64 protein-coding genes (2 of these 64 only partly in view) are annotated in these 54,084 nt (G+C 63.9%); 33 read left to right on the plus strand and 31 right to left on the minus strand.

Translation table 11 applies throughout. From position 1 onward, the window contains the following. Positions 1-360 carry the end of a shikimate dehydrogenase family protein gene (locus V1479_RS02265; RefSeq protein WP_368801473.1) on the plus strand. The gene continues 492 nt to the left of window position 1, outside the view, so 360 of the gene's 852 nt are visible here — the last part of the coding sequence; the start codon falls outside the window, past its left edge; the stop codon is at positions 358-360. A gap of 21 nt (positions 361-381) precedes the next feature. Here V1479_RS02265 and V1479_RS02270 read toward each other — a convergent pair whose 3' ends face one another. Then, a complete protein-coding gene (locus V1479_RS02270) occupies positions 382-1,527 on the minus strand; it encodes an FAD-dependent monooxygenase (RefSeq protein WP_368801474.1) in 1,146 nt (381 codons plus the stop codon). A 91-nt stretch (positions 1,528-1,618) separates the two neighbouring features. Here V1479_RS02270 and V1479_RS02275 point away from each other — a divergent pair, with 91 nt between their 5' ends. Then, a complete protein-coding gene (locus V1479_RS02275; RefSeq protein ID WP_368801475.1) occupies positions 1,619-2,176 on the plus strand; it encodes a TetR/AcrR family transcriptional regulator in 558 nt (185 codons plus the stop codon). Between the two features lie 429 nt (positions 2,177-2,605). Here V1479_RS02275 and V1479_RS02280 read toward each other — a convergent pair whose 3' ends face one another. Beyond that, a complete protein-coding gene (locus V1479_RS02280) occupies positions 2,606-2,857 on the minus strand; it encodes a GlsB/YeaQ/YmgE family stress response membrane protein (protein WP_173188452.1) in 252 nt (83 codons plus the stop codon). 169 nt (positions 2,858-3,026) lie between these two features. On the opposite strand from V1479_RS02280, the gene ggt reads away from it, so the two are divergent. Then, positions 3,027-4,757 (plus strand): gamma-glutamyltransferase, encoded by a 1,731-nt coding sequence (gene ggt, locus V1479_RS02285; protein ID WP_368801476.1) that lies wholly within the window; start codon positions 3,027-3,029, stop codon positions 4,755-4,757. A gap of 111 nt (positions 4,758-4,868) precedes the next feature. Next, positions 4,869-5,354: a hypothetical protein gene (locus tag V1479_RS02290; protein WP_368801477.1), complete on the plus strand. Its 486-nt coding sequence runs from the start codon at positions 4,869-4,871 to the stop codon at positions 5,352-5,354. A 16-nt stretch (positions 5,355-5,370) separates the two neighbouring features. On the opposite strand, the gene V1479_RS02295 is transcribed toward V1479_RS02290, so the two are convergent. Continuing rightward, complete coding sequence (locus tag V1479_RS02295) at positions 5,371-6,285, minus strand: LysR family transcriptional regulator (protein ID WP_368801478.1); 915 nt, start codon at positions 6,283-6,285, stop codon at positions 5,371-5,373. Between the two features lie 177 nt (positions 6,286-6,462). Here V1479_RS02295 and V1479_RS02300 point away from each other — a divergent pair, with 177 nt between their 5' ends. Beyond that, entirely contained in the window at positions 6,463-7,641 is a 1,179-nt protein-coding gene (locus tag V1479_RS02300) for an acyl-CoA dehydrogenase (protein WP_368801974.1), read from the plus strand. 84 nt (positions 7,642-7,725) lie between these two features. Next, the gene (amaB, locus tag V1479_RS02305) at positions 7,726-9,234 is read left to right on the plus strand and encodes an L-piperidine-6-carboxylate dehydrogenase (protein ID WP_368801479.1); all 1,509 of its coding nucleotides are present in this window, start codon (positions 7,726-7,728) and stop codon (positions 9,232-9,234) included. Positions 9,235-9,301: 67 nt separating this feature from the next. Here the strand turns inward: amaB and V1479_RS02310 are convergent, their stop codons facing one another. From V1479_RS02310 to V1479_RS02330, 5 genes are all read right to left on the minus strand, one after another. Then, positions 9,302-10,417, minus strand: coding sequence for an ABC transporter ATP-binding protein (locus V1479_RS02310; protein ID WP_368801480.1), 1,116 nt, complete (start codon positions 10,415-10,417; stop codon positions 9,302-9,304). Between the two features lie 25 nt (positions 10,418-10,442). After that, positions 10,443-12,122, minus strand: coding sequence for a beta-galactosidase BglA (gene bglA / locus V1479_RS02315; RefSeq protein ID WP_368801481.1), 1,680 nt, complete (start codon positions 12,120-12,122; stop codon positions 10,443-10,445). 3 nt (positions 12,123-12,125) lie between these two features. Continuing rightward, the gene (locus tag V1479_RS02320; protein ID WP_368801482.1) at positions 12,126-13,277 is read right to left on the minus strand and encodes a carbohydrate ABC transporter permease; all 1,152 of its coding nucleotides are present in this window, start codon (positions 13,275-13,277) and stop codon (positions 12,126-12,128) included. Between the two features lies 1 nt (position 13,278). Continuing rightward, the gene (locus V1479_RS02325) at positions 13,279-14,292 is read right to left on the minus strand and encodes a carbohydrate ABC transporter permease (protein ID WP_368801483.1); all 1,014 of its coding nucleotides are present in this window, start codon (positions 14,290-14,292) and stop codon (positions 13,279-13,281) included. A 147-nt stretch (positions 14,293-14,439) separates the two neighbouring features. After that, positions 14,440-15,795, minus strand: a complete 1,356-nt coding sequence (locus V1479_RS02330; protein ID WP_368801484.1) for an ABC transporter substrate-binding protein — start codon at positions 15,793-15,795, stop codon at positions 14,440-14,442. A 364-nt stretch (positions 15,796-16,159) separates the two neighbouring features. Here V1479_RS02330 and V1479_RS02335 point away from each other — a divergent pair, with 364 nt between their 5' ends. Next, the gene (locus V1479_RS02335; RefSeq protein WP_368801485.1) at positions 16,160-17,182 is read left to right on the plus strand and encodes a substrate-binding domain-containing protein; all 1,023 of its coding nucleotides are present in this window, start codon (positions 16,160-16,162) and stop codon (positions 17,180-17,182) included. Here the strand turns inward: V1479_RS02335 and V1479_RS02340 are convergent. Beyond that, positions 17,179-17,610, minus strand: a complete 432-nt coding sequence (locus V1479_RS02340; protein ID WP_368801486.1) for a Fur family transcriptional regulator — start codon at positions 17,608-17,610, stop codon at positions 17,179-17,181. The genes V1479_RS02335 and V1479_RS02340 overlap by 4 nt on opposite strands. 219 nt (positions 17,611-17,829) lie before the next feature. Between V1479_RS02340 and V1479_RS02345 the strand changes: the two genes are divergently transcribed. From V1479_RS02345 to V1479_RS02360, 4 genes are read left to right on the plus strand one after another with little or no spacing between them, the layout of a single operon-like run. Further along, positions 17,830-18,717 carry a metal ABC transporter substrate-binding protein gene (locus V1479_RS02345; protein ID WP_368801487.1) on the plus strand — a complete coding sequence of 296 codons (888 nt, stop codon included), beginning with the start codon at positions 17,830-17,832 and terminating at the stop codon, positions 18,715-18,717. Positions 18,718-18,743: 26 nt separating this feature from the next. Then, positions 18,744-19,652, plus strand: coding sequence for a manganese/iron ABC transporter ATP-binding protein (locus V1479_RS02350; protein ID WP_438620493.1), 909 nt, complete (start codon positions 18,744-18,746; stop codon positions 19,650-19,652). After that, a complete protein-coding gene (locus V1479_RS02355) occupies positions 19,649-20,509 on the plus strand; it encodes a metal ABC transporter permease (RefSeq protein WP_368801489.1) in 861 nt (286 codons plus the stop codon). Before V1479_RS02350 ends, V1479_RS02355 begins: the two co-directional genes overlap by 4 nt. After that, positions 20,506-21,360, plus strand: a complete 855-nt coding sequence (locus V1479_RS02360; RefSeq protein ID WP_368801490.1) for a metal ABC transporter permease — start codon at positions 20,506-20,508, stop codon at positions 21,358-21,360. Before V1479_RS02355 ends, V1479_RS02360 begins: the two co-directional genes overlap by 4 nt. On the opposite strand, the gene V1479_RS02365 is transcribed toward V1479_RS02360, so the two are convergent. The 6 genes from V1479_RS02365 to V1479_RS02390 all read right to left on the minus strand — a co-directional run bounded on the left by V1479_RS02365 (position 21,334) and on the right by V1479_RS02390 (position 25,700). After that, positions 21,334-22,338, minus strand: coding sequence for a proline racemase family protein (locus V1479_RS02365; protein WP_368801491.1), 1,005 nt, complete (start codon positions 22,336-22,338; stop codon positions 21,334-21,336). The genes V1479_RS02360 and V1479_RS02365 overlap by 27 nt on opposite strands. Then, positions 22,338-23,144: an isocitrate lyase/PEP mutase family protein gene (locus tag V1479_RS02370; RefSeq protein ID WP_368801492.1), complete on the minus strand. Its 807-nt coding sequence runs from the start codon at positions 23,142-23,144 to the stop codon at positions 22,338-22,340. The genes V1479_RS02365 and V1479_RS02370 overlap by 1 nt, the downstream gene beginning before the upstream one ends. A gap of 207 nt (positions 23,145-23,351) precedes the next feature. Then, positions 23,352-23,915: a type 1 glutamine amidotransferase domain-containing protein gene (locus V1479_RS02375; RefSeq protein ID WP_368801493.1), complete on the minus strand. Its 564-nt coding sequence runs from the start codon at positions 23,913-23,915 to the stop codon at positions 23,352-23,354. A gap of 94 nt (positions 23,916-24,009) precedes the next feature. Beyond that, on the minus strand, positions 24,010-24,681 hold the full coding sequence (locus tag V1479_RS02380; RefSeq protein WP_368801494.1) for an HAD family hydrolase: 672 nt from the start codon (positions 24,679-24,681) through the stop codon (positions 24,010-24,012). Beyond that, positions 24,678-25,157, minus strand: a complete 480-nt coding sequence (dut, locus tag V1479_RS02385; protein ID WP_368801975.1) for a dUTP diphosphatase — start codon at positions 25,155-25,157, stop codon at positions 24,678-24,680. Before dut ends, V1479_RS02380 begins: the two co-directional genes overlap by 4 nt. A 72-nt stretch (positions 25,158-25,229) precedes the next feature. Next, positions 25,230-25,700 (minus strand): Lrp/AsnC family transcriptional regulator, encoded by a 471-nt coding sequence (locus V1479_RS02390; RefSeq protein ID WP_368801495.1) that lies wholly within the window; start codon positions 25,698-25,700, stop codon positions 25,230-25,232. Positions 25,701-25,805: 105 nt separating this feature from the next. Here V1479_RS02390 and V1479_RS02395 point away from each other — a divergent pair, with 105 nt between their 5' ends. Together V1479_RS02395 and V1479_RS02400 are read left to right on the plus strand one after the other, a co-directional pair. Next, positions 25,806-26,054, plus strand: a complete 249-nt coding sequence (locus tag V1479_RS02395; protein ID WP_368801496.1) for a DUF6356 family protein — start codon at positions 25,806-25,808, stop codon at positions 26,052-26,054. Further along, positions 26,026-26,826: a class II glutamine amidotransferase gene (locus V1479_RS02400; protein ID WP_368801497.1), complete on the plus strand. Its 801-nt coding sequence runs from the start codon at positions 26,026-26,028 to the stop codon at positions 26,824-26,826. The genes V1479_RS02395 and V1479_RS02400 overlap by 29 nt, the downstream gene beginning before the upstream one ends. A gap of 9 nt (positions 26,827-26,835) precedes the next feature. On the opposite strand, the gene V1479_RS02405 is transcribed toward V1479_RS02400, so the two are convergent. After that, positions 26,836-27,282 carry a MarR family winged helix-turn-helix transcriptional regulator gene (locus V1479_RS02405; RefSeq protein WP_368801498.1) on the minus strand — a complete coding sequence of 149 codons (447 nt, stop codon included), beginning with the start codon at positions 27,280-27,282 and terminating at the stop codon, positions 26,836-26,838. Positions 27,283-27,308: 26 nt separating this feature from the next. Here V1479_RS02405 and V1479_RS02410 point away from each other — a divergent pair, with 26 nt between their 5' ends. From V1479_RS02410 to V1479_RS02435, 6 genes are all read left to right on the plus strand, one after another. Beyond that, positions 27,309-28,214 (plus strand): haloalkane dehalogenase, encoded by a 906-nt coding sequence (locus tag V1479_RS02410; RefSeq protein WP_368801976.1) that lies wholly within the window; start codon positions 27,309-27,311, stop codon positions 28,212-28,214. A gap of 133 nt (positions 28,215-28,347) precedes the next feature. Continuing rightward, the gene (locus tag V1479_RS02415) at positions 28,348-28,680 is read left to right on the plus strand and encodes an ArsR/SmtB family transcription factor (RefSeq protein ID WP_368801499.1); all 333 of its coding nucleotides are present in this window, start codon (positions 28,348-28,350) and stop codon (positions 28,678-28,680) included. Continuing rightward, the gene (locus V1479_RS02420) at positions 28,680-29,153 is read left to right on the plus strand and encodes an SRPBCC family protein (RefSeq protein ID WP_368801500.1); all 474 of its coding nucleotides are present in this window, start codon (positions 28,680-28,682) and stop codon (positions 29,151-29,153) included. Before V1479_RS02415 ends, V1479_RS02420 begins: the two co-directional genes overlap by 1 nt. Further along, positions 29,153-29,740, plus strand: a complete 588-nt coding sequence (locus tag V1479_RS02425) for a glutathione S-transferase N-terminal domain-containing protein (protein ID WP_368801501.1) — start codon at positions 29,153-29,155, stop codon at positions 29,738-29,740. The genes V1479_RS02420 and V1479_RS02425 overlap by 1 nt, the downstream gene beginning before the upstream one ends. 52 nt (positions 29,741-29,792) lie before the next feature. Next, positions 29,793-30,731: a glutaminase gene (locus tag V1479_RS02430; protein WP_368801502.1), complete on the plus strand. Its 939-nt coding sequence runs from the start codon at positions 29,793-29,795 to the stop codon at positions 30,729-30,731. A 161-nt stretch (positions 30,732-30,892) separates the two neighbouring features. Then, complete coding sequence (locus V1479_RS02435) at positions 30,893-31,939, plus strand: DNA alkylation repair protein (RefSeq protein ID WP_438620494.1); 1,047 nt, start codon at positions 30,893-30,895, stop codon at positions 31,937-31,939. Positions 31,940-31,992: 53 nt separating this feature from the next. Here the strand turns inward: V1479_RS02435 and V1479_RS02440 are convergent, their stop codons facing one another. Then, positions 31,993-33,888: a PhoX family protein gene (locus V1479_RS02440; protein WP_368801504.1), complete on the minus strand. Its 1,896-nt coding sequence runs from the start codon at positions 33,886-33,888 to the stop codon at positions 31,993-31,995. Between the two features lie 183 nt (positions 33,889-34,071). On the opposite strand from V1479_RS02440, the gene V1479_RS02445 reads away from it, so the two are divergent. Beyond that, positions 34,072-35,661, plus strand: a complete 1,590-nt coding sequence (locus V1479_RS02445) for a peptide chain release factor 3 (protein ID WP_368801505.1) — start codon at positions 34,072-34,074, stop codon at positions 35,659-35,661. 37 nt (positions 35,662-35,698) lie between these two features. Here V1479_RS02445 and V1479_RS02450 read toward each other — a convergent pair whose 3' ends face one another. After that, the gene (locus V1479_RS02450) at positions 35,699-36,106 is read right to left on the minus strand and encodes a hypothetical protein (RefSeq protein ID WP_173188411.1); all 408 of its coding nucleotides are present in this window, start codon (positions 36,104-36,106) and stop codon (positions 35,699-35,701) included. 356 nt (positions 36,107-36,462) lie between these two features. Between V1479_RS02450 and V1479_RS02455 the strand changes: the two genes are divergently transcribed. From V1479_RS02455 to V1479_RS02470, 4 genes are all read left to right on the plus strand, one after another. After that, on the plus strand, positions 36,463-37,122 hold the full coding sequence (locus V1479_RS02455; RefSeq protein WP_173188410.1) for a peroxiredoxin: 660 nt from the start codon (positions 36,463-36,465) through the stop codon (positions 37,120-37,122). A gap of 143 nt (positions 37,123-37,265) precedes the next feature. Continuing rightward, positions 37,266-38,141: a D-alanyl-D-alanine carboxypeptidase family protein gene (locus V1479_RS02460; RefSeq protein ID WP_368801506.1), complete on the plus strand. Its 876-nt coding sequence runs from the start codon at positions 37,266-37,268 to the stop codon at positions 38,139-38,141. A gap of 9 nt (positions 38,142-38,150) precedes the next feature. Next, a complete protein-coding gene (locus V1479_RS02465) occupies positions 38,151-38,837 on the plus strand; it encodes a D-lyxose/D-mannose family sugar isomerase (protein ID WP_368801507.1) in 687 nt (228 codons plus the stop codon). Positions 38,838-38,861: 24 nt separating this feature from the next. Beyond that, entirely contained in the window at positions 38,862-39,479 is a 618-nt protein-coding gene (locus V1479_RS02470; protein ID WP_368801508.1) for a nucleoside triphosphate hydrolase, read from the plus strand. 3 nt (positions 39,480-39,482) lie between these two features. Here V1479_RS02470 and V1479_RS02475 read toward each other — a convergent pair whose 3' ends face one another. From V1479_RS02475 to ureC, 8 genes are read right to left on the minus strand one after another with little or no spacing between them, the layout of a single operon-like run. Continuing rightward, on the minus strand, positions 39,483-40,253 hold the full coding sequence (locus tag V1479_RS02475) for a class II aldolase and adducin N-terminal domain-containing protein (RefSeq protein ID WP_368801509.1): 771 nt from the start codon (positions 40,251-40,253) through the stop codon (positions 39,483-39,485). Positions 40,254-40,292: 39 nt separating this feature from the next. Beyond that, entirely contained in the window at positions 40,293-40,934 is a 642-nt protein-coding gene (ureG, locus tag V1479_RS02480; RefSeq protein WP_368801510.1) for an urease accessory protein UreG, read from the minus strand. Continuing rightward, the gene (locus tag V1479_RS02485) at positions 40,931-41,371 is read right to left on the minus strand and encodes a DUF3995 domain-containing protein (RefSeq protein WP_368801511.1); all 441 of its coding nucleotides are present in this window, start codon (positions 41,369-41,371) and stop codon (positions 40,931-40,933) included. Before V1479_RS02485 ends, ureG begins: the two co-directional genes overlap by 4 nt. After that, positions 41,368-42,093 carry an urease accessory protein UreF gene (locus tag V1479_RS02490; RefSeq protein WP_438620476.1) on the minus strand — a complete coding sequence of 242 codons (726 nt, stop codon included), beginning with the start codon at positions 42,091-42,093 and terminating at the stop codon, positions 41,368-41,370. Before V1479_RS02490 ends, V1479_RS02485 begins: the two co-directional genes overlap by 4 nt. Beyond that, positions 42,029-42,589 (minus strand): urease accessory protein UreE, encoded by a 561-nt coding sequence (ureE, locus tag V1479_RS02495; RefSeq protein WP_368801513.1) that lies wholly within the window; start codon positions 42,587-42,589, stop codon positions 42,029-42,031. Before ureE ends, V1479_RS02490 begins: the two co-directional genes overlap by 65 nt. After that, positions 42,586-43,185: a glutathione S-transferase family protein gene (locus tag V1479_RS02500; RefSeq protein ID WP_368801514.1), complete on the minus strand. Its 600-nt coding sequence runs from the start codon at positions 43,183-43,185 to the stop codon at positions 42,586-42,588. The genes ureE and V1479_RS02500 overlap by 4 nt, the downstream gene beginning before the upstream one ends. Before the next feature lie 29 nt (positions 43,186-43,214). Beyond that, a complete protein-coding gene (locus tag V1479_RS02505; protein WP_368801515.1) occupies positions 43,215-43,511 on the minus strand; it encodes a putative quinol monooxygenase in 297 nt (98 codons plus the stop codon). A gap of 35 nt (positions 43,512-43,546) precedes the next feature. Further along, positions 43,547-45,259, minus strand: a complete 1,713-nt coding sequence (ureC, locus tag V1479_RS02510; protein WP_368801516.1) for an urease subunit alpha — start codon at positions 45,257-45,259, stop codon at positions 43,547-43,549. 215 nt (positions 45,260-45,474) lie between these two features. Between ureC and V1479_RS02515 the strand changes: the two genes are divergently transcribed. From V1479_RS02515 to V1479_RS02525, 3 genes are read left to right on the plus strand one after another with little or no spacing between them, the layout of a single operon-like run. After that, positions 45,475-45,930: a hypothetical protein gene (locus V1479_RS02515; protein ID WP_368801517.1), complete on the plus strand. Its 456-nt coding sequence runs from the start codon at positions 45,475-45,477 to the stop codon at positions 45,928-45,930. Between the two features lie 3 nt (positions 45,931-45,933). After that, on the plus strand, positions 45,934-46,101 hold the full coding sequence (locus V1479_RS02520; protein WP_368801518.1) for a hypothetical protein: 168 nt from the start codon (positions 45,934-45,936) through the stop codon (positions 46,099-46,101). Between the two features lie 15 nt (positions 46,102-46,116). Continuing rightward, complete coding sequence (locus tag V1479_RS02525) at positions 46,117-46,599, plus strand: hypothetical protein (RefSeq protein WP_173188403.1); 483 nt, start codon at positions 46,117-46,119, stop codon at positions 46,597-46,599. Positions 46,600-46,631: 32 nt separating this feature from the next. Here the strand turns inward: V1479_RS02525 and V1479_RS02530 are convergent, their stop codons facing one another. The 5 genes from V1479_RS02530 to V1479_RS02550 are packed head-to-tail and all read right to left on the minus strand — an operon-like array spanning position 46,632 to position 49,003. Further along, a complete protein-coding gene (locus tag V1479_RS02530; protein ID WP_368801519.1) occupies positions 46,632-46,937 on the minus strand; it encodes an urease subunit beta in 306 nt (101 codons plus the stop codon). Positions 46,938-46,948: 11 nt separating this feature from the next. Beyond that, on the minus strand, positions 46,949-47,545 hold the full coding sequence (locus V1479_RS02535; protein WP_368801520.1) for a HupE/UreJ family protein: 597 nt from the start codon (positions 47,543-47,545) through the stop codon (positions 46,949-46,951). 38 nt (positions 47,546-47,583) lie between these two features. Further along, a complete protein-coding gene (locus V1479_RS02540; RefSeq protein ID WP_173188394.1) occupies positions 47,584-47,838 on the minus strand; it encodes a DUF1272 domain-containing protein in 255 nt (84 codons plus the stop codon). A gap of 9 nt (positions 47,839-47,847) precedes the next feature. Then, a complete protein-coding gene (locus V1479_RS02545; protein WP_173188392.1) occupies positions 47,848-48,150 on the minus strand; it encodes an urease subunit gamma in 303 nt (100 codons plus the stop codon). Between the two features lie 13 nt (positions 48,151-48,163). Next, positions 48,164-49,003 carry an urease accessory protein UreD gene (locus V1479_RS02550; protein ID WP_368801521.1) on the minus strand — a complete coding sequence of 280 codons (840 nt, stop codon included), beginning with the start codon at positions 49,001-49,003 and terminating at the stop codon, positions 48,164-48,166. Between the two features lie 189 nt (positions 49,004-49,192). Here V1479_RS02550 and V1479_RS02555 point away from each other — a divergent pair, with 189 nt between their 5' ends. The 6 genes from V1479_RS02555 to V1479_RS02580 all read left to right on the plus strand — a co-directional run. After that, on the plus strand, positions 49,193-49,447 hold the full coding sequence (locus tag V1479_RS02555; protein ID WP_173188388.1) for an acyl carrier protein: 255 nt from the start codon (positions 49,193-49,195) through the stop codon (positions 49,445-49,447). Between the two features lies 1 nt (position 49,448). Continuing rightward, positions 49,449-50,666, plus strand: coding sequence for a beta-ketoacyl-[acyl-carrier-protein] synthase family protein (locus V1479_RS02560; protein WP_173188386.1), 1,218 nt, complete (start codon positions 49,449-49,451; stop codon positions 50,664-50,666). A gap of 115 nt (positions 50,667-50,781) precedes the next feature. Continuing rightward, positions 50,782-51,486, plus strand: a complete 705-nt coding sequence (locus tag V1479_RS02565) for a glutathione S-transferase N-terminal domain-containing protein (RefSeq protein WP_368801522.1) — start codon at positions 50,782-50,784, stop codon at positions 51,484-51,486. Between the two features lie 68 nt (positions 51,487-51,554). Further along, positions 51,555-52,172 (plus strand): LysE family translocator, encoded by a 618-nt coding sequence (locus V1479_RS02570; RefSeq protein WP_368801523.1) that lies wholly within the window; start codon positions 51,555-51,557, stop codon positions 52,170-52,172. 64 nt (positions 52,173-52,236) lie between these two features. Beyond that, positions 52,237-54,042, plus strand: coding sequence for an ATP-binding protein (locus tag V1479_RS02575; RefSeq protein WP_368801524.1), 1,806 nt, complete (start codon positions 52,237-52,239; stop codon positions 54,040-54,042). After that, positions 54,039-54,084, plus strand: the 5' portion of a protein-coding gene (locus V1479_RS02580; protein WP_368801525.1) for a sigma-54-dependent transcriptional regulator. The gene runs 1,289 nt beyond the window's last position; only the first 46 of its 1,335 coding nucleotides appear in the window; it begins with the start codon at positions 54,039-54,041; its stop codon lies off the right edge, out of view. The genes V1479_RS02575 and V1479_RS02580 overlap by 4 nt, the downstream gene beginning before the upstream one ends.

A 54,084-nucleotide genomic window follows, 5' to 3' on the forward strand; every position in this document is an offset into this window, starting at 1 on the left:
ACGCTGTCCGGAAGCGGCGTTCCTATGCAGACGATCGTGGCGGAGTCGATCGCGGCGGCGGCGGATGGTTCGGATGGCCTCGTCAACTGCACGCCGATCGGCATGGCAGGCCACCCGGGTTCACCGTTTCCAGCGGATGCAATGCAAAGCGCGGGATGGGCGTTCGACGCGGTCTATACGCCTGTCGATACCCAGTTCCTTCAAGGTGCCGGCGCGGCTGGTCTGGCGGTGATGAGCGGCTGGGAGCTCTTTTTCCACCAGGGCGTTCAGGCCTTTCGTCATTTCACCGGGCGCGAGGTGGATGCGCCGGCGCTTCGCAGCGCACTTCTCGACCTACACCGCGAAGCCATGGACGGCTGAGTGTTCCGTGCGAAGCCGGCCTCAATTGAAGCCGGCGAGTGTCCTTGCTGCAAAAAGCCTGACACGGGGAAGTGCTGCCGCCGTGGCGATCAGGCGATTGCGGAACCAGCGCGAGACCGGATTGGCGAGCGTTGCCACTTTCGTCAGGCGGTCGGTCATTTCAAGAACCTCCGCTGCCGCCTTTCGCCGCTCCAGGGCGTAGCTGTCCAACGAAGCGTCCGATCCCGTACGCAGCGCTTCGGTCACGGCAAGACTCAGCGCCTCGGCATCGCGAAGGCCAAGATTCATGCCCTGCCCACCTGCCGGGCTGTGGACGTGGGCTGCGTCGCCGACGAGCAGAACGGAACCGTCGCGAAAACTTTGCGCGAGCTTGTGGTGCACCTGGAAGCGGGACCCCCACAGCACCTCGCGAATCCGGGCGCCGCTTCGCGGGCCTCTGGCGTCGATGACCTTTTGCACGTCCTCCAGCGTCGGCACCGAAGGCGCGTCCGGCAGTTGCGCCACCACCCGGTAGCGATCCCGCGACATCGGGGCCACCACGAGCGTACCGGCCTCGGAGAAGAACAAGGTCACCTCGTCTTTGGTGATCGGCCAGTCCATGCGCACGTCGGCGAGAAGGAAGGAGCCGTAGGTATCGCCGGGAAAATCGATCCCCGCGCCGGCACGCACCGTGCTCCTCTCGCCGTCAGCGCCTATCAGGTAGCGCGCCTCGACGAGGAACTGCCCGTCGGCGCCGTCGCACGTCGCGCGAATTCCATCGGCGGTCTTCTCGAACCCCGCGAGCCTGACGGGCCGGCGCACCGCATGGCCGAGTTCGGCGAGCCGCTCGGTCAGGATCTGCTCGCTCTCGTCCTGGGGGATCATGAGCGCATACGGTGTCGGACCCGGCAGGACTGAAAAATCCACATGAAGCAGGATCGAGTCGCGGTCCCTGATCCTGAAGTGCGGCACCTTGATGCCCTGCGCGACAAGCCTATCGGCGACCTTAAACCGCTTCAGGCTCTCAAGCGTTGCTGCGTGGATGACGGCAGCGCGCGAGGTGTTCTGCGCCTCCGGCAAGGCGTCGACGATGATGAAGTCGACATTGCGTTCGGCGAGCCCGATGGCGGTCGCCAGTCCGGCAGGGCCGGCGCCGACGATAAGGACTTGAGTGTTCAGGCTGGACATTGCGATCCTCCGATCGAGGTTGTAAACATATGTTTACTTACGGTGCGATCCGGAGAAAGTCAACAAGCGTTTACAAGGGAGCTCTTCGGCGATGGCAAGAGATGCGCAAGCAACACGTGAACGGTTGATCGCGGCGGGAAGAAAAGCGTTTTCGGACCGTGGGTTCGAGCGCACCACGGTGCGGGAGATCGCGGCCGAAGCCGGCGTGAACCCCGCGCTCATCAACCGCTATTTCGGCGGCAAGGAGCAGCTTTTCGCCGAGGCTGTTTCAATCGACCTGGCCTTTCCGAATCTTTCGGGCGTCGCCAGGGACCGCATAGGCCACGCGCTGGTCGAACATTTCTTCAGGCGCTGGGAAGGTGATGCCCAGGACGATCTGCTGCGGGTGCTCATCAGGACCGCGGCCACGAACGAGGAGGCCGCCTCGCGCATCCGCGCAGTCCTGGCAGAGCAGGTCGGGCTGATGGTTGCCCGCGTCGCCGGCCCGGCCCGCGTGCGCGAGCGCGCCAGCCTGATCGCGACGCAGATCCTTGGCCTTGCCTATGCGCGTTACGTCATCGGCCTGTCCGATGGCGATGTCACGCCGCAGACCGCAATCGCAATGATCGGCGGCACGGTTCAGCGCTACCTCTTCGACGAATTGCCGTAAGAACCCGACGGTCAGCCGCAGCGCATTACGTCAAAAGTCCAAGACTCCCGCGAAAATGTCTATTCCCCGGGATCTTCCACAAGCCTGCGTGAAGGACAGGCCGGGAGTAAATCGAGCCGCCGCGACCACCAACTTCTCAAGGACACGTCGGCACAGGAACGGACCTCGGTCCGGATCGGCTATGCGATCTCCGGGACCGGCCCGGCTTCGGAGGCGCGGGTATCACCACGCTGCCGAACCACCAGCTCTGGGTGAAGGATCCACCGGGCTCGACTACCGGTCGTCCGCCGAAGAAGTTGTGCGGGCCGTGGAACGCCGTGTCAGGCAGATAAGGTCGATTTCTCCCTGCCGCCGCGGGCACCGGCTTCAACCGGTGCTCCGTCATTCGCTGCCTGGCCCTGACCGCCGCCGGACCTCTGTCTGAACGCCTCAGCTTCGAACGGCGCGTGCGCCCCAGATGAGGATGCAGGCGCCAACGAACCCGGCAACGAGATAGCCCAGCCAGCCGCCGAACGATACGCCGAGCAGCCCGAACAGGAAGCTCGCCACCGCCGCGCCGACGATCCCCAGAATGATGTTGAGGAAGAGGCCGGTATCGCTCTTCATGACGCTGGATGCGATCCAGCCCGCCAGCCCGCCTATGATGATGGCCGCAATCCAGCCCACGCTTGCGTCTTCCATATGAAGTCTCCTTCGTTGCCGCCCCGACATCGCAATGATTCATCTTCCGCGCGCGTTGGCAAGACCGATCGGGTCTGGACCATTGTCGAACTGTGTAGCGACCCTGTTCAGGCCTGCCGGCGGTTGCTAGCTTTCCCCTGCGGGAAGGGCAGTCGAGGAGGTGGAATTCATGCGTTCTTTACGCGGTTACACATTGGTCCTGGCGCTGGCGGTGGCAATGCCGGAAGCGATCGCACAGGAAGCGCCCCAGCCCGAAGCCACCACGAAACTGGCCGAGCGCGTTTCCGTGCGGGCCAAGGAATTCATGGTCGCGAGTGCCCATCCGCTGGCAACGCGTGCGGGCTATGCCGTGCTCGAGGCAGGCGGCACCGCTGCGGATGCGGCGGTCGCGGTTCAGGCGATGCTGGGTCTGGTCGAGCCGCAGAGCTCCGGTCTCGGTGGCGGGGCCTTCGCGCTCTATTGGGATGCCGCGCTCGGCGAGTTGACCACTTATGACGCGCGCGAGACCGCGCCCCTCGCCGCCGACGAGAAGTACTGGCTGGGCGAGGACGGCGAAACGATGGAATTCGTCGCGGCCGTTGTCGGCGGTCGCTCGGCTGGCGTGCCGGGGACGCCGAAGCTGATGGAAACGCTGCACGGCAAGTTCGGGCGGCTGCCCTGGGCCGGCCTGCTGCAGCCGGCGATCGATACCGCGGAGCAGGGGTTCACGGTCTCGCAGCGGCTTGCCGACGCGATTCCGCAAGCGCCCGGGCTCAACACGTTCGAGACTGCACGCAGCTACTTCTTCGATGCCGGCGGCACACCGCTGGCGGAGGGCGCCACGCTTGAGAACCCTGCCTATGCGCGCACCCTCAGGCTTGTTGCCGAGCAGGGCGCGGCACCGTTCTATACGGGCCAGATCGCTCGCGACATCGTCGCAGCCGTGCGGACCGAGACGAATCCCGGCCTGCTGACCATGGAGGATTTCGCGCGCTACGAGGTGATCGAGCGCGAGCCGGTCTGCATCGACTATCGCCAGAACGAGGTCTGCGGCATGGGTCCGCCGAGTTCGGGCGGTCTCACGGTCGGCCAGATGCTGGCCATGCTCGAGGCCTTCGACCTGCCGGAAATGGGCGAAGGCGTCGAGGCGCGCCATCTCTTTGCCGAGGCCTCGCGACTGGCCTTTGCCGATCGCGGCATGTACATGGCCGACAGCGATTTCGTCGACATGCCGAAAGGGCTTCTGGATCGCGCCTATCTCGCCGAGCGCGCCGCGCTGATCGATCCGTCGGCATCCATGGGCAAGGCTGAGGCCGGCGATCCGCCCTGGGACGAGACGAAGCTCTATGCCCCCGACGTGGAGCGACCGCGCCACGGCACCTCGCACTTCGTCATCGTTGACGGCGACGGCAACGCGATCTCCATGACGACGACGATCGAGAGCGGCTTCGGTAGCCGCGTGATGACAAACGGTTTCCTGCTCAACAACGAGTTGACCGACTTCTCCTTCGCGCCCGAGGCGGATGGCAAGCCGGTCGCCAACCGCGTCGAAGCGGGCAAGCGGCCGCGCTCGTCCATGGCGCCGACGATCGTGTTCCGCGACGATCGGCCGGTGCTGCTGACCGGCAGCCCGGGCGGCGCCAACATCATCAACTACGTCGCGCTGTCGCTCGTTGCCCTGCTCGACTGGAACATGGACCCGCAGGAAGCGGTGGACCTGCCGCATGTCGTCAACCTGAACGGTACGACGCGTGTGGAGGAGGGCGACGGCGCCCAGCAGACCGCGGACGCCCTGACCGCGCTCGGCCATGAGGTCTCGATCGCCAACCTCAATTCCGGCCTCCACGTCATCAAGCTGGAAGGCGGCGAGCTGATCGGCGCTGCCGACAAGCGCCGCGAGGGGCAAGTGATGGGCCGATAAGAGGCTGGCTGTCCGCTGCCTCGCCCAGCGGACAGCCAAGCTTATCGTGGCGGCGATTCTGGTATAGCTCCCCGAGAGGATAGATTCCGCTGATTCTCGCTGGAGCGCGCCATGAACAGAACCGTCGCATCCTTCCTGCTCGTCACCGTGCTGACCGTGGCGCTGGCCGCGCTCAGCTTCGCCGTCGAGCAGAAGGGCTATGCCTTCGGCGCGCTCGGCCTTGCCCGGCTCGATAATCTCGCCAACGCGGCGACCTTCGTCCCGCTTGCTGCCATCTATGCCTTCGCTTCGGTGTTGATGATGATCCTGCCGCTGCGTGCCGCCGGCTTCGTCCACACCAATGGTGCGACGCCAACCTATGCGGCAACGCTGGTGCTGCTGGCGACGATCGTCGGCGTGCTCGTCGCCCGCTTCGCCTTTGGTGACCGGGCCGCGCTCTGGGCCCTGCTCGACTGGCAGTTCCTCTTTGCCGGCGCGATCATCGCCGCCCACCTGCTGATGAACGAACTGCGCCGAAACGTGCTGCTGCGCACGATCTTCTTCGTCGTCTTCATCGCCGCGACGCTGGCCTGCTTGTTCTGGACGTTCCGGCTCTGACCTGGCGGCCTTGCGATTATTGCAGGTCCGCCGTTTCAGTTTCCAGCCAGGCCCGGAACGAGCGCAGCGGTGGATGCTGCGCGCCGCTCTGCGGCCAGATCAGGTAATAGGCGCCGACGCCCGAGATCGCCTCGCCATAAGCGGGAACGAGCCGGCCTGCCTCGATCTCCCCTGATGCCAGGAAGGCCGGTAGCAGCGCCACGCCCATGCCGTGAATGGCAGCCTGGATCATCGTTGCGAACTGGTCGAACATCATGCCGCGCGCCGGCTGCGCGCCACAGCCATGCGCCTCGAACCAGCTCGTCCATGCTCTCGGCCGCGTTTCGAGCAGCAGAAGCGGCGCAGTCAGAAGGTCGCGCGCCTCGTCCAGCGGATGACGCTTGTGGAAGTCCGGCGCGCAGCAGGCGATCATGCGCTCGTCAAACAGCTTGACGTGCTCGGTCTCCGGCCAGTCGGGGTCGCCGAAATGGATTGCGGCGTCGAAGGTGCTTTGGGCGAAGTCGAACCGTTGCAGGCGCGTGCCGAGATTGATGGTGACGCCGGGATGCGCGGCGAGGAAATGCGGCAGGCGCGGGGCCAGCCAGCGCGTGCCGAAGGTCGGCAGGATCGCCAGCGACAGCGTGCCGCCGCCGGGATTGGCGCGCAGCCCGAGCGTCGAGCGTGCGATCAGGTCCAGCGCCTTGCGCACGTCATGTGCATAGGCCTTGGCCGCGTCGGTGGGCTTGAGGCGCTTACGCTCGCGCTTGAACAGCGTGACCTCGAGCTGTTCCTCCAGTGTCTTGACCATGCGGCTGACGGCGCCCTGGGTCAGCGACAGCTCGCGCGCGGCCGCAGCCGTTGACCCGGTGCGGCAGACGGCCTCGAAGGCGGCCAGCAGGCTGATGGAGGGCTGGAGCCGCCGAGGCGTGCTCCAAATATGCGGATTCGACATGTTTGATCGACCAAAAAGCGTTTTGCCTGCATAATACGCGGCTCATAATATATCAAAGGCTGGAACGTCCGGTCGTGGCATGCTCTGCTGCCGCGACCGCTTCCGTATTCAATTCGCCGTTCAAAGAGGACAGGCATGAACATTTCCGCACAGACCTCTCCGCACAAGGACGAAAAGATGGCGTCGTTCTCGTGGTCCGATCCATTCCTGCTCGACGATCAGCTTACCGAAGACGAGCGCATGATCCGCGACGCCGCGGCCGGGTTCGCTTCCGACAGGCTCCTGCCGCGTGTCGAAGAAGCCTATCTGGAGGAAAAGACCGATCCGGCCATCTTCTCCGAGATGGGGCAGGCCGGCCTGCTGGGGGTGACGATCCCCGAGGAATATGGCGGCTCGGGCGCAGGCTACGTGTCCTACGGCCTTGTGGCGCGCGAGGTGGAGCGTATCGATTCGGGCTATCGCTCGATGATGAGTGTCCAGTCGTCGCTGGTGATGCATCCGATCTATGCCTATGGCTCGGAAGAGCAGCGCAAGAAATATCTGCCCAAGCTCGCCTCGGGCGAGTGGATCGGCTGTTTCGGCCTGACCGAGCCGGATGCCGGTTCCGATCCCGGCGGCATGAAGACGCGCGCCGAAAAGACCGACGGCGGCTATCGCCTCAAGGGCTCCAAGATGTGGATCTCCAACGCACCGATCGCCGACGTGTTCGTGGTGTGGGCGAAGTCGGCTGCGCATGACAACCAGATTCGCGGCTTCGTGCTCGAAAAGGGCATGAAGGGACTCTCTGCGCCGAAGATCGGCGGCAAGCTGTCGCTGCGCGCGTCGATCACCGGCGAGATCGTCATGGAGGACGTAGAGGTCGGCGAGGACGCGCTCCTGCCGAACGTCTCCGGCCTCAAGGGACCGTTCGGCTGCCTGAACCGCGCTCGCTACGGCATCTCCTGGGGCGCCATGGGCGCGGCCGAGGATTGCTGGTTCCGCGCCCGCCAGTACGGCCTCGATCGCAAGCAGTTCAACAGGCCGCTGGCGCAGACCCAGCTCTTCCAGAAGAAGCTCGCCGACATGCAGACGGAAATCGCGCTTGGCCTTCAGGGCTCCTTGCGCGTCGGCCGCCTGATGGACGAGGGCAGGTTCGCACCGGAGATGATCTCCATCGTCAAGCGCAACAATTGCGGCAAGGCGCTGGACATCGCCAGGCAGGCGCGCGACATGCACGGCGGCAACGGCATCCAGATCGAATATCATGTCATGCGCCACGCGCAGAACCTCGAGACGGTCAACACCTATGAGGGCACGCACGACGTTCACGCCCTCATCCTGGGCCGTGCGCAGACTGGTCTGCAGGCGTTCTTCTAAGGCAGCCGCCCAAGGCATGATCGTAACGAAATGAAGGTCCGCGCCTGCGCGGACCCGCAAGCTTGAAAAGGGTCTTTGAACATCATGGATATCGCAAAGGAAACGACGGCGCTTCTCGAACGCCTCGGCGTGGACAAGGCTGTGCTGGCGGGCGGCTCGATGCCGTCCTATAGCCCGTTGACCGGCGGCAAGGTCGCCGACCTGTCGCCGATCTCGGCGCAGGACGCGGCAAAGGCGATCGATGCAGCCGACGAGGCGTTCCGCCAGTGGCGCAACGTGCCGGCCCCGCGCCGTGGCGAACTCGTGCGCCTGCTGGGCGAGGAACTGCGCGCCGCCAAGGACGACCTCGGCCGTCTCGTTTCCATCGAGGCAGGCAAGATCCCATCCGAGGGTCTGGGCGAGGTTCAGGAGATGATCGACATCTGCGATTTCGCTGTCGGTCTGTCGCGCCAGCTCTATGGCCTGACCATTGCCTCCGAGCGCCCCGGCCACCGCATGATGGAGACCTGGCACCCGCTCGGCGTCGTCGGCGTGATCTCGGCATTCAATTTCCCGGTCGCCGTGTGGTCGTGGAACGCAGCGCTGGCGCTGGTGTGCGGGAATTCGGTCGTCTGGAAGCCGTCCGAAAAGACGCCGCTGACAGCGCTCGCCTGCCAGGCGATTTTCGCGCGCGCCGCGTCGCGTTTCGGTGATGCGCCCCAGGGTCTGCTGCAGGTGCTGATCGGCGACCGCGCCATCGGCGAGGTGCTTGTCGACCACCCGAAGGTTCCGCTCGTCTCCGCCACCGGCTCGACCCGAATGGGCGCCGAGGTCGGCCCGCGGCTGGCGAAGCGGTTTGCGCGCGCCATTCTCGAACTCGGCGGCAACAATGCCGGCATCGTCTGCCCGTCCGCCGATCTCGACATGGCGCTGCGCGCCATCGCCTTCGGCGCCATGGGCACGGCCGGCCAGCGCTGCACGACGCTGCGGCGGCTGTTTGTACACGAAAGCGTTTATGACGATCTCGTGCCGCGTCTCAGGAAGGCCTACGAAAGCGTTTCGGTCGGCAACCCGCTCGAGACCGGCGCGCTGGTCGGTCCGCTGATCGACGCAGCCGCCTACAAGGGCATGCAGTCGGCACTTGAAAAGGCAAAGGCCGCGGGCGGCGAGATCACCGGTGGCGAACGCATGGAGACCGCGCAGGACGCAGCCTTCTATGTGCGCCCGGCGCTGGTCGAGATGCCGAAGCAGGTTTCGCCGGTCACGGAAGAAACCTTCGCGCCGATCCTCTACGTGATGAAATATTCCGACTTCGATGCGGCGATTGCTGACCACAACGCGGTGGGCGCGGGCCTGTCCTCGTCGATCTTCACCCTCGATATGCGCGAGGCTGAGCGCTTCCTGTCGGCCGACGGCTCCGATTGCGGTATTGCCAACGTCAATATCGGCACCTCCGGTGCGGAGATCGGCGGTGCATTCGGCGGCGAGAAGGAGACCGGCGGCGGCCGGGAATCCGGCTCGGACGCGTGGAAGGGCTACATGCGCCGCGCCACCAACACGGTGAATTATTCGACCGTGCTGCCGCTGGCGCAGGGCGTGTCGTTCGACATCTGACGCGATCGTCTCAACGAAAAACGGCGGCACTTGTGCCGCCGTTTTTCGTTTCAATCAGGCCGGGCGCTCAGGCTGCGCTGGCCAGGCGTTCCCGCGCAAACGATCGGCCATCGCTGTCGAAGATGTGCAGATCGCCGGCATCGGCCGTCAGCCGCACGGTCGAGCCGCGCTTGATCTCGACATTGCCGGGCAGCTTGGCGACCAGCGGCTCGCCTTCGCGGCCCAGGTCGACGTAGAGAAGCTGCACCTCGCCGAGCTGCTCGATATAGTCGATGCGCCCTTCGAACAGCACGCTGCCATCCGCGTCCGTTGCCACGCGCAGGTCTTCCGGCCGCACGCCGAAGCTGGCCTGTGTGCCGGCGGCCGAGTCCGGCGTCTGGGTGGGTACGTGCGCGACCGTCCCGTCGGCGAGCCGGACGGCGGTAGGCCCGCCCGCCCGCTCGATCGTGGCCGGCACGATGTTCATCGACGGCGAACCGATGAACTGGGCAACGAACAGATTGCCGGGGTGGCGGTAGAGTTCCATCGGTGAGCCGACCTGCTCGACATAGCCGTCCTTGAGCACCACGATCCGGTCGGCGAGCGTCATCGCCTCGACCTGGTCATGGGTGACGTAGATCATCGTCGTGTTGGCCATCTGCTCCTTGAGCTTGGCGATCTCTATGCGGGTGGCGACGCGCAGTGCGGCGTCGAGGTTCGACAGCGGCTCATCGAACAGGAACACCTTAGGGTTGCGGCAGATGGCGCGACCGATGGCAACGCGCTGCCGCTGGCCGCCGGAGAGCGCCTTGGGCAATCGGTCGAGATATTTGGTAAGCTGCAAGATTTCCGCCGCCTGCTTCACGCGCTCGTCGATCTCGGCCTTGCTGGCCTTCGCGATCTTCATGCCGAAGGCCATGTTGTCGTACACGGTCATGTGCGGATAGAGCGCGTAGGATTGGAACACCATCGCGATGCCACGCTTGGACGGCGGCACGTCGTTGACGACGTCTCCGTCGATCTGCAACTCGCCCCCGGTTATGTCCTCGAGTCCGGCGATCGTGCGCAGCAGCGTCGACTTCCCGCAGCCGGACGGGCCGACGAAGACGATGAACTCCCCCGATTTGATGTCGAGATCGATGCCGTGCAGGATTTCGAGGTTGCCGTAGGCTTTCTTCACGTCCCTGAGCAGCAGATTGGCCATGTTTTCCTCCTCCCGATTCCGTTCGTCAGGCGATCCGTCCGAACCAGGCGCCATATGCGCCGAGCTTGATCGTTCCACCCGCGCTTGTGCCCGAAAAGCCATGCCCCGGTATCGAAACCGGTGAAACGCCGTCGCCCAGCTCCAGCGCGGCGTCGTTGCCGCCGAGGTTGAAGGCGCACAGGATCTGTTCGTTGCCGTGACGGCGGGTGAAGACCACCACGTCGCCCTGCGCATCGTTGAAGGTGATTGAGCCCTTGATCAGCGCCGGATGGGCCGCGCGGAAGGCGAGCATGCGGCGATAATGTTCGAGCAGCGAGTTATCGTCGTCGGCCTGCGTGTTGACCGCCATGGTCAGATGCTCGGCCGGCACCGGCAACCAGGGCCGGGCCGGCGAGAATCCGGCATTGGGCTGGTGCGAATCCCACACCATCGGCGTACGGCAGCCGTCCCGCCCCTTGAATTCCGGCCAGAAGCGGATGCCGTAGGGGTCCCGAAGATCCTCGAAGGCCAGGTCCGCTTCCGGCAGGCCGAGTTCCTCACCCTGATAGATGCAGACCGAACCGCGCAGGCTCATCAACAGCGCCGAGATCACCTTAAGATAGGCAGTGCGATCCCATTCGCTGGCCGCCCAGCGCGATGCATGCCGCATCACGTCGTGATTGGAAAAGGCCCAGCACGACCAGCCGTCGCTGGCGACGCGGTCGAACTCTTCGAGAACGGTACGCACACGCTCCGCGCTGATCTTGTCGGGCGACAGGAAGTCGAACGAGTAGCACATATGCACGCGGTCGCTGCCGGCCGTGTAGTCCGCCACGATCTGCAGGCCGCGCTGCGCGTCGCCGACCTCGCCGACCGCGGCGGCCGCCGGATACTCGTCGAGCAGCGCGCGGAATCGGGTAAGAAACGCCACGTTCTCCGGCCTGCTCTTGTCGTAGATATGGTCCTGCCAGTTGTAGGGATTGACGGCTGGCGCCGTCGAATAGTCCCGCGATTCCGGCGCCAGAGCCGGATTGTCCTCCAGCCCCTGGCTGTGGAAGTAAAAGTTGATCGTGTCGAGCCGGAAGCCGTCGACGCCACGCTCCAGCCAGAAACGTGTAACGTCGAGCAGTGCGTCCTGAACCTCGCTGTTGTGGAAGTTGAGATCCGGCTGCTCGGCCAGGAAGTTGTGCATGTAATATTGCTGACGCCGCGCATCCCACGCCCAGGCGGACCCGCCGAAGATAGACAGCCAGTTGTTGGGCGGCGTGCCGTCGGGCTTTGCGTCCGCCCATACGTACCAGTCGGATTTCGGGTTGTCGCGCGAGCCCCGGCTTTCGCGGAACCATGGATGCGCATCCGACGTGTGCGACAGGACGAGGTCGATCATCACCTTGAGCCCGAGCCGGTGCGCCTCGGCGACCACCGCGTCGAAATCGTCCAGCGTGCCGAACATCGGCTCGACGTCGCGATAGTCGGACACATCGTAGCCGAAATCCGCCATCGGCGAGCGGAAGAAAGGCGAAATCCAGATCGCGTCCGCGCCGAGGCTGGCGATATGCGGCAGCCGGGTCAGGATACCGCGCAGGTCGCCGATGCCGTCACCGTCGGAATCCTGGAAGGAGCGCGGGTAGATCTGGTAGATGACCGCCCCCCGCCACCAGTCGCGATCCGGTTCCACCGCCGGTTCCGCGCCTTCCCTGTTCTGGATATGCATTGCAGCCTGCATCGATCAACCACCCTTGACGGAGCCCGCGAGCAGTCCGCGGACGAAATAGCGTTGCAACGAGAAAAACACGATAAGCGGCACGATTATGGTGACGAAGGCGGACGTCGTGAGAATTTCCCAATCGCCGCCGCGTGAACCGAGCAGCGCATTGAGCTTGCCGGTCAGCACGAGCTGGCTCGAGCCTGAGCCCAGGAACACCATGGCCACCAGCAGGTCGTTCCACACCCACAGGAACTGGAAGATCGCAAAGGAGGCGAGCACGGGGAAGGAGAGCGGCAGCACGATCTTGACGAAGATTTCGAAGTCGCTTGCTCCGTCGATACGCGCCGATTCCATGATCTCGCGCGGCAGGCCGGCGATGTAGCTGCGCAGAAGGTAGATCGCGAAGGGCAGGCCGAAGCCCGTGTGCGCAAGCCAGATGCCGAGATAGGTCTTGGCCGGCACGCCGAAGAAGGCGCCAACGCCATTATAGAGCTTGAGCAGCGGTATCAGCGACATCTGCAGGGGGACGACCAGCAGGCCGATGACGACGGCGATGAGGATCGCGCGGCCGGGAAAACGCATCCAGGCGAGCGCGTAGGCTGCGAACGCCGCGATCAGGATCGGGATGATGGTGGCCGGAATCGTCACGGTCAGCGAGTTGATGAACGATCGGCCGATGCCTTCCGAAAACAGCACCGTCTCGTAGTTCTCGGTGGTGAAGCGCGGCGGTGTCGACGCCTCGAAGAAGACGCGCTCACCGCGACGGCCCTCGAAGGCAACAGGAGAGGAATGGACGTAGCTGCCGTCCTCGTTCACCTGCAGCGTGACGCCGTCTTCCAGCTCGGCCACTGTGCCGGCCTCATGCGCGGTCGGCTCCTGGATGCGCGTACCGAAGGCGGTGATGGTCAGTGCGGTGCCGTCCTCCAGCAGGTTGCCGGAGATCACGAAGCGTCCGCCCTGCTCGACCTGGGCGTCGGCTGCGTCGGTGCGGCCTTGCCCCGTCTGCGACGACGTGGTCAACGCGGTCCACCAGCCGGAAACGGCGATCTGGTCCTTGTCGCGCAGCGACGACACCAGGATGCCGAGCGTCGGGACGGTCCAGACGATGAAGATCAGCAGCACGGCGATATGAACGCCCCAGCGCTGGGCAAAACTTTTGCCGGTCGCAGCCATGTCAGTGTCCTCCCGTCTCGCGCGTGGCGTTGCGGATGTTCCAGATCATGATCGGTATGACGGCGAGCATGATGATGATCGCGATGGTCGCCCCGCGGCCGAAATCGCCACCGCCGCGGAACATCCAGTCGAACATCAGATTGGCGAGAACCTGGGTGTTCCACTGCCCGTTTGTCATGGTCAGCACGATGTCGAAGACCTTGAGGACCAGGATGGTGATGGTTGTCCACACCACCGCGATCGTGCCCCAGATCTGCGGCACCATGATCTTCCAGAAGATCTGGAAGCCATTGGCGCCGTCGATGGTCGCAGCCTCGATCGTCTCGTCGGGGATACCGCGCAGCGCGGCCGACAGGATCACCATGGCAAAGCCCGTCTGGATCCAGATGAGGATTACCATCAGGAAGAAATTGTTCCAGAAGGGCAGCGAGATCCAGACCTGCGGCTCGCCGCCGAACCATTGCACGATGGCGTTGAGCACGCCGATCTGCGTCTGGCCGTCGCCGCGGTACTCATAGATGAACTTCCAGATCACGCTGGCGCCCACGAACGAGATGGCCAGCGGCATGAAGACGAACATCTTGGCGATGTTGCCCCACCAGATGCGGTCGGTCAGCACGGCGATGACGAGGCCGAAGAAGGTGCAGGCCGCCGGCACAACGGCGAGCCAGAGGAAATTGTTGAAGATCGCCTGGCGGAATTCCCTGTCGCCCAGCGCCCATTCGTAATTGGCGGTGCCGACAAAATTCTGACCGCCGCGATCGAGGAACGAGAGGCGCGCCGTCTCGATCACGGGGTAGATGAGATAAATCGTGAGGATCAGGAGCGCAGGCCCGAGGAACAGCCACGGCCGGATCAACCCTTGGCGTCGCAGATTGTCGATGGCTGACTGGCTCGAAACGCCGTGCGCCGGAAAGATCATGTCCAGCAGCCGGTTGGCGCCCCAGAAGTAGACGACGCAACCCGAAACGCCCAGAACGACAGTCAGAATCGCAGAGATGATCTGCCCCGTCATCGTATCCTCCCACTGCTGGCCGGGGCTTGCGCGGGAAGCGTCCCACGCCGACCCCGGTGCGATAGATTTGTCCGAAGGTGTCGACTTGTCTGCCGGTCCGGGCCGCGCGCGACCCGGACCGTTAGTTTCGAGGGAGGAGCCCCACCCTTATTTGATCGCGTCCCAGCTCGTCTGGATTTCGGTGGCGACCTGCTCGGCCGGCTTGCCGCCGACGAGTTCGACCATGCCGGTCCAGAACGATCCTGCGCCGATGCGTCCGGGCATCAGGTCCGATCCGTCGAAGCGGAAGGTCGTGGCGTCTGCCAGGATTTGCCCCTGACGCTTCAACTCTTCATTCGCATAGGCGTCCACATTGACGCCTTTGTGCGGGGTCACGAAGCCGGACTGGGCCATCCACAGCTCATGCGTGAGCGGCATCTTCAGGAACTCTATGAAGGCCCGCGAGGCATCCGAATCCTTGGTGATCATCGCAAGTGTGCCGGCGCCGAGAACCGGCTTGCCGAGATCCTTCTCCGCATAGGGCGGCATGTAGAAGAAGTCCGCGTCGACGCCCATTTCGGTGCCTTCGGGGAAGAAGGACGGGATGAACGACGCCTGATGGTGCATGTAGCACTTCGGCGGAATGTCGAAGAGACCCTTCGGGCTGTCGCGGAAGTCGGTCGCGGCGACCGCGGCAGCGCCACCGTTGACGTAATCGTTGTTGGTGGCGATGGAGGCGAAGATTTCCAGCGCTTCCACGACCTGTGGGTCGTTGAAGGGAATCTCGTTCTTCACCCACTGGTCGTAGACGGACGGTTCGTGGATGCGCAGCATAATGTCCTCGACCCAGTCGGTCGCGGGCCATCCGGTCGCGCCGCCTGAACCCAGGCCGATGCACCACGGCACACCCCCATCCTCGACGATCTGGTCCTGCAGCGCCAGCAGCTCTTCCATGGTCTCCGGCACTTCGTAGCCGGCATCCTCGAAATTGTCCGGCGAATACCAGACGAGCGATTTCACGTCGGCCTTGTAGGGGAAGGCGAAGAACTGTTCATCGCCCTTATCGTCGGCATAGGTGCCGAGATCGACCCAGGATTCGCCGGCCCCGTAGTTCTGGGCGACCCAGGCGGCAGTGTCTTCGCCCAGGGGCGTGAGCAGGCCCTTCGATGCAAGGTCCTGGATAAGGCCCGGCTGCGGCAGGATCGCGATATTGGGCGGGCTGCCCGCCTGCGTGTCGATGACAATCTGCTGTTCGTAGTTCTCTGACGACGAATAGTTGACGGTGGCGCCCGTCGCCTCTCGGAAATATTCGAGGATCGACTGGATCAGGTCCTCGTCGGCGCCGCGCCAGGGGCCGAAAACGGTCAGCGTCTGGCCAGACAGGTCAGTCTGCTGCAAGGTTTCGTAGTCCGACCAGGTGAAACGGCCGTCCTCTCCCGGCGCGAATTTGAGCTCGGCCGCGGCCGGCGCCGCATACATGGCTATGGTGGCAAGCGCTGCGCCCGCCAGCAGGGATTTCCTCATGATTTCCTCCCGTTCGAAATCGACATCATTCGATGCACGCAACCTCCATTGCGCACACGGCCGGCGCGTTGTTTCGCGGATTGCTCCGACACGAAATCCAAAGCGCTTTGACTGCTCGCATCTTCGACACCGAATTGACGCAAAGTCAATAGGGGTAGCGACCTAATCGATTTAATACGCCCGCAATGGCGCGCTGCAGCATAGGTTTGCGGCAATGCGGTACGAATTTCCGCTTTGCCAGGGGGCACGGTCAGCCCTAATATTCATCGGAAGAAAGCGATATCGACACCGAATTTAGCTCGATCATTCAAAGCGATTTGGATGAAATGGCACGAAGTGTTGGTGTCGGCAGTGGAGCAGGAATGTGAACCTCAAGCAGTTATCCAGTATGCTGGATCTGTCGCAGACGACGGTAAGCCGGGCGCTCAACGGCTATCCCGAGGTTGCCGAGGAAACGCGCAGACGGGTCGTCGACGCCGCCAAGCGGCACGGCTATCGCCCCAACCCGAGCGCAAGGCGCCTGGCGACGGGCAAGGCGGGCATGATCGGCTATGTCATGCCCACGGGCGCCAGCGTGGAGATCGATCCGCATTTCGTCGAGTTTCTTTCGGGCCTCGGCGACTATGCACGTACGCATGAGCTCGACCTCGCGCTGTCACCTTCGACCATGGAAGATGAGGAAACCACCTACCGCCGCATCGTCGCCAACCGTCAGGTCGACGCAGTCTATATTTCCTCGCCGCGCCCGAAGGACAGTCGCATCAGGTTGCTCAACGAGCTGGGCATTCCGTTCATCGTGCATGGCCGATCGGAGGGGCTCGACTTCGACTACCCATTTCTGGATATCGACAACGAGGCCGCGTTTTATGAAGCGGCGCGTTTGCTGGTGCAGCTCGGCCACCGCCGCATCGCGCTGATCAACGGCAATCCTGACCAGACCTTCGCCATCCACCGAGAGCGTGGCGCACGACGGGCGATGGTGGCAAGCGGGGTCGAATTGCCCCCTTCACGCATCCGGGCACTGCCGATGACGGAAGAAAACGGCTACGCCGCGGCTCGTGAAGTGCTTGCCTCACAGGAGCGCCCGACGGCCATCATGTGCTCGAGCATGCTGATGACGCTGGGCATCATCCGGGCGTTGCGCGATGCAGGGCTCAGCGTGCCGGGCGACGTTTCGCTGATCGCGCATGACGACGTGTTTCCCTTTCTACGCCCGGAAAACTTCCCGGTGCCGCTGGCAACCACCCGGTCGTCGATCCGGTCCGCAGGTCAACGCATCGCCGAGCGCCTGGCAGCGCGCATAGGCGGCCTCGAAGAGGGTGCGCGCGGGGAGGTGTGGCCGGTCGATCTCGTCGTGCGCGGCTCGGTCGCGCAGGCCCGGACCTAACGCCGGCGACGTTTGCGCCCGTAGAGCTCGAGCCTGTGGTGGACGATCTCGTAGCCCAGCTCGCGCGCGATTTCCTGCTGCAGCTCCTCGATGCGGTCTGACTGGAACTCGATCACGTCGCCGGTCTCGATGTCGATCAGATGGTCGTGATGATCGCCAACGGCAGGTTCGAAGCGCGATGGTCCGCCCTCGAAGGCGTGGCGGTGGATGGCGCCGATGCCCTCCAGCAGCTTCATCGTCCGATAGACGGTCGACAGCGATATGCTGTTGTCGATCGCGACCGCGCGCCGAAATATCTCCATTGCGTCGGGATGATCGCCCGCATCGGAAAGAATACCGAGTATGACCCGGCGCGGCCGGGTGATGCGTACCCCGGCCTCTCGCAATGCAGCCTCGTAGTCGGGCTTCTGAATCACGGTTTGGTTCATCGGGCGAATATGCTTCTTTTGGGCAATCGTTGCAAAGAATGATCGCTGTGGTGCGAGTTTCGTGGCAAGGCGCAGGTCGCCATTCCCGCATGGCGTTCTGGTTTGGAAGCCGATGACAGAGCTTCTATTTGCAAACGATTTGCAATTGCATTGACGTAGGTGAGAAAGCGCGCTATGTGCTGATAGTCCACGTACCATCCTGCCGATTCCGGAGCCTTCATGTTCGCCAGATCCGCTCTAGCCGTCCTTGCCCTGTGCCTCGCCCTGCTGCCTGCCGCAGCGCAGGAGGAAAGGTTGAAGGTCGTCACCACGTTCACCGTCATCGCCGATATTGCCAGCAACGTTGCCGGCGAGGCTGCCGACGTCGAATCGATCACCCGGCCGAACGCCGAAATTCACGAATACCAGCCGACGCCGGGCGACATGCTGCGCGCCCAGGACGCCGACCTGATCCTCTGGAACGGACTCAACCTCGAACTCTGGTTCGAGCGCTTTTTCCAGAACCTGCGCGACGTGCCCGGCGTGGTGGTCAGCGAAGGCGTCGAGCCGATAGGCATCACGGAAGGCCCATATAGCGGCAAGCCGAACCCGCATGCCTGGATGTCGCCGAGTGACGTTCTGACCTATGTCGAGAATATCCGTGCCGCCTTCGCCGAGCACGATCCGGCCAACGCCGAGATTTATGCGGCCAATGCCGCTGCCTATTCGGCCGAGATCGAAGCCATGGTGCAGCCGATCCGCGAACGGCTTTCGGCTATTCCCGAAGAGCGCCGCTGGCTGGTGACCAGCGAAGGCGCGTTTTCCTATCTTGCGCGCGACTTCGGCCTGAAGGAACTTTACCTCTGGCCTATCAATGCGGATGCGCAGGGCACGCCGCAGCAGATCCGCAAGGTGATCGACCAGATGCGAGAGAACGAAATTCCGGCGATCTTCAGCGAAAGCACGGTCTCGCCGAACCCGGCCCAGCAGGTGGCGCGCGAAACGGGCGCCAGCTATGGCGGGGTTCTCTACGTCGATTCCCTGAGCGATGCCGATGGACCGGTCCCGACCTACCTGGATCTTCTGCGCGTCACCACGGAAACGATAGCCGAAGGCCTTTCTCGATGAATGTCTCGGCGGAAAAGTCGCTGTCCATGCAGGCCAGTGCGTCGAACGCCGGCCTCGACGTCAGGAATGTGACGGTCACCTACCGCAACGGCCAGGCGGCGCTGGTCGATGCCGGCTTCTCGATCCCGCGTGGCACCATCACGGCGCTTGTAGGCGTCAACGGCAGCGGCAAGTCGACGCTGTTCAAGGCGATCATGGGTTTTGTGCCGCTGGCCGCTGGTTCCGTCTCGATCATGGGCGAGCCGGCCGGCCGTGCCCTGCGCCGCAACGTTGTCGCCTATGTTCCGCAGGCCGAGGAGGTCGACTGGAACTTCCCGATCCTTGTCGAGGACGTGGTGATGATGGGCCGCTACGGCCACATGAACTTCCTGCGCATGGCGTCGGCGAACGACCGGCGCATGGTCGACGAGGCGCTGGAGCGCGTTGGCATGTCCGGCTTCCGCAAGCGCCAGATCGGAGAGCTTTCCGGTGGCCAGAAGAAACGCGTCTTCCTGGCGCGCGCGCTGGCGCAGGAGGGGCAGGTGATCCTGCTCGACGAGCCGTTCACCGGTGTCGATGTCACCACCGAGGAGGCGATCATCGCCCTGTTGCGCTCTCTGCGCGACGAGGGCCGCGTGATGCTGGTCTCGACACACAATCTCGGCTCGGTTCCCGAATTCTGCGACCGCGCGGTGCTGCTCAACCGCACCGTTCTGGCCGCCGGCCCGACGAACGAAGTCTTCACCCGGCCCAATCTGGAGGCAGCTTTCGGCGGCGTCCTGCGCCATTTCGTCCTCGGCGGTCCGGTGCTGCACGACGACGAGGACGGGCGCGAATTGACGGTGTTGACCGACGACGAGCGGCCCTTCGTGCTTTACGGCGACAAGGCGCAGTCGAGCAGCGGCCCGGCCGACGCAGAGCACGACGCCGCCGCACGCGGGGATGGCCCCCAATGAGCGAACTGCTCTTCCAGCCGTTTTCATACGGCTACATGGTCAACGCCATGTGGGTGTCGGCGCTGGTCGGCGCCGTATGCGCCTTTCTGTCGGCCTATCTGATGCTGAAGGGCTGGTCGCTGATCGGCGACGCGCTCTCGCATGCCATCGTTCCCGGCGTGGCGGGCGCCTACATGCTGGGGCTGCCCTTCGCCGTGGGCGCATTCTTTTCCGGTGGGCTTGCCGCCGGTGCCATGCTGTTCCTGACCACCCAGACGCGGCTGCGCGAGGATGCGGTGATCGGGCTGATCTTCACCTCCTTCTTCGGCATCGGCCTCTTCATGGTGTCGCTGTCGCCGGCTTCCGTGAACATCCAGACCATCGTGCTCGGCAACATCCTCGCCGTCACGCCGTCGGACACGCTGCAGCTCGTCATCATCGCTGGCGTCTCGCTGGCGGTCCTCATCGTCAAATGGAAGGACCTGATGGTCACCTTCTTCGACGAGAACCATGCAAGGTCGATCGGCCTGCGGCCCGGGCTGCTGCGCGTCTTGTTCTTCACGCTGCTCTCGGCCTGTACGGTCGCTGCGCTGCAGACGGTCGGTGCCTTCCTCGTCATCGCAATGGTCGTTACGCCTGGTGCGACGGCGTATCTTTTGACCGACCGCTTTCCACGCCTGATCGTCATAAGTGTCGCGATCGGTTCGCTGACGAGCTTCGTCGGCGCCTATGCGAGCTACTTCATCGACGGCGCGACGGGCGGCATCATCGTGGTGCTGCAGACGCTGATTTTCCTCGCTGCATTTTTCTTCGCGCCGAAGCATGGGCTGCTTGCGGCCCGCAGGCAGGCACGGGCCGCGATCGAGGCTGTGCGATGATCGACACGCTGCTTCTGCCTTTCCAGTTTCCGTTCATGCAGCAGGCCTTCGTGATTGCGATCCTGGTGGCCGCGCCGATGGGGCTGCTATCATCCTTCCTGATCCTCAAGGGCTGGTCGCTGATGGGCGATGCCATCAGCCACGCGGTGCTGCCGGGCGTCGTGCTGGCCTATGTTGCCGGTTTGCCGCTTGCAATCGGCGCCTTCGGCGCTGGCATGTTCTGCGCGCTCGCAGTCGGTTTCCTGAGGGAAAACAGCCGCGTCAAGGAGGACACCGTCATGGGTGTCGTGTTCTCCGGCATGTTCGGGCTCGGCATCGTCATGTTCTCGATGATCGAGAGCGAACTGCACCTGTTGCATGTGCTGTTCGGCAACATCCTGGGCGTGACCTGGGGCGATGTTGCCGAAACGGGTGTCATCGCGCTGATCGCGCTCGGCTTCGTCGGCCTCCTGCGCCGCGACCTGCTTCTGCACGCGTTCGACGCCCAGCACGCCCGCGCTATCGGCCTCCCGGTGCGGTTCTACCACTATGGGCTTCTGGCCGTCCTGTCGTTGACCATTGTCGGCGCGCTCAAGGCAGTCGGCATCATCCTTGCGATCGCCATGCTGATCGCGCCGGGCGCGATTGCGTTTCTCGTGACCCGCCGCTTCGAGGCGATGCTGATGGTGGCCGTTTCGGTGGCGGTCGGCTGCGCCTTCCTTGGCGTCTACCTGTCGTTCTTCATCGACAGCGCGCCCGCGCCGACCATCGTGGTCTTGATGACGCTGGTCTTCGTCGCAGCCTTCGCCTGGTCGCAGATGTGTGCGGCTCCCGCCAGCCCGCGATCAGCGCACGATGAAGCCGGCGCCTAGCGGATCGTCTTCCTCGACGATGAACTCGGCGCGTCCGCTGTAGAAGGCACGGCCGGACACGCGCACGGTCACGGCATCCATGTTCCCTGCCTTGGTCGACCGGGCGACGCTACCCTCGAAGCGCGAGCCGACGATGCTTTCGAAGGCGCGCGTCTCGCCCACCGCCGCTTCTCCCTTGGCGTGCATCGCGGCAAGTCGCGCCGTGACGCCGGAACCCGTCGGCGACCGGTCGACCTGCCTGTCGGCGAAGACGCAGACATTTTTCGTCGGGTGCCCGCCCGATCCATCGCCGCCATCCGTCAGGATCGCGCCGTAGAGGAAGGCAAGGTCGGCGTGGTCCGGATGGGAAAGGGGCACGGCGGCTTTCGCGCTTTCGGTCAGAGCCGCAGCGGCATCGGCGAATTCACGAACGGAATCGCGGCCGAATTCCAGGCCGAACTGCCGGCAGTCGGCCAAGGCGTAGAACGCGCCGCCATAGGCGATGTCGAGCCGGATGGTGCCATAACCGGGTACTTCGACCTGACAGTCCGATGCGAAGAGGAAGGACGGTACGCTTTCGAACGAGACAGCGCCGGCGCGGCCGCCCTCGACTTCTACCTCGGCCTTCACCAGCCCGCATGGGCATTCGATATTGACCACGGTCACGGGCTCGGTCTTCGCGACCAGCCCCTCGTCGATCGCATAGCGGCCCAGCGCCAGGATGGCATGGCCGCACATCGTCGAATAGCCCTCATTGTGCATGAACAGCACCGCGAGGTCGGCGTCCGGCAGGTCTGGTTCGACCAGCAATGCTCCGTACATGTCGAAATGGCCGCGCGGCTCGAACATCAGCAGGCGGCGCAGATGATCGAGATTATCGCGCACGAAGGCGCGCTTTTCGAGGATCGTGCCTTTCGGCAGAGGCGGGTAGCCGGCAGTGACGATCCGCAACGGCTCGCCGCCGGTATGCATGTCGACAACGCGCAAGCCGCCCTGCATCAGCGACCTTTCGAGAACATCGCCTGAAGCTTGGCGAACGACATTGCGTGACGTGCATATTCGAAGGTGCCGTCTTCGAGCATTTCTTTCGCTGCGGCTTCCACGGCACCAAAGGCTACTGTTGTAAGCTTGGAACCGACCGAGATGCGCCGGGCACCTGCTTCCGACAGGCTGGCGACGGAAAAACCCGGCACCGCAAGCACGTTGACCGGCTTGCTGACGCTTGTGCAGACGGTTTTCACGTCGGCGATCTCCGAAAGACCGGGTGCGTAGAGAACGTCGGCTCCGGCCTTTTCGAATGCCTGCAGCCGGCGGATCGTGTCATCGAGATCGGGGCGGCCCCAAAGAAAATTCTCCGCCCGCGCGGTGAAGACGAAATCGTGCCTGAGCGCGCGGGCCGCTTCGACGGCGGCCGCGACGCGTTCCACAGCATGCGAAAATTCGAAGATCGGCTTGTCCGGATCGCCAGTCGAATCCTCGATCGAGCATCCGGCGAGCCCTATAGATGCGGCGCGCCGGATCGTCTCCGCAGCATCTTCAGGACTGTCGCCCTTGCCCTTTTCGAGATCGGCCGAGACTGGAACGTCGACGGCATCTACCAGTTCGCGACAATGTGCGAGCATCGTTTCGAAGTCGACGCCGCCATCGGGCAGGCCGCGCGAGAACGCGTAGCCCGCGCTCGTGGTGGCGAGTGCCTTGAAGCCCATATCGGCCAGCAGCTTGGCTGTGCCTATATCCCATGGGTTTGGGATGACGAAGGCGCTCGGGCCGTCGTGCAGCCGTCTGAATTCTTCCGCTTTGTTCATGAAGTCCTCCGCTGGCTTTGTCGCGAGCGGACACGTTAGGTCGCCGGAAGCTGATCCGCAAAGGCTCGCAATTGGGCCAGCCGCACCCTCCTGACATGATCGTTTGCGCTTGGGAAACGAAAAGAAAGCGGCGCGGCAGCCCGTAAGGGCGCCAGCGCCGCCTTGCCCGGCCGCGAGACTGATCCGCTACTCAGCGGCCGAACCTCGTCATTCTGCCGCCGTGCGCTGTCCGGGATCGTTTTCTACGGCCTCCACGATAGCCGCCGTAAACGCTTCCAGATCGTCAGGCTTGCGGGCGGTTATCACATTGCCGTCGCGCACTGTCTGGGAATCTTCCCATCGCGCGCCGGCATTTTCCATGTCGGTCCGGATCGAGTGGTAGGATGTGGCTCTCAGCCCGTTCACCAGACCGGCTTCAATCAGCAGCCACGGTGCATGGCAGATCGCCGCGACAGGCTTTCCGGTCGCATGAAAATCGCGAATGAACCCTACTGCCGCCTTGTCGGTGCGCAGCACGTCAGGGTTGATCTGTCCGCCCGGCAGCACCAGCGCGTCATAGTCTTCAACCCGAGCGTCGCTCAGGGTCCGGTCGACCTTGACGGCCGAACCCCAGTCTTTCTTTTCCCAGCCGGTAATCTCGCCGTTCTCGATAGAAACGACATCGACCGTTGAGCCGGCGTTCCGCAGTTTTTCCAGCGGCACCTCAAGTTCCGACTGCTCGAAACCGTTGGTTGCAAGGATCATGATGCGTGATTCAGGGATAGTTGGCATTCTCGCCTCCAGTTATCCCCCCGCTCCGCTTGAAGAACGCGCGACGCTATCAATCGTTCAAGATTTTTTGGCCACTTGCGCGTTGCCGAAACGGTCAGGCGAGACCGAGCAGGCGCGGCAGTTCGCGCATGTCATCGAACGGCAGGCCACCGGCTGCAGCAAGCGCCTCGCGATCCGACATCGGGTCCGCGTGATAGGAAAAGACGCGCATCCCCGCCGCGACACCTGCAAGGGTTCCCGGTACGCTGTCTTCGATCACCACGCAGTCCGATGGCTCGTATCCCATTTCGCGCGCAGCATGGAGGAAAAGATCGGGGAACGGCTTGCCGCGCTCCACCATGGTCGAGCTGTAAAGCGCGTGCCCGAAATGGGAAAGCAGACCCGTGGAGCCGAGCGTCAGGTGCATCTTTTCGATTCTGGCCGAAGACGCCACGCACCAGGGTACGTTGCGTGCGCGAAGCGTATCGACGACGTGCTCGATATGGGGGATGGCGTCGACGCCAGCGCCGAATATCTCCTCGAGCGAGCCATACCAGCGTTCGGTGAGGTCGAAGCCTAGCCGATAGTCGCCGGCTTCGATCTCTTCCTGCACGCTCTTCATGCTACGGCCCGAATAGACGCGCCGACAGTATTCGTAGGTGACGTCATGTCCCGCTGCGCAGAACCATTCGGCGAGCACCCGATTGGCCCGCTCCTCCGTGTTCACCAGGACGCCGTCGCAATCGAAGATGACGAGGCCCGGCGGCGTTTGCGTAGCTGCGCTCATTTCGTACCCGTCGAGCCGAAACCGCCAGCACCCCTTGCCGTCTCGCCGGCCAGATCGCGCTCTTCGATCGTCGCGTGGCTGACGGGCGCAAGAACGAGCTGCGCGATGCGCATGCCGCGCTCGATCGCGAAATCCTCGTCACCGAGATTGACTAGCAGCACCTGCAACTCGCCGCGATAGTCGCTGTCGATGGTTCCCGGCGTGTTGAGGCAGGTGATGCCATGCTTGAACGCGAGGCCGGAGCGAGGCCGCACCTGTCCTTCGTAGCCGGCAGGAATCTCGAAGATCAGCCCTGTCGGCACCAGCGCCCGCCGGCCCGGCAGCAATATCATCGGACGGTCTTCCGGCACCGCGGCGCGCAAGTCCAAGCCGGCCGCGCCGTCGCTTTCATAGGCTGGCAGCGCCAGCCCCTGCGAATGCGGCATGCGGACGATGCCGAGGACTGGTGCGGAGCGGGTGTCGGGAGCGAGCTTCATGACGCGCATGCTATGGCGGGGCATGCCGCTCTGGTCAATCGACGCAGTTACCCTTTCCAGCGCTTTTCGGCGCTACCGCACCTCGACAGGCACGATCGTTGTGTCCTTGATCTCCTCCATGACGAATGACGCGGAGACATCATCCAAAGGCACCTTGGCGATCAGTCGCTGATAGAGCCGGTCATAGGCCTTTACGTCGGCCACGCGGGCGCGCAGCACGTAATCGAGATCGCCCGACATGCGATAGACGCCAGTGATCTCCGGGAAAGAAGTGACCGCGTCGCGAAACCGCTTCAGCCAGTCCGGATCGTGGTGAGAGGTGCGCAGGATCACGAAGACGGAGAGCCCCAGCCCAAGCTTGTCCGCATCGACCAGCGCCACGCGCCCGGTGATGACGCCTTTCTCCTCCAATATCTTGACGCGCCGCCAGCAGGCGTTTCGAGACAGGTTCAGCCGCTCCGAGAGCTGGTCGACGGTCAGCGTCGCATCGCGTTGCAGTTCGGCGAGCAGGCGCCGGTCGATCGTATCGATTTCATGCTTCATCTCGGGACAATGTCCCATGAGTGCAGGCAAGACAAGGACAGATTGGGATTTCCCCTTGGCCGTGAGCGGTATCATGAGCCGGCTCGAACTACAGGGGAACAGTCCATGGCCAACCGCATCGCCCGCATCTTCACTGCACATCCCGAAACGGTCGGCGAGACCTATTTCGGCCATATGGCCTTTGCCGCGTGGTTTGCCTCGCGGCTGTTCATGGCGGCCGGCGCGGCCCTCTTTCACGCTTTCTTGCCGTTTCTGTTCGAGACTACGGCGTCGAGGATCGTGCGCGAACTCTACGAGCGTACACACAACAGGGGAAGCAAGAGCAATGTGCCGGTGGGCGGCCTATCTCGGTGATCCCGTCTTCCTGGAAGACGTTGTAGCGGCACCCTGCCATTCGCTGATCGCCCAAAGCCATCAGGCATTGGAAGCCAAGACGGCCACCAATGGCGATGGCTTCGGCCTAGCCTGGTATGGTGAGCGGCGGGAGCCCGGCCGCTATCGCGACGTCCTCCCAGCCTGGTCCGACTGCAATTTGAGAAGCTTGTGCCGGCAAATACGGTCCGGGCTGTTCCTCGCGCATGTGCGCGCCTCGACCGGCGGCGCCACCAGCCGCGACAATTGCCATCCCTTCGTTTCAGGCCGCTGGTCGTTCATGCATAACGGCCAGATCGGCGGTTTCGAGCGTATCCGCCGCCGGCTGGAAGAAAGCCTGCCCGACGCGCTCTACGCGGAACTGCATGGCACCACCGATTCGGAACTCTTTTTCCTGCTGATGCTGGCCGAAGGCCTTGAAACCGATCCGCAAGGCGCTGCGACACGCGCCGTCGCACATGTCGTGGCCGCTGCCGGACAGGTGGCGATGGAACCTGCCCTGAAGCTGACGGCAGCCTTCGCCGATGGCGAAACGCTCTACGCGATACGCTATGCGACGATCGGCACCGCGCCGACCCTCTATGCGGGAGAACTGCGCGGTGGGTCGGGGCGCTGTCTCGTTTCCGAGCCGTTCGATCGCGACGGACCGCAATGGGCGCCGGTGCCTGAAGGCAGCTTCGTGACGATGACGCGCGCAGGTATGAGCGTTCGCCCCTTCGCGCCGGCTGTGGCCTCGCTCGCTCTAGCCGGCTGACGGTTCGCCTTAGCGATCCTCGGAGACGTCGAGGATTTGCTCAAGGGTGGCGCGCAGGGCTTCCAGTCGTGGTTGCCCCAGGCGCTTGCCCCAGTCGTCCTCCACGCTTTGTCCGATGGCCATCGCCAGCGGACGAATCTGCTTCCCGCGCTCGGTCAGCATTACGAGGCGCGCCCGCCTGTCGGTGGGGTGCGGCCGTCGCTCGACATAACCAAGCGCCTCCAGCTCTTCTACAGCCTGTGCCATCGTCTGCTTGCGCACACCTGCCTTCAGCGTGAGGTCCGATACCTGGATGCCTTCAGGGGGCACGAAGGTGAAGACATTAGCGTGGTGCGGGCGGATGTCTCCGAAACCCTGCTCCGCCAGTGCGCCGTCGACGGCGGACGAAAATTGTTGATGGGCGAGACGCAAAAGCACGCCGATGGATCGCGGCGCAGAGGATGAGCTATCGGGCATATTGACAGGTGCCTGTCTAAACGGATATAGACAGGCACCTTACCAAATCGAACAGAAGGAATAAACCCATGCCTGTCCTGCCTGTCCTTGGCTCAACGATTTTCTACAGGGATGCGGGAGCCGGTGTGCCGCTGGTGTTCCTGCATGGCAATCCGACCTCCTCCCATGTCTGGCGTAACGTCATCGCCAATATCGATGCGCCGGTGCGCACTATTGCCCCCGATCTGATAGGGATGGGGCAGTCCGGTAAGCCCGAAATCGCATACCGTTTCGCCGACCATGCTGCCTACCTCGATGCCTGGTTCGACACGATGGATTTGGACAGGGTGGTTCTGGTCGGGCACGACTGGGGTGGCGCGCTCGCCATGGATTGGGCCGCCCGCAACCCGTCCCGCGTCGCCGGCATCGTTCTGATGGAAACGATCCTGCGACCTATGATCTGGGCTGATTTTCCGGGCGCCCATCGTGCCAGATACGAGACGCTGCGCGGTGAGGGCACGGGCGAGGTCAAGGTGCTCGACGAGAACTTCTTCATTGAGCAGGCACTGAAATTGACCGTCCGCAGCGGGCTATCGCCGGAGGATCATGACGTCTACCGAAAGCCTTACGCGACGCGCGAGAGCAGGCGCCCGCTGCTCGCATGGCCGCGCGAGATGCCGATCGAGGGCGAACCCGCCGACACGATAGAGCGAATCGTCGCCTACGATGCCTGGCTGGCGGATTCCTCCGACACGCCAAAACTGCTGCTGACCTTCGAAGGCGAGGAAGGAACGCTGATGATCGGAACCGGGATGACCGATTGGGCCCGACAGAACATCGCGTCGCTGGAGATCGAGCGTTGCGGACCGGCCGGTCATGTGTGCCCGGAGGATCAGCCGGCAGCGATCGGCAAGGCCATTGCCTCCTGGGTGGGTCGTCACGGGCTCTGCTGAATGACCTTGAAGCACGAGGCGGCCCGGAGGGGTGCCTTGGGAAGCTCTTTCCTGCGGTGACTGACAGGGGGTTGACTCTATAGGTTGCGAAATGTATTGAACCACAAAGTTAAGTAACCAGATGGTTCAATAGATGTCAAACGATCCACTGAGCCTCACGCTTTCAGCCCTCGCCGATCCGACGCGCAGGGCCATCCTCGCCAGGCTGTCGCGTGGCGAGGCAACGGTTTCGCAACTGGCGGAACCATTCCAGATGAGCATGCCGGCCGTGTCCAAGCATCTGCGGGTTCTGGAGCGGGCGGGGTTGGTCGAGCAGGGACGCGAAGCACAGTTCCGGCCCCGTCGCCTGCGGCCCGATCCGCTGCGCGACCTCGCCGGATGGCTGGAAGACTACCGGCGCTATTGGGAAGAAAACCTCGACCAGCTCGACGACTACCTAAAGGAAATCCAGAAGGGAGACCGCTGATGAATGCCTCGACACAAGGCCAAGCCCGGCCCGAACTGACGATCAAGCGGGTCCTCGATGCGCCCCGCGAGCTGGTCTACGCCTGCTGGACGCAGGAAGAGCACATGAAGAACTGGTTCTTCCCGAAAGGCTTCACCGTTCCGCATTCACAAGCCGATGTCAGGCCTGGCGGCAGCTACCGCTCCTGCCTTCGTGCGCCGGACGGCACCGACCACTGGGTCGGCGGCGTCTACCGCGAACTCACGCCTCCGGAGAAGATCGTCTTCACGCACGCCTGGCAGGATGAGGCCGGCAACAGCGAACACGAGACGGTGGTGACGATCACCCTCGATCCGGTCGAAGACGGCAAGACCCGGCTGACGTTCCATCAGGCGTTCTTCCTCAGCGATGCATCGCGCGATGGCCATGCGGAGGGCTGGAACGAATCGCTGGACGGCCTCGAAACCTATCTCGAAGGCGGCAAGGCGGCGTGATGAAGCTCTATCTCACCCCCGGTGCCTGCAGCCTTGCCGATCACATCGCGCTGGCCGAGGCTCGTATCACCGTCGAGCCGGTAAAGGTCGACCTGCGCACACGCACGACCGAGCACGGTGACGATTTCACCATGATCAATCCCAAGGGCTATGTGCCGGCCCTCGAGTTCGATGACGGCTCCGTGCTGACGGAGAACGTCGCCATTATCGGCTGGGTGTCGGACCAGGCTCCAGCGCTCACCCCTCCCGGTCCGCTCGGACGGGCGCGCAATATCGAGATGCTCGCCTTTCTCGCCACCGAGGTCCATCGGCCGTTCATGCGCTCGATGTTCTCGCCCGCCGAGACTGAAAAGCAGGCTGCGCGGGAGGCGATCTCAGCCCGTCTCACCTATCTGGCCGGGCGGATCGAGGGCGCCTGCCTGTTCGGCAACGTCTTTAGCGGCGCGGACGCGCTGTTCTACGTGATGGTGCGCTGGGCGCGCGATTTCGGTTACGAAGTCGATGGTCGGCTTCTGGATTTCGCTGCCAGGGTGGAGGCGCGCCCTGCCGTACAGGCGGCGCTCCGGGCGGAGGGGCTCCCCGCCTGACGGATCGAAACGCCGCGCTGCGCGTTGCGCTCCGGACCAACCGGAGAAGGCAATGGCGAAGCGCGGCGTGAAAGTCGAAATCAAGGAACTCGAAAGCGCGGTCGAGGAAGTCGTCGGCCGCATGGGCGTGATCGAACGCTTCGGCAAGGCCGCAGACCACATCGAGGGCCTTGCCGAGATCGATACCGACCGCTTCGGCATAGCGGTCGTCACCGACGGTGGCGCTACGGTGACAGGCGGAGAAGCCGACGAGCCTTTCGCAATCCAGAGCATCTCCAAGGTTTTCGGGCTCACGCTTGCGTTGCAGGCTTTCGGCGACGAGGTCTGGAAACGGGTCGGCCGGGAACCGTCCGGTGATCCGTTCAATTCCATTGTCGATCTGGAGCGCCAGAAGGGCATTCCGCGCAACCCGTTCATCAATCCCGGCGCGATCGTCGTGTCTGACATGCTGCTCGACATTTCGGCAAAGAGCGATACGAACAAGACGGTGCGCGAATTCCTTGCCGACCAGATCGGCGAGGATGTCGGCATCGACCGCAAGGTGTTCGACAAGGAATCCTCATCCGGATTCAACAACCGCGCCATGGCCAATCTGTGCAAGTCGTTCGGCAACCTCAACCACGAGGTCGAGGCGGTGATGAAGCCTTATGTAAGCCAGTGCGCGATCGCCCTTTCTGCGCGACAGCTCGCGCTCGCCGGCCGCTACTTGATGGACGGCGGCGACAAACCGACCGACCAGCAGCGATTGCTGGCACGCCGCGTCAATTCGCTGATGCTGACATGCGGGCAGTATGACGGATCGGGCGAGTTCGCCTTCCGGGTTGGCCTGCCGGCGAAAAGTGGCGTCGGCGGCGGCATTCTGGCTATCGCACCTGGTGTTGCATCCATCGGCGTGTGGTCGCCGGGACTGGACGACAACGGGAATTCGCTTCTCGGCACGCTCGCGCTGGAGCAGTTGGCCGAGCGCATGGGCTGGTCTGTGTTCGGCTGACATCTGCGTATCGTGCAAGGTGCTGTGGATTTCGTCACCTCCTGACAGCATCCGTCAGGGAGTAGCGTCTATGGTCGCGGCATCTGACGAAACACACGGGTGCTTACGTGAGCGATCAACCGGCTGCCGCCGCGCTGAAGGAAATATTCGACCGCGCGCGCATGCGCCGGTTCGCCGAGGATACGAAGACCATCTGGCCGGATTTCGATGCGGATCGGTTCGAGACGCTCGCCACCACCGGGCTCGACGATCTCGGCATCATGCAGCGCATGCGGCTGGCGGCGGACGCTTTCGCGGCGACGCTGCCGTCCGACTATGAGCGGGCATTGGAAATTCTCTCGGCACTCGCGCCGCGTATCGGGCATGGCTTTGCATCGATCACACTGTGTGAATTCGTCATCGTGCGGGGCCTCGAGGATTTCGATCGCTCGATGGACGCGTTGAAGCTGTTCACCCGGTATGGCTCGGCCGAGTTCGCGATCCGGCATTTCCTCCAACACGACCTTCACCGCACGTTGTCGATGATGCGGGAATGGTCGCTCGACGGGAACGAACACGTCCGCAGGCTAGCCAGCGAGGGGGCGCGGCCGCGCCTGCCATGGTCGTTCCAGCTCCGGCCGATCGTCGCGGACCCGTCGCTCACATGGCCGATCCTGGAGGCGTTGAAGAGCGATCCAAGCCTCTACGTTCGCAAATCCGTCGCCAACCACCTCAACGACATCAGCAAGGACCATCCGGCCTGGCTTGTCGATAAATTGGCAGGCTGGCCGCAGGAGGACGAACGCACGCGATGGATCGTCAGGCAGGCCCTGCGCACCCTGATCAAGAAGGGCGACCGCTCTGCGCTGGCGCTGGTTGGGGCGGCCGAGAAGGTTGAGGCCCGGATCGAGGGCTTTTCAGTTGCGCCGGTGCGCCTTGCGTTGGGCGACCGCCTGACAATTGCCGCGACCGTCGTTTCGCAGGCGCGCGAGACGCAGCAGGTCGTTGCCGACTATGCCGTTCATTATGTGAAGAAGAGCGGTGCCGCCTCGCGCAAGGTCTTCAAGCTCAAGACCTTCGCGCTCGAGCCAGGTGCGACGCAGCCGCTGTCCATCTCCCAGACAATCCGCGACTTCACCACCCGCACCCACAATGCAGGTTTCCACAAGGTGGAGCTGATGCTGAACGGCGACACGGTGGCCGAAGGCGGGTTTGATCTGGCGATTTGATTCAGCGAAGGCTCCATGGGCGCGTTTCATAACGCGCCCATGGCGTGTTCCGGTCAGCCGACGGGGGCGTTGTCTTCACGCTTGATCGCGATGATCGAGGAGCGCGGCAGTTTGCCCTCGCCGTCCGGGAAAGGTGCGGCCGGATGCTGGATGCCGACGAACATCGTGCGCCTGTCCGCCGACCAGCAGAGACCCGTCACCTCCGACCCGTTCGGGCCGGTCAGGAAGCGTTCGATGCGTCCCGTGACAGGGTCGCCGGCCAGCATCTGGTTGTTCCCCTGTCCCGCGAAGTCGCCTTCGTTGGAATCGTCGCCATCGGTCTGGATCCAGATCAGACCGGTGGAATCGATCGCCATACCGTCGGGCGAGTTGAAGAGGTTGCCTTCGTTGACGTTCTCGGAGCCCGCATAGGGTCCCTCCTGGACGGTCGGGTTGCCGGCCATGACGTAGAGGTCCCATTCGAACGTATCGGACGCATGATCGTCATTGGCGGGACGCCAGCGCACGATCTGGCCGTATTCGTTGGCCTCGCGCGGGTTCGGCCCGCCGACCGGCGTCCAGTCACCGCCTGCATTGGCCCTGACGCCGCGGCGGCTGTTGTTGGTTAGCGCGCAATACGCTTCGCAGGCGAGCGGGTTCACAGCGACCCATTCCGGCCGGTCCATCGTTGTCGCGTTGACCCGCGAGCCGGCGGTGCGCGTGAAGATGGCGATTTCGGCCGCCGACATGCCGGTTGCTTCCGGCGTCAGGGCAATCCATTTGCCGGTCATGTCATCGTCGAAGCGGGCAGCGTAAAGCTGGCCTTCGTCCAGCAGCGTCGAGGTATCGCCACCGGGCACATAGATGTCGCGCGAGACGAATTTGTAGATGAACTCGCCGCGCTCGTCGTCGCCCATATAGACGACCACACGACCGTCGGGCGCGAGCGTCGCTGCCGCGTTCTCGTGCTTGATGCGGCCGAGCGCGGTGCGCTTGACCGGTGTGCTTGCCGCATCGGTGGGATCGATCTCGACGATCCAGCCGGCGCGGTGCGGTTCGTGGGGGTTCTTCGACGTGTCGAAGCGTGCATCCCATTTGTGATAGTCGTAGCCCCAGCCTTCCGCGGCGATGCCGTAGCGCTTGTAGCCTTCGGCGGTCAGCCCTTCGATCTGCGTGTCTCCCGTGGCGCCGAAATAGCCGTTGAAGTTTTCCTCGCAGGTCAGATAGGTGCCCCAGGGTGTCCTGCCGGAACCGCAATTGTTGAAGGTGCCAAGGCTTTCCGTGCCGGTCGGATCGGCCTCGGTCTTCATCAGGTCGTGGCCGGCGGCCGGCCCCGCGATGCGCATCGGCGTGTTGTGCGTGATGCGACGGTTGAACGGGCTGTCCTTGACCACGGACCAGTTGCCGTCGGTTTCGCTGATCTCGAAGACGGCAACCCCTTGCAGGTTCTGCAGCTTCAACACGTCCTGCGCGTCGCGTGGTACGCCGTCCGTGGCCTCGGGCAGGTTGATGTCGTTATTGGTGTATTCGTGGTTGACCGCGATGACCTGCTTGCCGCCGATGATAAACAGCTCCATGCCGTCCGTGTTCTCGCCGAAGATCTTGTCGGCATCGGCAACGGAACCGCCAGTCGCATGGTCGAGCTCTGCCACGCCGGAAAACAGCGGGTCGCCCCAGCTCACCAGCCGCTGCCAGCGATAGCCCTCCGGCACGTGCACGGTGTTGTCGGTGGAAATCGGGATCGGCTTGAAGGCAAAGCGCGAATCCTGTGCGGCGCGAGCGGGAACGGAATTGAGAATGCCGGCGCCCATGACGGCCGCGCCCGATCCGAAGGCGAGCACGCCGCCCAGAAAACCGCGCCGCGAGATCGCCCGTTCCACAACGCGGTCGAACTCGTTTTCCTCGGGGCGCGGGAAATTGATCTCGTCCCACTCGTCGAATGTCGGTCTTTCCTGTCTTACATCGGTCATGGCTTGCTCCCTTCTCATCCGGTGGCTTGCAACGAAGCTCGGCGCGTACGCCGGAGCTTGTTGTGTTTGCCTACCCGGCCGGCCACACAGATTGATGACAGCCCGATGAAAAGTGCAGTCGGCTTTTCTCGACATGGCTCGACGCCGCAGCTATAAGCCCGCCGACCGAAGGAACCTCTTCACATGGCCGAAACGATCGAAAAGGCGGTGTCGCGCCGCCGCACCTTCGCAATCATTGCGCACCCCGACGCGGGCAAGACGACGCTGACCGAAAAGCTGCTGCTGTTCGGCGGCGCGATCCAGCTCGCCGGCGAGGTGAAGGCCAAGAAGGACAAGATCCAGACGCGCTCCGACTGGATGAAGATCGAGCGTGAACGCGGCATCTCCGTCGTCACCTCGGTCATGACGTTCGAATATGGCGACAACGTCTACAATCTGCTCGACACGCCGGGCCACGAGGACTTCGCCGACGATACCTACCGCACGCTGTCGGCGGTGGATTCGGCCGTCATGGTCATCGACGCCGCCAAGGGCATCGAGCCGCGCACGCTGAAGCTGTTCGAGGTCTGCCGGCTGCGCGACATTCCGATCGTCACCTTCGTCAACAAGATGGACCGCGAAGCGCGCGACACCTTCGAGATCCTCGATGAAATCGAGCAGAAGCTGGCGCTCGACACCGCGCCGATCACCTGGCCGATTGGTCAAGGCAAAACTTTCTCCGGTACCTACCACCTTGCAGACAATGCCGTCCGGCGCGGCGACGACGAGGTCGAGCGCACCAAGGTCAACGGTCCGGACTCCAATCGCGTCGCTGGGCTGCTGCCCGAAAACGAGCGGCCGGCCTTCATCGAGGAGCTGGAGCTGGCGCGCGAGGCGTGCCGGCCGTTCGATCTTGCCGCATTCCGCGAAGGACACCTGACGCCGGTCTTCTTCGGCTCGGCGCTGCGCAATTACGGTGTGCGTGACCTGATCGAGGCGCTGGGCGCATGGGCACCCGCACCGCGAGCCCAGGAGGCGGATTCACGCCGCGTCGAGGCGACCGAGGGTAAGATGACCTCCTTCGTCTTCAAGATCCAGGCCAACATGGACCCGAACCACCGCGACCGCATCGCCTTCGTGCGCGTGTGTTCGGGCACGCTGCAGCGGGGCATGAAGGCGAAGCTGGTGCGCACCGGCAAGGCAATGAGCCTGTCTGCGCCGCAGTTCTTCTTTGCCCGGTCGCGCATCACGGCCGACGAGGCCTATGCCGGCGACGTTGTGGGCATCCCCAATCACGGCACGCTGCGCATCGGTGACACGCTGACCGAGGGCGAGGAAATCCTGTTCCGTGGCGTTCCGAACTTCGCGCCCGAAATCCTGCGCCGGGTGCGGCTCGGCGACCCGATGAAGGCAAAGAAGCTGAAGGAAGCCTTGCAGCAGATGGCCGAGGAAGGGGTCGTCCAGCTCTTCTCGCCCGACGACGGCTCGCCCGCCATGGTCGGTGTCGTCGGCGCGCTGCAGCTCGACGTGCTCAAGGAGCGCCTGAACGTCGAATACGGCCTGCCGGTCGACTTCGAGATGGCGCGCTTCACCGTCTGCCGCTGGATTTCGGCCGATAGCCGTGCGGAGCTCGAGCGTTTCGTCGAAGCGCATCGCGGCGACATCGCCCGCGATCTCGACGGCGATCCCGTCTTCCTGGCCCCACACGAATTCGGCCTCAACTACGAGGCCGAACGGTGGAAACAAATCCGCTTCGCCGCGATCAAGGACTATCAGGTCCGCGACGCGGCGTAGCCGAAGACAGCATTGAATGCCCTGCGCGGCGGCGTGGCTACTCTGCCGGCTGGCGCATGCCTGTTGCCCTGGCGACACCGTCACCGCTGAAGATGATCCAGCCGAACAGCAGAACGCCGGCAAACACGATCAGCGACCCCATGGCCACGATAGGCTCCGCACCCGGATTGCCTGCAAGCAGGACGTAGAGCGCCGGGATCATGATCACGATGCCGATCACGTAGATGGCGTATTGTAGCAAGGGCAGCCTGCCGGCGGCCTTGAGCGGATTGACCGCGTAGTAGGTGCCGAACAGTGCCGAAGTCACCCAGCCGAGCAGGTTGAGATGGGCGTGCGCGCCCATCACCCCGTGATTGCCGGAAATCGACATGTGGAGGCCGATACCGATACCTATGATGAGGAAGAGGATGGCCGTGCGAAAATAGAGCGTAGCAAGAAATGGCATGATGTTCCCCAAAATGGCAGCAGGGGCGACCGTTTGCCCCTCCGATGGTCGAGGCCGTTTGATCGCAACGCAATAGCGTTCGGCCTGTGCTGCCACTCCAGCCGACGCGATAAATCTACGCCTGTCCGGCTTCGGCGACAATCGGGGGCCACGTGTGAGTAGTCGACTATTTTGCTGGATTGATTGTCCAGATGCGGTATGCCCTTCAGCTCGGGTCGATGCTGAGCAAACCATTCCTGGACGGACGGCATAATCGTTCGTTCCGTTCTACAAATCGTCGCAATTTGCCGCGTCAACTCTCGTTTTGCGCCGTCATTGCATTATGATCAGCACAACAGCCATTGAGGAGAAACGCCATGGGCCTTCGCATCAACGATACCGCACCGGATTTCACGGCCGACACCACGCAGGGGCAGATCAGCTTTCATGACTGGATCGGCGACGGCTGGGCCGTGTTGTTCTCGCATCCAAAGAACTTCACGCCCGTCTGCACGACGGAACTCGGCACGATGGCCGGTCTTGAGGGCGAATTCCGCAAGCGCGGCGTCAAGATCATCGGTATCTCGGTCGATCCTGTCGAAAGCCACGCCAAGTGGAAAGACGACATCCGGACGGCTACGGGTTTCGCTGTCGACTACCCGCTTATCGGCGACAAGGACCTGAAGGTTGCCAAGCTATACGACATGCTGCCGAGCGATGCCGGTGACAGCGCGGAGGGCCGCACGCCGGCCGACAACGCCACCGTGCGCTCCGTCTACGTGATCGGCCCCGACAAGAAGATCAAGCTGGTGCTCACTTACCCGATGACCACCGGGCGCAACTTCGACGAGATCCTGCGCGCGATCGATTCGATCCAGCTTACGGCCAAGCATCAGGTGGCGACGCCGGCCAACTGGAAGCAGGGCGAAGACGTCATCATCACCGCGGCGGTTTCCAACGAGGACGCCACCAAGCGTTTCGGCTCCTACGAGACGATCCTGCCCTATCTGCGCAAGACCAAGCAGCCCTCGGCCTGATCTGCACAAGCACCAGGTGGTCATGCATACGGCGGCGATGGATGCCATCGCCGCCGTTTTTGTGACGGGATTGCGATGGCGGACAGGCTCGGGCATGATCCGAATCCGTCAGATATTGCCGGATCGATCACTCGGGGGACCTATTGCAAGCCGCAACTCGTGCCGTAACGGGCATCACGCGCCGCGCCGCCATCATCATGGCGGCATTCGTGTTTCTGGCGGGCTGCACGACGCAGACGGTCATGCAGTCGGCGGTTGCGCCGCTGCCGTCGGAGAAATACGCAGCCATCGTCGTTGACGCCAATAGCGGGCGGGTCCTCTACGAAGACAAAGCCCGCGAGCCTCGCTACCCTGCGTCGCTCACCAAGATGATGACGCTCTACATGCTGTTTGAGGCTATGGACAGCGGGCAGCTCAACGTGATGACGAGCATACCCGTTTCCGCCTACGCAGCCGGGCGGCCGCCGTCCAAGCTCGGTTTGAAGAAGGGCGGGAGCATCGACGTTCGCTCGGCGATCCTTGCGCTTTGCGTAAGGTCGGCCAATGACGTCGCTTCGGCCGTTGGGGAGTATCTCGGCGGCACGGAGGAACGCTTCGCCGCGATGATGACGGCCAAGGCGCGTTCCCTGGGGATGCGCTCCACCACATTCCGCAACGCCTCCGGCCTGCCGGACGCCGAACAGCGCACGACCGCTCACGACATGGCGATTCTGGCCATGTCGTTGCGCAAGCGCTTTCCCCATTACTATCACTATTTCAGCAACCGGGAGTTTGCCTATGCCGGCAAGATCATTCGCGGCCACAACGACCTGCTGGGGCGGGTCGCCGGCGTTGACGGGCTCAAGACCGGTTATATCCGCGCCTCCGGCTTCAACCTGGCAACGTCGGTCGGGCGCGGCGGGCGGCGCATCGTCGCGATTGTCATGGGGGGCAAAAGCGCGGCTGTCCGCAACGAACATATGGAACAGTTGATCGAGGTCTATATGCCGCGCGCGTCGCAAGCGAGCGCCTCGCGCTGAGGAGACATGATGAAGCGGTCTGAAGTGAATGCCATCCTTGCCGATGCGGATGCCTTCATCCGATCCCACGGCTATGTGCTGCCGCCATTCGCCTACTGGTCGCCTGAGGACATGAAGGCGCGGCGCGCCGGGATCGGCGGCATTGTCGATGCGCGCCTCGGCTGGGACATCACCGACTACGGCACGGGCGATTTTGCCTCGACCGGCCTGTTCCTGTTCACCGTGCGCAATGGCAACGCAGCCGACCTGGCCCACGGCCGGGGCATGCTCTACGCCGAGAAGATCATGATTTCGCGCAGGGACCAGCTCGCGCCGATGCATCGCCATAACGTCAAGGCGGAGGACATCATCAACCGCGGCGGCGGTACGCTGGCGCTCAAGCTTTATATGTCTGCGCCCGACGGCTCGATCGACGAGGCGGCCGAGGTTAAGGTGTCCACCGACGGCGTGGTGCGCACGCTGGAACCCAGCGGCATCCTTAAGCTCCATCCCGGCGAGAGCGTGACGCTGCTGCCCGGCGTCTGGCACGCCTTCTGGGCCGAGGGCGATGATGTGCTGATCGGCGAGGTCTCCACCGTCAACGACGACGAGACCGACAATGTCTTCGCTGAGCCGATCAAGCGTTTCGCGAGGATCGAGGAGGATGTCGAGCCGACGCACCTGCTCGTATCGGACTATCGAAGGTGGCTCGGCTGACAATCGGGCCGTACGGAGGAGGCCATGTCGGAGATTGCGCATCTGGCGGCGACGCTGTTTCGCAAGGCGGCCGGCCGCAAGCGGATTGTGGTGGCGATCGCCGGGCCGCCGGGTTCGGGTAAGTCGACATTCGCGGAAGCGTTGATGCCCTTGCTGCCCGAAGGCACCGCCGTGACCGTGCCGATGGATGGCTTCCACTATGACAACGCGGTGCTGGATGCCCGCGGTTTGCGGGCCCGCAAGGGCGCGCCGGAAACCTTCGACTTCGATGGCCTGCGCCATGTGCTGGAACGCCTGGGCAGAGCCGATGCGGATGTGACCGTTCCAGTGTTCGATCGCAAGGCCGATCTTGCCCGCGCAGGCGCGGCGGTTGTGCCGGCGGAGGCCCGGTTCGTTCTGGTCGAGGGCAACTACCTGTTGCTCGACGAAAGCCCCTGGTATGGGCTTGGGCCGCTGTTCGACTACTCCGTCTGGCTTGATGTGCCGATGCAGGAACTTGAACGTCGGCTGGTGCAGCGCTGGCTCGACCATGGGCATGCCGCCGACGAGGCGCGCAATCGTGTGTTCTCCAACGACCTGCCCAATGCCGAGCGCGTGCTGGCCTCCCGCCGCCCACCCGACGAGACCATCAGGAACGGCTGATAGTCAGGCGTTGTAGTTCGAGCCCTCCTCGTCGAGGATAAGCCTGAGCTCCTGAAGATGGCGGCCGGCGCTGTTCACGGGATAATCGTCCATCTGGCTTGCCACCGTTTCGGCGACCGCATCGGATAGCACACGTAGCGGCCTGCCCGTCCAAAGGGCCTTGATATAGGTCTCGCAGGCACGCTCGAAATAATAGAGCCGGTCGAACGTGTCGCCCACCGTGTCGCCGATGACGAGCACCCCGTGATTGCCCATCACCATGACCTTCGCTTTGGGATCGGCGAAGAGCCTCGAGCAGCGCTCCCCCTCCTCCTCGAAAGCGAGGCCGCCATAATGCTCGTCGACCACCACGCGGTTGAAGAACATCGCGGAATTCTGGTCGATCGGCGGCAGCCGCGAGTCGGCAAGCGAGGCGAGCACCGTGGCGTGCACGGAGTGGACGTGCATGACGCAGTGCGCATGTGGGCAATTGCGGTGGATCGCGCCGTGCAGGCCCCACGCGGTCGGGTCTGGTGCGTCCGGCCGGTTCATCGTTTCGGGGTCGTCGGCGTCGATCAGCAAGAGGTCGCACGCCCGGATGCGCGAGAAATGCATCTGGTTCGGATTGATCAGAAGCTGCGTGCCTTTTTCGTTCACCGCCAGCGAAAAGTGATTGGCCACGGCTTCGTGCATGTTGAGCCGGGCCGTCCAGCGAAAGGCCGCCGCGAGATCGGCGCGCTCTTCCTGAAACGGAAGGTTCGACCGGTTGCGTTCGGAAAGCTGGGTAACGCTCATCTCTGGATGCTCCGCTGGTTCGGCGCAAGCATGGCCCGATCAGGCCTCTGCCGCAACCTTCCGGGCCGGTTCCAGGCCACCCTGCTCAAGAATAAAGCCCACGACGGCGTGGAGGCCGCGTCCGCGCGATAGGTCGGTGAAGCCGAAAGGCTTGCCCTTGCGCATCCGCCCTGCATCGTCCGTCATCACGTCGAGATTGACGTTCACATAGGGCGCGAGGTCGGACTTGTTGATGACCAGGAAGTCGGAGCGGGTGATGCCCGGCCCGCCCTTGCGCGGGATTTCCTCACCTTGGCAGACCGAGATTACGTAGAGGGTGATGTCGGCGAGGTCCGGCGAGAAGGTCGCCGCGAGATTGTCTCCACCCGATTCGATGAAGACGATGTCGAGGTCGGGAAATTTTCCACGCATCTCGGCGATCGCCTGCAGGTTGATCGAGGCGTCTTCCCGTATGGCGGTGTGCGGGCAGCCGCCGGTCTCCACGCCCATGATGCGGTCTTCCGGCAGCGCCTGCAGCCGCGCCAGCATCAGCGCGTCTTCCTTGGTGTAGATGTCGTTGGTGATGACGGCGATCGAAAAATCGTCGCGCAGCGCCTTGCAGAGCTTTTCCGTCAGCGTCGTCTTGCCGGAACCGACCGGTCCGCCAATGCCGATGCGCAAGGGGCCGTTTGGTGAGGTCATGTGGCTACTCCTTGAAAGAGCAGGAGGGTGAAGCCCGCGCCGATCAGCAGGCAGAGCGGTGAGAAATAAAGCCGGTCGTTGCGGGCGAACGGCATTTCCGGCGTGATCCGCCGCCAGGCAGGTGTGAAGCCGGCGATGCCGCGTCCCAGGAAGACGAGGGCGGCGCCAAGCCCGCCCAGCCGGATGAGCGCGGCCGGCAGCGGCAATGTGACGATGCCGGCCAGAGCCAGCGCGATCAGGGCCGCGACGGCAAGTGCGGCCGCCACGCTAAAAGCCGCAGGCGGCGACGGCATGCGATCGATGCCCTTGAACCCGGCGATCGCCCGCGCGCAGGATTTCTGGTCCGTTCCCGGCCAGACCCCACCAAGGCCCCAATAGACATGCAGCGCTGCGAGAAGGACCAGCACCAGCGCAACGAGGGTGGCGACCAGGGTCATGAGCGAAACAGCCGCGAATATTGCGTTTCGTGGTTCATCGCGGCGATCTCGGCAACGAGTGTCGCCGAACCAAGATCATCGAGCGAGGAGATTGCCGCACGCGCAGCGGTTTGTGCCACCGTCGTTTCGAGCCCGGCAAGAATTGCGACCGCGTCGCTCTGGCCGATGACCGATAGCCGGATCGCGGCCTGGATCATGTTCGACGCGAAGGCCTGGAGATATGCGGCAAGCGCGCTTTCCAAGGGCACGCCCTGTGCCCCGGCCACGGCGCCGACCGCCACGCAATAGGGGCAATTGGTCGGCAAGCGATCGGCAATATCCGGCTGCCAGGATGCTGCCGATGTGAGGAAGGCCGCACCCTGCAGCGTCGATTCCAGATGCCTCTCGGCGGAACCGGCCATCGATTCGGCAAGTTCGGCCACGTCGCTCAGCGAAGCCCCGTTGGCGGAAAGGCGAAAGCTCTCGGCCAGCAGCACCGCGTCGTTCCAGCCGGAACCCTCGGCCAGCAAGGTGGCGATCCACTCGGCCAGGTCGGCCCCGGTTTCGACCAGTCCGTCATGAACGGCGCGCTCCAGCCCGTGGCTGTAGCTGAACGATCCGACGGGAAAGGCAGGCGAAAGCCATGCCATCAGTCGCAGCAGCGACGCCGTCCCGCCTTCAGGCATGGTTGTGCCCGTAATGCGGATCGCCGGGAAGGCGTCCGAATTTGTCGGCTTCGCCATGATGATGGTGATCATGGCCGTGCGAATGGCCGGAATAGGCGCCGCGCACCGGGTTGAAGGTCGCGACGATGTCCGTGACCGTCGCGCCGAGCCCTTCCAGCATCGCCTTGATGACATGGTCGCGCAGGACGAGGATGCGTCCGGTCTCGATCTGCGCGGCGAGATGGCGATTGCCGATGTGCCAGCACAATTCGGCAAGGTGCAGCGCATTGCGAGGGGCGATCTCGTAGACTTCCTCCTCGGCCGCGACGATCCGCGCCGTGCGGCCATCGTCGAGCACCAGCAGGTCGCCGTCTTCCAGCGCCGTGGGCTCCGGCAGGTCGACCAGCACCTTGTCGCCGCCGGCAAGCTCGACCACCCGCCGGCGCAGATGGCGCTCGTCATGTACAAGCACAACGCTGTCGAACGGCGCCGTGCCGGTTGCCGCCTCGGCCGCGCGGACAATCGCGCCTGCGCGCGGCAGCTTGGTGAAATCCTGGTTGATCTGCAGCTTCACGCGGCCTCCTCGCGGGCTTTCGCGCGCGCCAGTGCGGGGCGGGCAAGCACCCTGTCGAAATAGGCATTGACCCGGTCCGAGGCCACGTCGAAGCGCGCGCTGCGTGCCCACTGCCCGCAATGGCCGAGAATCACGTCCGCAGCGGTGAAGCGGTCGCCCATGGCGTATTCGTGCTCGCCCAGCCGCATTTCTAGCGCGCGGATCTCGCGGGTAAATTCCGCCGTCGTCCAGGGCCCGACATCGACCCGCTCTTCCTCGGCCAGCAGCATGCGGTGCTTGAGCTTGTTCCACAGCGGCGCCTCGAGTTCCGACTGGGCGAAGAAAAGCCAGGCGTTGAGGTGGGCGCGCTCGGCCGGCGTCTGCGGCGCCATGCCTTTCTCGGGATGCTTTTCGGCGAGATAGGCGCAGATCGCCGCGGAATCCGTGACCACCACGTCGCCATCGATCAGCGCGGGCGCCTTGCCCGAGGGATTGTAGCGGCGCATCTCGTCAGTGTGTTGCTTGACCTTGAGAATGCTGTAGGGCTGGCCGAGTTCCTCCAGCATCCAGGTGACCCGGATGAGGCGGGAACCCGGCGATCCGACGGCCTGATACATGCGTTGTCCTCCCTTGCGTTGCGAGCGCTTCAGAACTGCTCGATTCGCTCGGGATGCACAATCTCGATCCGGCGCTCGACGAGGTGCGGCGCGCTGGCATCGCGCCAGGCGAGGAGATGCGGCTGCTTCGAATGGGCGGTGAGGTCCTCGCGCGTCTCCCACTGCTCGATGAAGACGAGCTTCTGAGGATCGTCGAGGCTGGCGAAAAGTTCGTAGGAAATGCAGCCCTTCTCCTTGCGGGTCTCTGCCATGCAGGCTGCTGCGGGTTCGCGCAGAGCCTCCAGTGAACCGGGCTTGATGGTGAGCGTGGCGACGACGTAGATCATGGCTTGCAGCCTCCCTGTGCATGTCGGCCGGCACGCTAGAACAGAAAATAGCGTTGCGCCATCGGCAGCACGGTCGCGGGCTCGCAGGTGAGCAGTTCACCATCGGCGCGCACCTCGTAGGTCTCCGGATCGACCTCGACATACGGAGTAGCATCGTTGAGCACCATCGAGTGCTTGCCGATGCCGTCGCGCGTATTCGCGACGGCCACCATGCTCTTCTCGACACCCAGCCTCCTGCCGAGATCGAAATCGAGGGCGGCCTGGCTGACGAAGGTGACCGACGAGTTGGTGACCGCCTTGCCATACGCCGCGAACATGGGGCGATAGTGCACCGGTTGCGGCGTCGGGATCGAGGCGTTGGGATCGCCCATCGGCGCGGCCGCGATCGAGCCGCCGATCAGCACCATGTCCGGCTTCACGCCGAAGAATGCCGGGTTCCACAAAACGAGATCGGCGCGCTTGCCGACTTCGATCGAGCCGATCTCGTGGCTGATCCCGTGGGCGATCGCGGGGTTGATGGTATATTTGGCGATGTAGCGGCGGGCGCGGAAATTGTCGTTGTCGCCGCTCTCCTCCTTCAGCGCGCCGCGCTGTCGCTTCATCTTGTCCGCGGTCTGCCAGGTGCGGATGATGACCTCGCCGACGCGGCCCATCGCCTGGCTGTCCGACGAGATGATCGAGAAGGCGCCCATGTCGTGCAGGATGTCCTCCGCCGCGATCGTTTCCTTGCGGATGCGGCTTTCGGCAAATGCGATGTCCTCGGGAATCGAAGGCGAGAGGTGGTGGCACACCATCAGCATGTCGAGATGCTCGGCGATGGTGTTGTGCGTATAGGGGCGGGTCGGGTTGGTGGATGAGGGGATCACGTTTGAAAGCCCGCACACCTTGATGATGTCCGGCGCATGGCCGCCGCCCGCGCCCTCTGTGTGGAAGGCATGGATCGTGCGGCCCTTGAAGGCCGCGACCGTATCCTCGACGAAGCCGCTCTCGTTGAGCGTGTCGGTGTGGATCATCACCTGCACGTCGTAGTCGTCCGCGACCGACAAGCAGTTGTCGATCGCCGCCGGCGTCGTGCCCCAGTCCTCATGAAGCTTCAGCGCGCAGGCCCCGCCGAGGATCATCTCCTCCAGTGCGGCCGGCAGCGATGCGTTGCCCTTGGCCGACAGGCCGAGGTTCATCGGAAACGCGTCGAACGACTGGATCATCCGCCCGAGATGCCAAGGGCCGGGCGTGCAGGTCGTCGCCAGCGTGCCGTGGGCCGGGCCGGTGCCACCGCCCAGCATGGTGGTCACGCCCGACATCAGCGCCTGCTCGATCTGCTGCGGGCAGATGAAGTGGATATGCGCGTCGAAGCCGCCCGCCGTCAGGATCCTGCCCTCGCCGGCGATTGCTTCGGTGCCCGGCCCGACGACGATGGTGACGCCCGGCTGGGTATCCGGATTGCCGGCCTTGCCGATGCCGGCGATGCGTCCGTCCCTGAGCCCGATATCGGCCTTGTATATGCCGGTGTGGTCGAGCACGAGCGCATTGGTGATGACGGTATCGACGGCGCCGTCGGCGCGGCTCGCTTGGCTCTGGCCCATGCCGTCGCGGATCACCTTGCCGCCGCCGAACTTCACCTCTTCGCCATAGACGGTGAAGTCCTTCTCGACCTCGACGAACAGTTCCGTGTCGGCCAGCCGCACCTTGTCGCCCGTGGTCGGGCCGAACATGCGGGCATAGGCGGAGCGCTGGATTCTTGCGGGCATGGGCTGTTTCCCTCGGATCAGTGTGCTGTCGGCGGAGCCGTAAAAGGCGTTTGGCGAAGGCGTCGGGCGGCTTGCACATTGCCGCCACCAAATGACCCCGAAAAGGTCGCTGCGTTCATGAAACCGGAGGCGGGCCCATGCATTTCCCCGGTGGCCGCCTCGACGCGGCCGCTCCGAAAGAAGGGACAAACCCGAACGGAATGAAAGGTACGATCATGAAACGCATTCTTGGCCTCACCACCGCCGCTCTTCTGGGTGCTTCGGTTCTCGCCGCTCCGGCCCTTGCGGAAAGCAAGATGGACCTCTCCGGCGATGCCGGCGCGACCACGACGATGCCGGATGTCGATACCGGCACCACGGCCGCGATCGGTGGGAATTTCGAATCCGCGTTGACGGCTATCGGCGCCGGCTCGTCCAACGCACAGGCGATCGGTACGCTGAGTGAGGTCGACACCGTCAAGGTTGTCAGCGTCAGCGATCTGGAAGGTCACGATCAGGCCGCGCTCGATCAGGCCGTGAGCCAGAACAGCGACAGCCTGGATGAGCTGCGCACATCGATCGGCGCCAATGCGGCGCTCAGCGAGGAACTTCGCAGCCAGGGGGTCGACACCTCGGCGGTGGTTGCGGCCCAGATTGAAGCGGATGGTCAGGTTACCGTCTACGTGATGTGATTGTTGCTGACTTTCATCGGCCGGCGCGAGCTCGATCTCGCGCCGGCCGACCGATGCGCGACGATCCGTCGGTTTCGCTGTGCCGACCGCTTGTGTAGGCTTGGCCTGAACCAAATGCGCCGGTCGCGCATTGATGAGTCTGGTTCGGGCGCGATCAGCCCGATCAAATGAAAGGGAGCCTGACTTTTGCCATTCACGATTGCCTCCGACAGGCCGAACTGGCTTCATGCCGTATTCGCGACTGCCTTTCTCCTCGCATCTGCGCCCAATGTCGCACTGCTCGCACAGGGTCTGGATTCGGAGGAGGCCATCGACACCATCGTCGGTTCTGATGTGAAGACGGGTGAAAGCAAGACGGCCGCCGATGAAGAGCGCATTCTGGCGGCGATCGAGAAGTCGACCGACAACGCCGCGGACGTGCGCAAGCGTTTCTCCATCGATGATGTGGAGATCGTCTTCCTTCCGGATCTGGGCGAGGAAGAAACGGCCGTCGAGGCGAAGATGGAAGAGTACAAGGACGACGTCGCCGTTCTGCGCGAAGCTATCCAGGGTAGCGCGATCTTCTACCATGCCATCGATTCGCGTTCTGTCCTGCTCACCGACGTCATCGCCCTCGAATTTCACGACCAGAACGCCGTGACGATCTTCGTCGCGGGCGGCGAGCCCTGATAATACGAAGGCAGGGCTGGCCGCCTGTCCGCTCATAGCGGGCCCATTACCTGCTGCCTGAAGCCATAGACCTGGCGTTGGCCGCCGAGCGGCACGAGGGTGACGTCGCGCTCCTGCCCGGGTTCGAAACGAACGGCCGTGCCGGAGGCAATGTCGAGACGCATTCCGCGTGCCTTTTCCCGATCGAAGCGCAACCCCTCATTCGTCTCGAAGAAGTGGTAGTGGCTGCCGACCTGGATCGGCCGATCGCCGCTGTTTGCCACCTTGAGCGTCACCGTCGGCTGGCCGGCGTTGAGTTCGATCTCGCCCTCTGCGGTGATTATCTCGCCCGGTATCATTGACGCCTCCCTCAGCCGCCGATGGCCAGCCAGACACCGCCCAGCGCCGTCAAAGCGCCAGCGATACGCGTGACCGTGCGGCCGGCATCGCCGCCGAAGAGCCTGCCGACGAATAGACCCGCGGCCACACCCGCAGCGTGAAGCAATCCCGTGGCGATGGCAAAGCCGGCAGCATAGGCATAGGCGCCCGCCTCGCCGATCTCCCCGCCATGGGCGTGCCCGTGGAAGAATGCGAAGAAGCCGACCATGGCCATCGCCGCCCCGGTTGGCACGTTGAGCGCGATCGCTGCAAGCAGCCCGATGACGACCACCGAGGCGAGAATTGCCGGCTCCACGAATGGCAGTGGCGCGCCAGCCATCGCGGCCAGGAAGCCGGCGAGCATGGTTCCCACGAAGGCAAGCGGGACCAGCCACAGGGCTCGGCCGGAAAGCAGTGCTGCCCACAGGCCGACCGCGACCATGGCAAGGATGTGGTCGGTGCCGAACAGCGGGTGCGAGAAGCCGGCCATGAAGGAGCCGTGCTCCACGGGGTCGAGGTGGGCGAGAGCCGGACTTGCGCTCGCGATGAAGGCGAATGCCGCAAGCGATGCGATCCTGGTTCTTGTCATGGAGTGTTCCCTTGGTTTGTCATCTCGATGAAACCTCTTCATGCGGCTTCCTTCGGCGCGCAGCCATCCGCCTTGAGCACGCGCTGCGTCGATGCAGGGAAGCGTGAAAGCTTGTCGGCGGGCCGGATCGGACGGCGAACGAGTTCGCCCCCGCAATTCGGGCAGACGCCGCCGAGCACGTCGGAGGCGCAGCTTGCGCAGAAGGTGCATTCGAAGGTGCAGATCACGGCGTCCCGTGCCGCGGGTGGCAGGTCGCGGTCGCAACACTCGCAGTTGGGGCGCAGTTCAAGCATCGCGAACTCCTAGCGGATCGGTTCGTGCACGGTGACGAGCTTGGTGCCGTCGGGAAATGTCGCTTCCACCTGCACGTCTTGGATCATCTCGGCCACGCCCTCCATCACCTGTTCCCGCGTCACGACATGCGCGCCGGCCTCCATAAGGTCTGCAACGGTACGGCCGTCACGGGCGCCTTCGACGACGAAATCGGTAATCAGGGCGATCGCTTCGGGATGGTTGAGCATGACTCCGCGCTCCAGCCGCCTGCGGGCCACAATGGCGGCCATGGAAATCAGCAGCTTGTCTTTTTCACGCGGCGTCAGGTTCATCGTTCTCCACCCTTTAAAGTGACCAGGTTTTAGGCAGGCCTGCCTGTCCGTTGAGCATCGCGACAAGCGGAACCAGCCGCTCGCGCAGGGCGTAGCCGTCGGTTGCGACCAGCCTCGCAAGAAGCTTGCCAGTCGAACCGACCTGCCATGCCGAAGCGCCGCCGGCACCGTCGACTATGGTCCGCACCGCGTCGAGATGGGCGGCAGCCGCAGGGCCCACGAGAAGGATGGTGGCGCAGGCTGCAGCGCCGCCAAGCCCGGCCTTCCGGCCGATTGTGACCGCGACATCGGGGCCGATCGCGAAGTCTTCGGCGTGAACCAGCCGATCTCCGCAGCGCACGCGCCAGCGGTCGCGGAAGATCGCCGTCCGAACGGTTTCGCCCATCGCCCGCCGCCCGAAGATGGTCGCCTCGACGAGCAATGCCTCGGCATCCTCGGCAAGGGTCACATCGAGCGTGCGACGGAAAGCGGAGCGGTCGTAAACGATCGTCTCCTGAGGCAGCCATGCGACCCGCGCGCCCGATCTGCCCACGACTTTGCAGGTAACTTCGGCATGCCCCGCCGTGGTGCGGTAAACCTTTTCGCAGGCCTGGGTGGTGACGGTGACGGCCGTATCTTCGCCGGCTTCTATGTCCCATGCGAGCCGATCGCCGCCGGTCAGGCCGCCGGCCGTGTTGATCAGGATCGCTTCCAGTGGGCCGTCCCCGCGCGCCGGCAGCCGGATTTTGGCGGCGCCTTCCTGATAGAGCCTTTCCAGGCGGGTGGTGCCATCGCGCCGTCGCGCCGACAATCCACCGCTTGCCGATACGCGTTGCAGCTTGGCCTGCTCGAGGCGGGGTTGCAGTTGGTTCATCCGATGCGGGCTCCTTGCCGCAAAATGAAAGCAACGCTCGTGCCATTCGCGCCGCTGCCGGGCATTGTCGCCAGGGACACTTGTTGCGCAAGGGCGAATGGGTTCTTATAGAGGTCACAGGTGCGTGGAGAGGCGCATGCAAGGAGTTTTGCCCCGTTTGCGGGCACAGTCTGGTTTGGGGGTAGCGGAATGAGTGACGAACTGGCGGCGACAATCATCGAAAAGATCAAGGCGCACGCCAGCCCTGATGCAGGCGAGGTCACGCTGGCCACGGACCTGACGGAACTCGGCATCCATTCGCTGGAGCTGACCGAAATCATATTCGACCTCGAGGACGAGTTCGGCATCGAGATCGAAATGAGCACGGTCGATGCCTGGTCCAATCTCTCGAATGTCGGCGATATCGTCGAAGCCGTGCGCGGCCTGATCCAGCAAAAATCCTGACATGGCCAGACCGCGGATCGTCATTACCGGCCTGGGCGGCGTCTGCGCGCTCGGCACCGACGTAGCGGCGATCTGGGACGCCATGCGTGCCGGCCGCTCGGGCATCGGCCCGCTGACGACGGTTCCGCTGCATGATCTCAAGGTGAATACGGGCGCCGAGATAAAGACGTTGCCAGAGCACGGCATCGAGCATCGCCGGCTCGTCACCATGGACCGGTTCAGCCTGCTTGCGGTGATCGCCGCGCGTGAGGCCGCCGCACAGGCGGGCCTTGGCATCGACGAGAACAACACCCGACGCGTTGGTGCCGTCATTGGCGCGGGCGTTGCCGGCTGGGAAACCATCGAAGACAACTATCGGGGCATCCTGCTGGATGGCCGGCCGCGCGCCAACATATTCTCCGTGCCGCGCGCCATGACCGGCGCACCCGCTGGTCAGGTCAGCATGGATCTCGGGCTGCGCGGGCCTGTCTACGGCGTGAGTTCCGCATGTTCCACTGCCAATCACTCGATCAGCAGTGCCGTCGACCAGCTTTTGCTCGGCCGAGCCGATGTGATGCTGGCAGGCGGCACTGAAGCGCCGCTGGTCTGGGGCATCCTCAAGGGTTGGGAGGCGTTGCGGGTTCTTGCCAAGGAGACATGCAGGCCGTTTTCCGCCGATCGCGAAGGTCTGGTTATCGGCGAGGGCGCCGGCGTCGTCGTTCTGGAGACGCTCGACCACGCGCTGGCGCGTGGCGCGACCATTCTTGCAGAATACGCGGGTGCGGGCATGTCGGCCGACGCCACCGATATCGTCGCCCCCACTGTCGACGGGCCGACGAACGCGATCCGCAACTGCCTCGAGGACGCCGGGCTCGCGCCCGAAGACGTCGATTATGTCAACGCGCACGGCACCGGCACGAAGGCAAATGACCAGATAGAAACGCAGGCGATCCGTGGTGCCTTTGGGGCGGCGGCGGATCGGCTATCGGTCTCGTCCACCAAGTCCATGCATGGCCATTGCCTCGGGGCGACGGCCGCGATCGAACTGATCGCATGCGTCAAGGCGATCACCGACGGGGTCGTGCCGCCGACTGCAAATTATCGTGAAGCCGATCCGGCCTGCGACCTCGATGTGACGCCCAACGCGGCGCGGCAACGCGAGATACGCGCCGCAATCAGCAATTCTTTCGCGTTTGGAGGCACCAACGCGACTGTTGCCGTAAAGGCATACCGTCCCTGAAACAGTGTCAGGAAGCCGGTCCCGGTTGCCTTGTATCGGCAAGCCGGCTCGCTATCTAAAACCGGTTATCCTCTCCCGCCGCGTTCTGTGGCACCACCGTAACAGGGACGTTCCCATGACCGATCTTTCCGGCTTCCAGGTCGCCACGCGTTGGCCGGCCCGGGACATAGACAGGCTGCAGCTCTATTCTTTCCCCACGCCCAACGGCGTGAAAATCTCGATAGCGCTGGAGGAACTGGGCCTGCCCTATGAGGCTCACCTGATCGACATCACCAAGAACGAGACCTGGACGGACCACTTCCTGTCCCTCAACCCCAACGGCAAGATCCCGGCAATCGTCGATCCGGATGGGCCTGGTGGCAAGCCACTGGCCCTGTTCGAGTCCGGGGCGATCCTTCTTTATCTCGCCGAGAAGGCCGACAGGCTGATTCCGGCGGATTCGGCAGCCCGCTACGAGACGATCCAGTGGGTCTTCTTCCAGATGGCGGGGGTTGGGCCGATGTTCGGCCAGCTCGGCTTCTTCTACAAGTTTGCTGGCAAGGAGATCGAGGACAAGCGGCCGCTAGACCGCTACGCAAACGAGTCCAAGCGCCTGATGGGCGTTCTCGAAGGACGATTGAAGGGTCGCCAGTGGATCATGGGCGACGAATACACCATCGCTGACATCGCAACCTTCCCATGGGTGCGGACGCTGCGCGATTTCTATCAGGCGGATGACCTTATCGGGCTCAGTGATTTTCCCGAAACGATCGCGTGGCTGGATCGATGCCTGGCGCGACCGGCAAGCCAGAAGGGCCTCACCATACCCGCGCGGGGGTAGGCGACACGCTTCCAAAGAGGCCCGCGTCATGCGATAGGGAAGCCGCAATTCTCGGAGGCTTCCCAGACATGACCCTCGCAGGCTTCGTCACCTATGCTGGCGCGCTCGCCATAGCTGCCGCGATTCCCGGTCCCGGCGTCGTTGCCCTCGTCGCGCGGGCCCTCGGCTCCGGTTTCCGCTCGGCCATCTTCATGGCGTTCGGGTTGGTTCTTGGCGATCTGGTCTATCTGACGGCGGTGGTTCTGGGTCTCGCTCTCGTCGCCCAGACGTTCGGGACGGCCTTTCTCGTCATCAAGTGGGTTGGTGTTGCCTATCTCGCCTGGATGGCCTGGAACTTCTGGCGCACCGGCATAACCGCCGAAAAGGTCGATGCCGACCGTACCCGCGGCGGCATCTGGACCAGCGTGCTGAGCGGGCTGCTGGTCACGCTTGGCAATCCGAAGGTGATGGTGTTCTATCTGGCGATCACACCGACGATTATCGATATCGCTTCGATCACCCCGTCCGACTACGGCGTACTTATTGCAATCACCGCCATGGTTCTGCTCGTGGTCCTGATGCCTTACCTGGCGCTGGCCGCCAAGGCACGCTGGTTCCTGGCGACACCGCGCGCGCTCAAGGCGCTTAACCGCACGGCGGCAACCTTCATGGCTGGCGCCGCCGCGGCGATCGCTACGCGGTCGTAGTTGCATCGACGAGCGCGCGGCTTCTAGTATGAGGCCACGCAATGGGCAGCATCTCGGGAGGACCATGCCCGGTTTCCGTTTTCGCCGCGGCCTCGTCGCGATACTGGCGCTGGCGCTGATCGCGTCGGCCGCGTCGGCGGTATGGTTCATCTCGCTTGAGACCGGAAAGAGCCGTGCGCTGGCGGCTCTCGACGACGAGCTGCATGTGCTTGCACGCACCGTCGAGGGTGTGATCGAGCGCTTCCGCTACCTGCCCGCCGTGATTGCGCGAGACCGGCGCATTCTCGACGTGTTGGCCTCTCCCGAGCCAGCCACGATTGAGCGCGCCAACGCCTATCTTGAGGCAGTGCGAACCGATTCCGGCGCCGACGAACTCTACGTGATGAAGCTGGACGGTCTGGCAGTCGCCGCCAGCAACCATGCCGAGCCGACCAGCTTTGTCGGCGAGAACTATCAGTACCGCCCCTATTTCACCGACGCGCTCGCGCGCGGCGAGGGGCGCTATTATGCGGTCGGCGCGACGACGGGCATACCCGGCTATTTCCTGTCCTCCGTCATTCGCGACAACAGCCGGGTCGTCGGCGTTGCCATCGTCAAGGTCGACATGCGCAAGATCGAGGCGACGTGGACCGATGCCCGCTCGATCGTCGCGGTCACCGACGCTGACGGGGTCGTATTCCTTACCGGTCATGCGCCGTGGAAATACCGGCCGCTGCAGGCATTGAGCGAGGAAACCCTGTTCGACCTCGCCCGCACCCGCAAATATGGCAGTGCCGATCTCGCGGCGGCCAACCCGATCTTTTCCGATGCCGGCAGGCTCCCGGAAACGGCGCTTGTCGACGGCGAGGATGCGCGCCGCCTCGTTCTGCAGGTGGGCATAGACCCGGATGGATGGAGGCTGCTCGGGCTCGCAAGCCTCGCGCCGATCCGCGCCAACAGCCTGCTGCTGGCGCTGCTGACCGCGTTGGCCGGCCTGCTGATCGCCGGCGCCGGCCTTTATATGCGGCAGCGGCGCCAGCTCACGCGGGCGCGGCTGCATGCCCACGCCGAACTCGAACGGCGCGTGGTCGAGCGAACCGCCGAACTGAACAGGCAGGTGGAGGATCGCCGCCGCGCCGAAGCGGAGCTGCGTCAGGCGCAGGAATCCCTCATTCAAGCGGCCAAGCTGGCGGCACTGGGACGGATGTCGGCTGCGATTGTTCACGAAGTGAGCCAACCGCTCGCGGCGATGGAGAATACGCTCGCTTCGACCGGATTGCTGGCGTCGCGCGGTGACGCGGCCGCTGTCGCCGACAAGGTGCGCTCCGCGCGCGATCTGGTACGCCGTATCCAGCGAACCGTGAAACTGCTGAAATCCTTCGCGCGCAACGAGCCGGTCAGGCTCGAACCCGTGGATGTCGACAAGGCGATGGCCGTTGCGGTCGAGTTGGCCGCGGCGCGCGCAACCGAGCAGGGCGCGCAGGTCAAGCTGCGCAAATCGTCGTCGCCTCCGAGTGTTCTTGCCAACACCACACGGCTGGAACAGGTCATCCTCAATCTGGTTGTCAACGCGCTGGATGCGGTTAAGGAGAGGCCGGAGGGAGAGGTCGAGCTGTGGAGCGAGCACGACGGGCAGCGCGTGCGCCTATTCGTGCGCGACAATGGCATCGGCATACCGGAGCATCTGCGTGACCGCATCGCCGAGCCGGAGCCGTTCTTCACCACCAAGCTCACCGGCGAGGGGTTGGGGCTCGGCCTTTCCATATCGCGCGCGATCCTGGACGAGTTCGGTGGCGGGATGAATTTCGAAACGCGCGAGGAAGGTGGCTGCACCTTTCGCATAGACCTCCCCGTGATCAGCGAGAACCGGCTCCGCGAGGCCGCGGAATGAGTCGGGGCTTCGTGTTGCTCGTCGATGACGAGGAGAATGTGC

This window comes from Neoaquamicrobium sediminum (assembly GCF_040970315.1).
Lineage (GTDB): Bacteria > Pseudomonadota > Alphaproteobacteria > Rhizobiales > Rhizobiaceae > Aerobium > Aerobium sediminum.

Coding starts and splice junctions, on each gene's coding strand:
- V1479_RS02320 (WP_368801482.1), bottom strand. CDS start 13,277: ATGGCTGCGACCGGCAAAAGTTTTGCCCAGCGCTGGGGCGTTCATATC.
- V1479_RS02450 (WP_173188411.1), bottom strand. CDS start 36,106: ATGCCATTTCTTGCTACGCTCTATTTTCGCACGGCCATCCTCTTCCTC.
- V1479_RS02270 (WP_368801474.1), bottom strand. CDS start 1,527: ATGTCCAGCCTGAACACTCAAGTCCTTATCGTCGGCGCCGGCCCTGCC.
- V1479_RS02290 (WP_368801477.1), top strand. CDS start 4,869: ATGAACAGAACCGTCGCATCCTTCCTGCTCGTCACCGTGCTGACCGTG.
- V1479_RS02440 (WP_368801504.1), bottom strand. CDS start 33,888: ATGACCGATGTAAGACAGGAAAGACCGACATTCGACGAGTGGGACGAG.
- V1479_RS02400 (WP_368801497.1), top strand. CDS start 26,026: ATGTGCCGGTGGGCGGCCTATCTCGGTGATCCCGTCTTCCTGGAAGAC.
- V1479_RS02300 (WP_368801974.1), top strand. CDS start 6,463: ATGGCGTCGTTCTCGTGGTCCGATCCATTCCTGCTCGACGATCAGCTT.
- V1479_RS02325 (WP_368801483.1), bottom strand. CDS start 14,292: ATGACGGGGCAGATCATCTCTGCGATTCTGACTGTCGTTCTGGGCGTT.
- V1479_RS02435 (WP_438620494.1), top strand. CDS start 30,893: ATGCGCCGGTTCGCCGAGGATACGAAGACCATCTGGCCGGATTTCGAT.
- V1479_RS02575 (WP_368801524.1), top strand. CDS start 52,237: ATGCCCGGTTTCCGTTTTCGCCGCGGCCTCGTCGCGATACTGGCGCTG.
- V1479_RS02545 (WP_173188392.1), bottom strand. CDS start 48,150: ATGAACCTGACGCCGCGTGAAAAAGACAAGCTGCTGATTTCCATGGCC.
- V1479_RS02390 (WP_368801495.1), bottom strand. CDS start 25,700: ATGAAGCATGAAATCGATACGATCGACCGGCGCCTGCTCGCCGAACTG.
- bglA (WP_368801481.1), bottom strand. CDS start 12,122: ATGCAGGCTGCAATGCATATCCAGAACAGGGAAGGCGCGGAACCGGCG.
- V1479_RS02310 (WP_368801480.1), bottom strand. CDS start 10,417: ATGGCCAATCTGCTGCTCAGGGACGTGAAGAAAGCCTACGGCAACCTC.
- V1479_RS02275 (WP_368801475.1), top strand. CDS start 1,619: ATGGCAAGAGATGCGCAAGCAACACGTGAACGGTTGATCGCGGCGGGA.
- V1479_RS02420 (WP_368801500.1), top strand. CDS start 28,680: ATGAATGCCTCGACACAAGGCCAAGCCCGGCCCGAACTGACGATCAAG.
- V1479_RS02345 (WP_368801487.1), top strand. CDS start 17,830: ATGTTCGCCAGATCCGCTCTAGCCGTCCTTGCCCTGTGCCTCGCCCTG.
- V1479_RS02500 (WP_368801514.1), bottom strand. CDS start 43,185: ATGTATCAGGCCGTCGGATCGCCGGGTTCCCGCCTCATCCGGGTCACC.
- V1479_RS02535 (WP_368801520.1), bottom strand. CDS start 47,545: ATGACAAGAACCAGGATCGCATCGCTTGCGGCATTCGCCTTCATCGCG.
- V1479_RS02550 (WP_368801521.1), bottom strand. CDS start 49,003: ATGAACCAACTGCAACCCCGCCTCGAGCAGGCCAAGCTGCAACGCGTA.
- ureG (WP_368801510.1), bottom strand. CDS start 40,934: ATGACCTCACCAAACGGCCCCTTGCGCATCGGCATTGGCGGACCGGTC.
- V1479_RS02530 (WP_368801519.1), bottom strand. CDS start 46,937: ATGATACCGGGCGAGATAATCACCGCAGAGGGCGAGATCGAACTCAAC.
- V1479_RS02365 (WP_368801491.1), bottom strand. CDS start 22,338: ATGCAGGGCGGCTTGCGCGTTGTCGACATGCATACCGGCGGCGAGCCG.
- V1479_RS02415 (WP_368801499.1), top strand. CDS start 28,348: ATGTCAAACGATCCACTGAGCCTCACGCTTTCAGCCCTCGCCGATCCG.
- V1479_RS02395 (WP_368801496.1), top strand. CDS start 25,806: ATGGCCAACCGCATCGCCCGCATCTTCACTGCACATCCCGAAACGGTC.
- V1479_RS02560 (WP_173188386.1), top strand. CDS start 49,449: ATGGCCAGACCGCGGATCGTCATTACCGGCCTGGGCGGCGTCTGCGCG.
- V1479_RS02330 (WP_368801484.1), bottom strand. CDS start 15,795: ATGAGGAAATCCCTGCTGGCGGGCGCAGCGCTTGCCACCATAGCCATG.
- V1479_RS02425 (WP_368801501.1), top strand. CDS start 29,153: ATGAAGCTCTATCTCACCCCCGGTGCCTGCAGCCTTGCCGATCACATC.
- V1479_RS02465 (WP_368801507.1), top strand. CDS start 38,151: ATGAAGCGGTCTGAAGTGAATGCCATCCTTGCCGATGCGGATGCCTTC.
- V1479_RS02485 (WP_368801511.1), bottom strand. CDS start 41,371: ATGACCCTGGTCGCCACCCTCGTTGCGCTGGTGCTGGTCCTTCTCGCA.
- amaB (WP_368801479.1), top strand. CDS start 7,726: ATGGATATCGCAAAGGAAACGACGGCGCTTCTCGAACGCCTCGGCGTG.
- V1479_RS02355 (WP_368801489.1), top strand. CDS start 19,649: ATGAGCGAACTGCTCTTCCAGCCGTTTTCATACGGCTACATGGTCAAC.
- V1479_RS02280 (WP_173188452.1), bottom strand. CDS start 2,857: ATGGAAGACGCAAGCGTGGGCTGGATTGCGGCCATCATCATAGGCGGG.
- V1479_RS02430 (WP_368801502.1), top strand. CDS start 29,793: ATGGCGAAGCGCGGCGTGAAAGTCGAAATCAAGGAACTCGAAAGCGCG.
- V1479_RS02340 (WP_368801486.1), bottom strand. CDS start 17,610: ATGAACCAAACCGTGATTCAGAAGCCCGACTACGAGGCTGCATTGCGA.
- V1479_RS02540 (WP_173188394.1), bottom strand. CDS start 47,838: ATGCTTGAACTGCGCCCCAACTGCGAGTGTTGCGACCGCGACCTGCCA.
- V1479_RS02505 (WP_368801515.1), bottom strand. CDS start 43,511: ATGATCTACGTCGTCGCCACGCTCACCATCAAGCCCGGTTCACTGGAG.
- V1479_RS02470 (WP_368801508.1), top strand. CDS start 38,862: ATGTCGGAGATTGCGCATCTGGCGGCGACGCTGTTTCGCAAGGCGGCC.
- V1479_RS02360 (WP_368801490.1), top strand. CDS start 20,506: ATGATCGACACGCTGCTTCTGCCTTTCCAGTTTCCGTTCATGCAGCAG.
- V1479_RS02515 (WP_368801517.1), top strand. CDS start 45,475: ATGAAACGCATTCTTGGCCTCACCACCGCCGCTCTTCTGGGTGCTTCG.
- V1479_RS02350 (WP_438620493.1), top strand. CDS start 18,744: ATGCAGGCCAGTGCGTCGAACGCCGGCCTCGACGTCAGGAATGTGACG.
- V1479_RS02565 (WP_368801522.1), top strand. CDS start 50,782: ATGACCGATCTTTCCGGCTTCCAGGTCGCCACGCGTTGGCCGGCCCGG.
- V1479_RS02295 (WP_368801478.1), bottom strand. CDS start 6,285: ATGTCGAATCCGCATATTTGGAGCACGCCTCGGCGGCTCCAGCCCTCC.
- dut (WP_368801975.1), bottom strand. CDS start 25,157: ATGAAGCTCGCTCCCGACACCCGCTCCGCACCAGTCCTCGGCATCGTC.
- V1479_RS02490 (WP_438620476.1), bottom strand. CDS start 42,093: ATGGCGAAGCCGACAAATTCGGACGCCTTCCCGGCGATCCGCATTACG.
- V1479_RS02455 (WP_173188410.1), top strand. CDS start 36,463: ATGGGCCTTCGCATCAACGATACCGCACCGGATTTCACGGCCGACACC.
- V1479_RS02370 (WP_368801492.1), bottom strand. CDS start 23,144: ATGAACAAAGCGGAAGAATTCAGACGGCTGCACGACGGCCCGAGCGCC.
- ureC (WP_368801516.1), bottom strand. CDS start 45,259: ATGCCCGCAAGAATCCAGCGCTCCGCCTATGCCCGCATGTTCGGCCCG.
- V1479_RS02445 (WP_368801505.1), top strand. CDS start 34,072: ATGGCCGAAACGATCGAAAAGGCGGTGTCGCGCCGCCGCACCTTCGCA.
- ggt (WP_368801476.1), top strand. CDS start 3,027: ATGCGTTCTTTACGCGGTTACACATTGGTCCTGGCGCTGGCGGTGGCA.
- V1479_RS02405 (WP_368801498.1), bottom strand. CDS start 27,282: ATGCCCGATAGCTCATCCTCTGCGCCGCGATCCATCGGCGTGCTTTTG.
- V1479_RS02555 (WP_173188388.1), top strand. CDS start 49,193: ATGAGTGACGAACTGGCGGCGACAATCATCGAAAAGATCAAGGCGCAC.
- V1479_RS02570 (WP_368801523.1), top strand. CDS start 51,555: ATGACCCTCGCAGGCTTCGTCACCTATGCTGGCGCGCTCGCCATAGCT.
- V1479_RS02475 (WP_368801509.1), bottom strand. CDS start 40,253: ATGAGCGTTACCCAGCTTTCCGAACGCAACCGGTCGAACCTTCCGTTT.
- V1479_RS02380 (WP_368801494.1), bottom strand. CDS start 24,681: ATGAGCGCAGCTACGCAAACGCCGCCGGGCCTCGTCATCTTCGATTGC.
- V1479_RS02375 (WP_368801493.1), bottom strand. CDS start 23,915: ATGCCAACTATCCCTGAATCACGCATCATGATCCTTGCAACCAACGGT.